Origin of the sequence: Ochrobactrum sp. CGA5, from assembly GCF_006345815.1 — a bacterium.
GTDB lineage: Bacteria > Pseudomonadota > Alphaproteobacteria > Rhizobiales > Rhizobiaceae > Brucella.
This window is the reverse complement of the sequence record NZ_VCIG01000038.1, coordinates 842,488-900,158: the sequence shown is the minus strand read 5'-3', so window position 1 is coordinate 900,158 and position 57,671 is coordinate 842,488. Positions and strand designations below refer to the sequence as shown.

Genomic DNA, 57,671 nt, shown 5'->3' with positions numbered 1-57,671 from the left:
GAAATGTTGCCGTCGGGAAGAAGGGCACTTCGGTGCCACTAACACTTCAACCTGCGGTGCGAGGAAAGCTGGAACCGGTCTTCGGTTCGGCGGGTTGAGGGAAAATGCATCTTTTGAAATCATCTGTTCTATTGGCGTCGGCCAGTGTTCTTGCGCTGCCGTCCACGACGCTTGCTCAAAGTCTGCCTGAGAGCGACGGCAGTGTCGTGTTGGATACGATCGTAGTCACGCCATTGCGCCGCGCATCGTCGCTGCAACGTTCAACTTCATCGGTGGCTGTCATCGATTCCGCAGACATCAAGCGGTCAGCCGCTCCCGATCTGCAGTCGCTACTAAAGTCCCTTAGCGGTATCTCCATAAAGACGAATGGGGGGCAGGGTGCGTCGTCGGATATTTATATGCGCGGCATGTCGTCCAAGCAGACGGTCGTTCTCATCAACGGCGTACGTACGGCGTCGGCGACAACCGGTGCAACCGCACTGGCGAATATTCCTTTGAGTTCCATCGACCGGGTCGAAATTGCCAAAGGGGCTCATTCAGCGCAATACGGTGCCGATGCTATGGGTGGGGTGATTAATATCATCACCAAGCAGGGTGGTGTCTGCGGTGAGCGTTCCTGGTGCGGCAGTCTTTCTACCGGCGTCAGCCATCCATGGGGTGGGTATGCTTCCGGCTCCATTCAAGGACGCAGCAATGCCGGGGTCGACTATGCGTTTGGTGCAGCCATAACCGGTACGCAAGGATATGACTTCACCACATCAGATGCCTATGGCCATGAGCCGGATCGCGACGGGTTTTTGCAAGGCTCGTTCAACTTTGCCATGTCGAGGGATTTCGACTGGGGTAAGATTTATACGGACGGTCTCTTCAGCCGGGGGCGCAACCAGTATGACGCCAAAGCGCCATCACCGAACCAGGCCGATAGTACTGCATTTACGGGCAAAATCGGAACGCGCATCGATCATGCGGCAGATTGGTCCTCCACACTGGAGTTCAGCACCGGTATCGATAGCAGCCGTAACTTCAGGAAAAATGTAATTGGTTCGGATCAGTTCGAAACCAAGCGTTACGGTGTTTTTGCATCGACTGAAAAAAGTTTCGATACCGGAAATGTCAATCATACCCTGACCGCTGGCGTGGAAGCCTATCGCGAGGACATCAACACCACCATTGCCTATGACGAAACCAGCCGCGATCTGGCAGCTGTTTTTGGACAATACTCGCTTGAGTATGAGGCGCTGCGCTTCGATGGTGGGCTGCGTTACGATCATAATGGGCAGTTCGGTGATGTCGTGACCTACAATCTCGGTGCCAGCTATGAGGTTCTACCAGACCTGGTTTTGCGGTCATCCTACGCCACGGGGTTTAGGGCGCCGACATTCAACGAACTTTATTATCCGGGCTTCGCCAACCCTGATCTCCGACCGGAAAAGTCCCGTTCGTATGAAGTGGGCTTGAACTGGCAGGCGACAGCTTCGACAAGTCTTGATATGGCGTTCTACCAGACGTGGTTGCGCGACGCGATTATGAGCACTGCGCCATCCTATTTGCCTTACAATGTCGCCAACGCGAAGGTTACGGGTTTTGAAGCCACATTGGCGCATCGGTTTGATGATCGGTGGGGCGTCAAGGCATCGATCGATCTGAAGAAACCAATAGATAGGGATATGGATAAGGATCTTCCGTATCGTGAGCGTTTCAAGGCCGCGGCTGAGGTCAACTTCACGCCGAGTGAAAAGCTCGATCTGACTGCAAGATTGATCTATGGTGGCTCCCGCTATGCCAATGCTGCAAACAGCAAGCAACTTGGAGACTATGTGACCGCTGATTTCGTGGCGCTCTATTCCATCGACAAGCAATCGCAGTTCAAGTTCTCTGTCGAGAATATCTTCGACAAGGACTATCAGAGCAGCTCTGGCTATATTGCGCCGGGGCGGACAATCAATGTCGGATTGACCCGGAACTTCTGAGGCTGAAGCAACAATGAAAAGGGCACCGGCAAAATGGGTCACCTGCTCCTGCCTCGTGGCGGGGCTGGCTCTTTTCGTTCTCAAGTCAGCGGACGCAGCGGATATTCCCCAGCGCGTTGTTTCCATCAACGTATGCACCGATCAGCTTGCATTACTGCTGGCAAACGAGGGCCAGCTGCGGTCGGTTTCGTATTTGTCGCAGGACCCGGAGCTGTCCGCTATGGCCACGAAAGTGCGGGAGTTGCCGATCAACCATGCGCAGGCAGAAGAAGTCTTTCTGATGAAGCCTGACCTCGTGCTGGCCGGTACATTTTCGTCGCGGGCAACGGTTGGACTGTTACGAAGGCTTGGCATCCGTGTGGAAGAATTCGCTCCGGCCCGTTCGTTCGGTGACATAGAAAATCACCTGCATCGCATGGGGGAGTTGCTCGGAAGACAGGCGGAAGCCAGCCAGGAAATCGATAAAATGAAAGCTGCTTTGAAGGCAATCCAACCTCCGGCCCGTCGCAAGACAGTCGCGCTATATTATGCCAACAGTTACACATCCGGTCAGGGGACGTTGGTTGACGAGGCTGTGCGTCTGGCCGGGCTTGATAATCTAGCTGATAAGGTGGGCGTCCGCGGTTCTGCTCTGCTGCCGCTGGAAAAACTGGTGCTCGCAAAGCCGGATATTCTGGTGCGCAGTTCAAGAGATCGCGCGCCTGCGCTGGCTTTCGAGAATTTCGAACATCCGGCGTTGCGGGCGCTTGAAAAGCAGGCGAGGGCGGTGACGATAGCGGATAATCTGACGGTTTGCGGTGAGCCGTTCAGCGTTGAAGCTGTTGCGGAGCTTGCGGAGGCTGCGCGTGACTGAACGTAACCGTTTCTATCTTCTGCTCTCAGGACTAGCCGCTCTGGTGGCTTTTCTTTTCATCCTTTCGTTGCTGACAGGGCCTGCTGCAATCAGTATTCCTGACAGTTTTAAGGCACTTTTCGGCGATGACAGAGAGATGATCGTGCTGGTCATGCGCGAGATTCGCCTACCTCGGGCATTGCTTGCGCTCCTTATCGGAGCTTCGCTTGGATTGTCTGGCGCTGCATTGCAGGGCTACTTGCGCAACCCGCTCGCGGAGCCTGGTTTGCTGGGCGTGAGCGCATCTGCGTCATTCGGCGCTGTCATTGCCATTTATAGTGGTCTGTCCCTTCTGTTCCCGCTGGCCCTGCCACTATTTGCACTGGCAGGGGCGTTTGTGTCGGTGTTTCTCGTCAAACTGCTGGCAGGGCGCAATCCCGGTACGCTCACCGTCATTTTGGCTGGTGTTGCGGTGACGAGTCTTGCCGGGGCATTGACGGCGCTTGCGCTCAACCTGTCACCCAACCCGTTTGCCGCAATGGAAATCGTCTTCTGGATGCTCGGTTCACTGGCGGACAGGTCAATGACGCATGTAGCTCTCGCCGCACCGTTTATCCTTATAGGCTGGGCGATGCTTCTGGCACTCGGGCGGTCACTCGATAGTTTAACGTTGGGTGCCGATGCTGCCGCAACGATGGGAGTGAACCTGGCTCGTGTGCAGCTTTTTGCAGTGTTGGGCACAGCGGCAAGCGTGGGTGCATCTACTGCTGTTGCCGGTGCAATCGGTTTCGTTGGATTGGTGGTCCCTCATCTCCTGCGTCCGCTGGTTGGTGCGCGCCCATCACGATTGCTGGTTGCCAGTGGCCTTGGCGGAGCTGCGCTGTTGTTGGCTGCTGATGTATTGGTTCGTATCATCATGCCGGGGCGTGAACTGAAACTAGGCGTCCTAACGGCGATCATTGGCGCACCATTCTTTCTTTGGCTTGTGTTCAAATACCGGAGGCAGCTCGTATGACAGCGTTTTCGGTAAAAAATCTTTCCGTGTCGCTCGGCGGGAAGGCAGCACTCAGCGGCGCAAGTTTCGATATTCATGGGGGCGAGTTCATCGGGCTAATCGGACCCAACGGTGCTGGCAAGACGACATTGTTGCGCGCCATACTGGGGCTGGTTGCCTCCAGCGGGGAGATTTTGCTCGATGGGTGCGATTTGCGACAGATGAGCGCTTCGATAAAGGCGCGGAATCTAGCCTATTTACCACAGGAGCGTGATGTTGCGTGGCCGGTATCAGTGGAGATGCTTGTTTCTTTAGGACGCTCCGCTTTAAAGCCGGTGTTTACGAGCATGAGTGCACGGGACAAAACGCTTGTTGAGACTGCCATGCTGCGTATGGATATTACCCGATTTCGGGAACGGCCAGCGATGGAACTTTCCGGCGGCGAGCGAGCACGTGTGTTAATTGCGCGCGTTCTGGCACAGGATACGCCCGTAATACTTGCTGACGAGCCGGTGGCCGGACTCGACCCTTCTCATCAGCTTGGAATGATGGAAAGTTTCGCGGAACTTGCAAAAGAAGGGAGGACTATCGTCGCCTCGTTGCATGAGTTAAGCCTTGCAGCACAGCATTGCACGCGGCTTATTCTGCTGGACAAGGGACGTATCGTTGCGGATGGCGAGCCGCTGGAAGTGCTCACGCCGCAACTGCTGCACGATGTCTATGGCATTCGGGCGAAAATCATGACGGTGGATGGTGAGTTCATCGTCCATCCAACCTCCCGTATAGGTTAGACCGTTTTCCATTGGCGCTCACGGGACGATGCGTAGATCGTCTCTACGGTCTTCTGGACTTCATATCCTTCGCGAAAATCGGCGTGATTGGTCTTCTGTCCGGCAATGGCAAGCAAGAAGTCACGAATTTCGATCGTCTTGAGGTCGTTGAAACCAATCTGATGGCCGCCAGCTACGCAGAACGCGCCATATGGTTCGTGTTCCGGCCCCGCCAAGATTTTGCGGAAGCCCTGCTGGCCCTTTCTGTCGGAAAAGAGAAACAGGTCAAGTTCGTTGAAACGCTCCTGCGAAAAATACAATGAACCTTTTGATCCGGAAATCTCGAACTCGTGCTGCATCTTGCGGCCGCTCGCAATCCAGCTTGCTTCGAGTGTTCCGGTCGCACCGTTGTTGAAACGTAAGAAAGCACGGCAGACATCGTCCACTTCAACCCGCTTTGTCTGCGAAAGGTTCAGACTATCTGGGCGCTCGCCAATGACGGTAACGGCGTCTCCCATAACGGCTGCCATCGGTCCAACGAGATGGCGAGCTGCGGCGATGATATGGCTTCCAATATCGGCTAATGCGCCCCCACCACCTGCCAGATCAAGACGCCAGCTCCATGGAGTGGCGGCGTCGGCCATGAAGTCTTCGGCATGAATGCCGCGGAAATTGCGAATTTCCCCCAGTTCACCGCTGTCGATGATATCCTTGGCCAGCTTTATCATCGGGTTTTTCACATAGTTGAAGCCGACGGCTGTCTGTATACCCTTCCGTTCCGCCGCGAGTGTCATTTCGAGGCATTCGGCGGCGGTGGGTGCGAGCGGCTTCTCGCAATAAACATGTTTGCCAGCTTCAATGGCGGCGAGCGCCATTTCCCTGTGAAACCGGTTTGGCGTGGTGATGTCGATTAGATTGATCTCCGGGTTTGAGATCAGTGACCGCCAATCATCAGTTGCGTTGGCAAATCCTAACTTTGTTGCGGATTTTGCCGCCATCTCCGCGTTCACATCTGCCAATGTATGAAGTCGCACTTCAATCGGTAAGTCGAACACGCGGTTGACATTTGTGAACCCGACGGCGTGCGTCTTGCCCATGAACCCGGATCCGATCAAACCTATAACGGCAACCTCAGCTTTGTCAGCCATTGTCATTCCTCCAGAAACGATGGTCGAAGCATTTGGCGCTGCGCAACTCCTTTGGCAAATAAGCATATCATCGGCAGCTTATGCGATTGACATGGGCTAGCAGAAATGGAATTATAATTCCATGAGAATTTGTTATGAATGTTTCATTCTATTGAATTGAGCCTCGTCTGCGTGAGTTACCGGGAATAGCTTGGAGGAGCGCCGGGATACAGCAGGTGGAAGGTAAAGGCGTCAACGCAAACCGGCGGGGAGTGCCGGACAAGGGAGGAGTAGACAATGCAATCTCTATTGAAGTCGGCCGTAGCTGGGGTGGCCTTGCTGGCTGCGTCTTTTACAGCCCACGCGGCTGATATTAATATTGTGGTAGTCAGTCACGGTCAGGCATCTGATCCGTTCTGGTCCGTTGTGAAAAACGGTGTTTCAGAAGCGGCGAAGGATACGGGAGCGAAGGTTGATTATCGTGCGCCGGAAACCTTTGACATGGTGCAGATGGCCCAGCTTATCGACGCTGCAATCAATCAAAATCCGCAGGGTATCGTGGTTTCCATTCCAGATGCTGATGCGCTCGGACCGTCGATCCAGCGTGCGGTAGCAGCCGGCATTCCGGTCATTTCGATGAACTCTGGCTCCGATGCTTCAAAGAAACTCGGTGCTCTGCTACATGTGGGGCAGGATGAATTCGATGCTGGTAAGGTCGCAGGCGAGGCATTGAAAAATGCTGGCGGCAAGAAAGGCATTTGTGTCAATCAGGAAGTTGGGAACGTCTCGCTTGATCAGCGCTGCGCGGGCTTCAAGGAAGGCTTCGGTGATGTGACGGTTCTGCCGACATCGACCGATCCTGCTGAAAACGAAGCCAAGGTTCGTGCCGCTTTAGCATCTGATGCTGCCGTCGATACAATCCTGACGCTCAATGCGACACTCGCGGGTGAACCGGCTGTAAAAGCTGCTGCCGAAAGCGGTCGCAGCGGAATCCACGTTGCGACATTCGATATGTCCGCGGGCTTCCTGGAAGCTGTTGAAAAGGGACAGGCGGACTTTGCTATTGACCAGCAGCAGTTTCTGCAAGGCTATCTTCCGGTCTCGTTTCTCGCGCTTAACGCGAAGTACGGTTTGATGCCGGGTGGTAATGTTCCATCGGGTCCGAACCTTATCACCAAGGACAAGGCCAAGCAGGTCGTGGAACTTTCGGCCAAGGGTATCCGGTAAGCATCATCTCGACCATCTATTATCGAGCCCGCCCATGAAAATGGGCGGGAACGGGTTTCTGTACCCAGAATGCATCAGGAGAAAATCATGAGTGAGCCACTTCCCCGTGAAAAGGCCAACGCAGCGGCGCTATCGAAGGATGAGCGGCTTCAGTCCGCGAGTCTATTGCAACGGCTCATGAGCAGGCCGGAATTGGGGGCAGTCTCCGGCCTGATCCTGATTACGATCTTTTTCGTTTCAGTTGCCAATCCAGCGATGTTCACTGCTGCCGGAATCATGAATTTCATGGCTCCGGCTTCGCAGCTCGGCATTCTGGCCGTCGCTGCGGCACTTCTCATGATCGGGGGTGAATTCGACCTGTCTATCGGCTCGATGATCGCGTTCGCAGGCCTGATTTTCGCCGCTGCCCTTGTCGTCTGGCAGATGCCGCTTGGCGTTGCCATCATCGTTACTCTGCTGTTTGCTGCATTCGTGGGGGTGGTGAATGCACAGATTGTTATTCGGACCGGATTGCCATCCTTTATCGTAACGCTCGCATTTCTGTTCATTCTGCGTGGCCTGTCGCTGGTTGGATTGAAATGGGCAACAGGCGGCGCAACCCAGTTGCGTGGGGTGAAGGAAGCGGTTGCGGGCAGTTATTTTGCTGGGATTTTTTCCGGCGATGCTTTTCCGGGACTGTTCGCCTGGATGGCCGAAAACGACCTTATTGCCAAGTTTCCTAATGGTGAGCCGTCGGTGAAAGGTGTGCCGGTCGAAGTCCTCTGGTTCGCGGCCATTGCCCTGATAGCGACCTATGTGTTGGTGCGGACACGTTTCGGCAACTGGATTTTCGCGGCAGGCGGTGACGCTCTGGCTGCGCGCAATTCCGGTGTGCCTGTGCGTCGTGTGAAGACGACACTGTTCATGTGCACGGCAATGGCTGCTGCATTGGTTGCTATTCTCACCGTTATGGATGCCGGTTCAACCGATGCGCGCCGTGGCTTTCAGAAAGAGTTCGAGGCGATTATCGCTGCGGTTATCGGCGGCTGTCTGCTGACTGGCGGTTATGGTTCTGCAATCGGTGCGTTCTTCGGCGCGATCATCTTCGGCATGGTTCTTATCGGGCTGACGTATACCCAGATCGATCAGGACTGGTACCTGGTCTTCCTGGGAGGAATGCTTCTGATCGCGGTACTCTTCAACAATTTCATTCGCAAGCGCGCGACCGGCGAGCGCTGAGAGGGAGATTTGCCATGACGACCCCCATCATCGAAGTTCGTAATCTTGTTAAGCATTTCGGCCCGGTCATTGCGTTGAATGGTGTCTCGCTGAGCGTCGAACCGGGACAGGTCCACTGTCTGCTTGGTGACAATGGCGCAGGCAAGTCGACGCTGATCAAGACGCTTTCTGGCGTTCACAAGCCGACCAGCGGCGACTTTCTGGTTGAGGGAAAGCCAGTCAATTTCAATAGTCCACGTGATGCGCTCGATCATGGCATTGCCACGGTCTATCAGGATCTTGCCATGATCCCTCTGATGTCGGTCATGCGGAATTTCTTTCTCGGACGCGAGCCGACAAAGGGTGTCGGGCCTTTCCGTTGGTTCGACACCCATCAGGCCGAAGAAGTAACGCGCGAGGAGATGCGAAAGATCGGGATCGATGTTCGTGATCCCCAGCAGGCGGTTGGAACGCTTTCCGGCGGTGAGCGCCAATGTGTGGCGATTGCCCGCGCCGTGTACTTTGGTGCGAAAGTGCTGATCCTCGACGAGCCGACCTCTGCCTTGGGCGTACGGCAAACGGCTATGGTTCTCAAGTACATCAATCTCGTACGCTCACGTGGGTTGGGTGTGATCTTCATCACGCACAATGTTCGACATGCGCATGCGGTGGGGGACAAGTTTACTGTTCTCAATCGCGGTGTAACGCTTGGAACCCGCACGAAGAACGATGTGGATATGGACGAATTACAAAGCCTCATGGCGGGCGGGCAGGAACTCGCTGACCTCACTGCAGAATTAGGTGGTCGGGTTTGACGAGAGCGACTCCGCTTTAAATGGAATCGTCGGAACCGCTCTATCTATCTGTTTTCACGCATTATCCGGCGCAAAGCCGCTTCGCACTTTTGCTGGAAATGCTCTAGAATTTCGGAGCGTAGAATGAACGGACAACTCAGTGGAAAAGTTGCTGTCATCACAGGAAGCACGCAGGGGCTTGGCGCAGCAACAGCGAAACTGTTTGCTGAGAGAGGGGCTAAAGGTCTTGTGATATGCGGACGTTCGCTTGAAAAAGGGAGAGCGCAAATCGATCAGTTGGCAAGGCTCGGAGCCAAGCCCATCTTCGTGCAGGCTGATCTTGAGAAAGTGGAAGACTGTCGCAAGATCGTTTCTGAAGCCGACCGTGTTTTTGGACGGCTCGACATTCTCGTAAACGCGGCGGGTCTGACAGATCGTGGTACTATTCTGGATACAAGCCCGGACTTGTTCGATCGTTTGTTCGCGGTGAATACACGGGCGCCATTCTTTCTTATTCAAGAAGCCATAAAACTATTCCGGCGCGATCAGGTCGAGGGAACGATAGTCAATATTTCCTCTATGTCATCCATGGGTGGGCAACCTTTCATCGCCGCTTATTGTGCATCGAAAGGAGCGCTGGATACGCTGACCCGCAACGTAGCCTATTCTGTTCTCCGCAATCGTATCCGTATCAATAGCCTGAATATCGGTTGGATGGCATCGGATGGTGAGGACCGCATCCAACGTGAGTTTCATAATGCGCCGGAGAATTGGCTGGATGAAGCAGCAAAGAGCCAGCCTTTCGGCAGGTTGATTGATCCAAGTGAAGTTGCTCGCGCAATCGCTTTTCTGGCTTCTGGAGAATCGGGATTGATGACTGGCGCCATCGTGAATTTCGATCAATCCGTATGGGGTGCCTATGGTGCGTCTCCGCATCCCGATCAGCCATTGTAAGCGCCTGACAAGTATCTCCTTGCCTGATTGAGACTGATACTAACCCGCTCAATAGCTGAAATGGCTCCTTAGATATTTCATCGAGAACCCAAATGTTTTATGTGAGTATTGCATGAGTAGGCTGTAAAATATTGTGAGAAACTTTTGCGACCCTGCTTGCACTTGCAATTTCAGGTAGTTAGAGCATCTGTCTGCCTGACCGATTCAGGCTGTGTGTTTTAAGCAATTGTTTCAGCCGTATTTACGCGATGTCGAAACCTCCCTTTCGTCTGCGAATTCGTTCTGGCAATCGCTTGCACAGACACCGTTTTAATTTGCGCTGAAAGGACCAGCATCGTGGAGCAGGCAAAGAACGGAACTCGTAAGGGTGGGCGCAAGGCGCTGTGGGCGGCAGTCGCAGTTATCGCCATCGCTGCCGCCGGTTTGACCGGATACAAGATCACACTTGAGAAGACCATTACGTCGCAGCTCGAAAAGCGCGGCGGCACGGCGTCTTCCGTCAAAGCCGACTTTCTCGGACGTATCCATCTGCGCGACGTGACGTTGCCGCTCAAAGATGGTTCCAACGTTCGTATTGCCTCGGTCGACGGTCGCCCCAAGTTTCTGTTCCTCACTGGCATACTAAATGCTTCTGGCATTGATACAGAGATCGGGAACTACAAAATTTCCATTCCGAGCGTAGCAATCGAAGACGCTAATTTCGACATCGCCATGCTGAAAGATACGTTTGGCAACAGCGGTCTGACCCTATCGGAACGCATTGGTCGTTTTTCGGCTAAGCGCCTGACTGCGCAGCAGATAAAGGTCGTCCAGACAGTCGCGAAGAATGCACAGAACGTCGTCTACCAGGACGTTGCGCTGGAAGATATCAACCACGGTAAGGTTGCTCGGTATGTGGCGGGCGGCACGACTTTCGACTTCACGGTCCAAGTGCCTGGCGAAGACGGTAAAAAAGTCACGGACAAGATGACGGGAACCATGGGTACTGTAGAGGGCAGGGACATTGACGGTGTCTTCCTTGCTCGTCTCTATACCGAAAGAGCAGGCCCGAACGACAAGGAAGCGAAGCCGGTCTACGGTCCATTCTCGGCGACGAATATCGTCATGAAGACGAAGGATGCGAACTTCAGCTACGATGAAATTCGCAGCAACGGTTTCACGGCTCGCATGCCTGCTACACCGTTAACCGAAACCTTGGAGAAGCTCCAGTCTCTCGAAGATGCGGACGAACTTTCGACTGAAGAAACGCGCGGGCTTATTCTTAAGTTGAGCTCTCTGTTTGACATGATCGGTAAGGGCGATGTGGAAATGCTCGGCATGAAGATCGAGCCGACTGACGCATCGAAAGGCAAGGCCGGTATTGAACGTGTCACAGTTGCTTTCGACAACCAGAAGATGGATGCGAGCGTCAAAGGCTTGGCCTTCTCCGAGGGGCAGGACTACGTGAAGATGCAGGAAGCTTCCTTGAAGGGGTTCTCCTGGGCAACTTCAGTTGAAGCTCTGAAAAAGTTGGCGGCGCTGAGTGAAGAGGAAGTTGAAAACTTCCCTTTCACGACCATGCTTCCAGAATTTGGCACGCTTCGGGTAGTGGGGATCGCCGCCGATCTGCCAAATGAAGAGTCAGATGATGTGAACGCAGGCGATGAGAACGCGGACGAGGCAAATCAGTCCGCAGCCGAAGAAATGTCGGCTCCTTCGCTGCCTGAACGCATGCAATTTACTATGAAGAGCTATGAAGTCGCTCTCAAAAAACCTTACAACGGTATTCCGACCGATGTGCGGGTCGCTTACGAAGATTTGTCAGTCAAGTTACCGAAAGACGACAACTACGAACTCTATCAACGGCTTCGTGAACGTGGCTATGATCATCTCACAATGTCATCCAACTTTGAGGCAAGCTGGGATGAGGCGAACCAGAATCTAATTATCAAGGATATTTCGATCAGCGGAAAGGATATGGCCTCCATATCCATGTCAGGTCTGATGGGCGGGTTCACCAAAGAGTTTTTCTCAGGCGACAAGGTGATGATGCAGGTTGCTTTGCTCGGGCTCAAGGCTCGACAAGTGAACGTGAAGGTTCAAGACTACGGCATCATAGCGAAAGGCATGCAGCTCTACGCCGAAGAAAACGATATGACAGAGGAGGAGGTACGCGATGCGGTTTCTTCGCTTGCAACGGCATTCCTTCAAGGGTTAAACGCCGATCAGCCAAAGTTGCAGAACGTTGTGACGGCGTTTTCTACCTTTCTCGCAAAACCGAACATTTTCGAAATATCGGTGAAGTCGAAGGCGGAGAAGGGGATTGGGGCCCTCGAAATGGTCGCGGCATCGCAAGATCCGCTCACTCTGCTCGACAAAGTCGATATTGAAGCCAAGGCGGAGTAATCGGCTCTCCTATTCCTCTTAGTGAAATGCCGGCCAATGGCCGGCGTTTCTGTAATCATAGGTTCATCAAAACATTACACAAGGGTCATGCCCTTGAGATATAAGGGTCCTAGTAAGCCTCGGAAATAACGAGGCCAACATGACCAGAAAAAATGTTCTGCTTATCGTCGTTGATCAATGGCGAGCAGATTTTATCCCTCACCTGATGCGGGCGGAGGGGCGCGAACCCTTCCTCAGCACTCCTAATCTCGATCGCTTATGTCGAGAAGGCTTGACCTTCCGTAACCACGTTACGACCTGTGTGCCGTGTGGACCGGCAAGAGCAAGTCTGCTTACGGGCCTCTACTTGATGAACCATCGGGCGGTGCAGAACACTGTCCCGCTAGATCAGCGCCATTTGAATCTTGGCAAGGCCCTTCGCGCTATCGGCTACGATCCCGCCCTGATCGGTTACACCACGACGACGCCTGACCCGCGGTCGACATCTTCCAGAGATCCACGGTTCACCGTTCTTGGCGATATCATGGACGGCTTTCGCTCTGTGGGCGCATTCGAGCCCAACATGGACGGGTATTTCGGCTGGGTGGCGCAGAATGGTTTTGAGCTGCCGGAGAAACGTGAAGATATCTGGTTGCCGGAAGGAGAGCATTCTGTTCCGGGCGCTACTGATAAGCCATCACGTATTCCGAAGGAGTTTTCGGATTCTACATTCTTCACGGAACGTGCGCTGACCTATTTGAAAGGCAGGGACGGCAAGCCGTTCTTCCTGCATCTTGGCTATTATCGCCCACATCCGCCATTCGTCGCTTCCGCGCCTTATCATGCAATGTACAAGGCCGAAGATATGCCTGGGCCGGTTCGTGCGGACAGTCCGGATGCCGAAGCGGCGCAGCATCCGCTTATGAAACATTACATCGATCACATCAGGCGCGGTTCGTTTTTCCATGGGGCGGAAGGCTCCGGCGCAACGCTGGACGAAGGCGAGATTCGGCAGATGCGCGCCACCTATTGCGGTTTGATTACGGAAATCGACGATTGTCTGGGTCGGGTCTTCGCTTACCTTGATGAAACGGATCAGTGGAACGATACATTGATCATCTTTACCAGCGACCATGGCGAGCAGCTCGGCGATCATCACCTACTCGGCAAGATCGGTTATAATAACGAGAGCTTCCGCATTCCTTTGGTTGTAAAGGATGCAGGACAAAACCGGCGCGCTGGCCAGATCGAAGAAGGCTTTTCCGAAAGTATTGATGTCATGCCAACCATCCTCGAATGGTTGGGAGGGGAAACGCCACGTGCCTGCGACGGGCGTTCGCTGTTGCCGTTTATGGGGGAGGGAAAGCCCACTGACTGGCGTACAGAACTGCATTACGAGTTCGACTTCCGCGATGTCTTCTACGATCAGCCGCAGAACTCGGTACAGCTTTCGCAGGATAATTGCAGCCTCTGCGTAATTGAGGACGAAAACTACAAGTACGTGCACTTTGCAGCCCTGCCACCGCTGTTCTTCGATCTGAAGGCGGACCCACACGAATTCAACAATTTGGCTCAAGAACCCGCTTATGCGGTTCTCGTTCGCGACTACGCCCAGAAGGCTTTGTCGTGGCGGCTGTCGTATGCCGACCGGACGCTCACCCATTACAGATCTGGCCCGCAAGGGCTGACAACGCGCAACCATTGATCTCAGGAGCTACCAAATGATCAATCTGACCCGACGCGGAATGCTTGGCCTTTCAGCCGGTGCCGCTGGCTCGCTCGTCCTGCCGCGATTTGCAATTGCACAGGCTGACAATCGCCCATCCATCACGATTGCTGTCCAGAAAGTGGCAAACAGCAATACGCTCGACGTTCTTCGCGAACAGTCGAATGTCGGCGAACGCGTTTTCTTTTCCAGTATATGGGAAGCGCTGATCGATCGCGACTGGCTGGGAGGCCTTTCGGCTGTGCCTGGTCTTGCGACTGAATGGACCCGCATTGACGACAAGACTGTTGAGCTGAAACTCCGGCAAGGCGTCAAATTCCATAATGGCGACGAGATGACTGCCGAGGACGTTGCCTTTACCTTTGGCAAGGAACGTATGTTTGGCGACACGCAGCCAGCCGAAGGTAAGACGATATATGTATCGGAAAAGAACCCGCTTGGTCGCGAAAGCAAGGAGCTACCGCTTGAAGTGCCGGCTACTGCACGCCGTTCGTGGCCGGCACTTCTCGGTGTCGAAGTACTCGACAAATATACGGTGCGCTTCAAGAACGGTACGCCGGATGTGACGATGGAAGGTCGTATCTCGCGCTACGGCAGCCAGATCATGAGCCGTCGTGGCTGGGAAGAAGCGCCGAGCTATCTAGACTGGGCGCGCAAGCCGATTACCACCGGGCCATACAAGGTTGTAGAGTTCAAACCGGATAACATGTTGGTGCTCGAAGCCCATGACGAATATTGGGGCGGACGCCCGCCGTTGAAGCAGATACGTTTCATCGAAGTGCCTGAAGTGGCTTCCCGTATCAATGGTCTACTCTCGGGCGAGTATCAGTTCGCATGCGATATTCCACCGGACCAGATCGAGGGTATCGAAAAGAACGATGCTTTCGAGGTTCAGGGTGGTACGATTCTCAATCATCGTTTGACTGTGTTCGACAAATTTCATCCGCAGCTAGAAAACCCGTTGGTGCGTCGTGCATTCACCCATGCGATCGATCGTCAGGCGATCGTGGATTCGCTGTGGGCCGGTCGGACGGTTGTTCCGGCTGGTCTCCAGTGGGATTACTATGGCGATATGTTTGTTCAGGGCTGGAATGTTCCGGAATATAACCCGGATCTCGCCAAGCAGCTTCTGAAAGAAGCCGGTTACAAAGGTGATGCGATACCGTACCGCCTGCTCAACAACTACTATACCAACCAGACCGCCACCGCGCAGATTCTCGTTGAGATGTGGAACCAGGTGGGCCTGAACGTCGAAATCCAGATGCAGGAAAACTGGCAGCAGGTTCTGGAGAAGAGCCCGGGACGTGCTGTGCGCGACTGGTCCAATTCCGCGCCGTTCAACGATCCTGTTTCTTCGATTGTCAGCCAGCATGGTCCTAACGGCCAGCAGCAGCAGGTCGGCGAGTGGACGAATGAGGAAGCAAACAAGCTTTCCGTCATTTTGGAAACCAGCACCGACCATGCCAAACGCAAGGAAGCGTTCAAGCGGATGCTGGAAATCTGTGAACGGGAAGATCCTGCTTACACAGTTCTTCACCAGAATGCGACGTTCACTGCCAAGCCGAAGTCATTGAAGTGGAAGGCTGCACCTGCTTTCGCAATGGATTTCCGCAAAAACAACTGGGCTTGATCCATTTGTAGAGGCGGGCCCGGTTCGGTCGGGCTCGCTTTTCCTTTGGGGTTTCAAGCCCCGCGACTGTGAATGAACCAGAAGGATTGCATGATGCCGCTGGTCGAAATTTCCAATCTCAAAGTAGCCTTTGATGGCGTGCCGGTTCTGCATGGTATCGACCTTTCGATTGAGCGGGGCGAAGCCGTCGGATTAGTCGGGGAGTCTGGCTGCGGCAAGTCTGTGACTTGGCTTGCAGCGCTCGGCCTCCTCCCAAAAAAGGCGTCGATCTCCGGTAGTGTTCTTCTTGAAGGAACAGAGTTGCTGACGGCATCGCGCTCCACGCTCGAAAACGTTCGGGGTGGGCGTATTGCGATGATCTTTCAGGACCCGTCGAGTTCGTTGAATCCGGTTATTCGGGTCGGGCGACAGATAGAGGAAGCGGTACAGCTTCATCGTCGTTTGAAAGGACCAGCCGCCCGGGCAGAAGCTTTGCGATTGATGGAACTGGTCGGTATACCGGATGCAGCCCGACGCATCGACAACTACCCGCACGAATTTTCTGGAGGTCAAAACCAGCGATTGATGATTGCCATGGCGCTGGCTGGTAATCCCGACATCCTGATCGCCGATGAGCCCACAACAGCACTCGATGCAACGATTCAGGCTCAAATTCTTGATCTACTGGCGGCATTGCGTGCAGAAGCCGGCATGGCCGTGGTCTTTATCAGCCATGATCTCGGTGCAGTGTCGCAAATTTGCGAGCGGGTGTCGGTCATGTATGCCGGGCGCATCGTCGAGCAGGCCCGGACCGAGGCACTTTTCGCTGCTCCGCGCCATCCGTATACACACGGTTTGTTCGATTCCATTCCCAGCCTTGATGGCGGGCGCAATCGGCTCATTCCAATCGAGGGTACAGTTCCCGAGCCTGGCAAGCTCCCGCCAGGTTGCGCATTTTCGCCGCGCTGCTTGAGCGCGAGCGACCTCTGCGCGCGAAGCTTCCCCAGGTTCGGTGTTCCGCAGGACGATGCCGGTGAGGGGCGTATGGTTGCCTGCTTTCATCCCTATCCGGCTGCGTCACATCTACTGCCATCCATGGGTGGCCGTGTTTCAATCCCACCGAGAAAAAGAGCAACGGCACAATGACAACCGCCCTCATCGAAGCTCGCGATCTTGTCAAAACCTACACGTCACGCAAAGGGCTCTTTGCGAAGCCGGTCCCAGTGCGGGCCGTTGACGGACTTTCCATATCGGTAGCCCCGGCGACGACACTCGGAATTGTGGGCGAGTCCGGTTCGGGTAAATCTACGATGGGGCGCTTGCTTTTGGGATTGGAGGAACCCAGTGAGGGAGAAGTCAGGTTCGAAGGCTCACCTTTACCGCCCCAGAAGACCACGAGCTGGCGCGCATTAAGGGCGCGTATGCAACTCGTCTATCAGGACCCTTTGGCAGCTTTGGACCGTAGGCTACCGATTAGCCGCCAAATCGCCGAGCCGCTGGAAATTCATGGCATTGGAACACCTGCCGAGCGGAAAGTCCGCGTGGCAGAACTGATGCGAGCGGTAGGACTTCGTTCTGATCAGGCTTCTCGCTATCCGCATGAGTTGTCAGGGGGGCAGCGCCAGCGTGTTGTTATTGCACGCGCCATCGCATGCAAGCCGCAGCTCATTGTTTGCGACGAACCTGTATCGGCGCTGGATGTTTCGATCCAGGCACAGGTTGTGAATCTTTTGCGCGATCTACAGGACCGTGAGGGCATTGCCATGGTCTTCATCAGTCATGATCTGAAGGTGGTGCGCAATATTTCGGATCGTGTCGCGGTTATGTATTTGGGCCGGGTTGTAGAAGAAGCATCTTCCGACGAGATTTTTAACCGACCGTTTCATCCTTATACGCAGGCGCTGGTGTCCAGTGTGCCGGTCGCCGGCGTTCCTCTCAGCGACCGTATCCTCTTGCAGGGGGAGCCACCGAATCCTGCTGCTCGGCCTAATGGTTGCGCTTTTCATCCACGCTGTCGGTTTGCGGCTCCGCGTTGCAGCAGCGAAACGCCTGAACTCCTCGACATGCCGGCGGGACGCAAAGTTGCCTGCCATTTTGCCGGAAACCTGTTGACGGACAATTCTCATGCTTAGATTTTTGATGGTTCGTGGCTTTCGAGCGTTTGTGACCATTCTTCTGGTGGTGACATTTGCTTTTGTCGTCTTGCGCATGTCTGGTGATCCTGCACAGATCATCATGGGACCGGATGCTCCGCCTGAAGCCATAGCCGCCTTCCGGAAGAACTGGGGGCTCGATGACCCGCTCTGGCAGCAGTATTTGCGTTACTTCGGAGCCATCGCACGCGGCGATCTTGGAATATCGATGCGCGATGGCCAATCCGCAATAACACTGGTAGCTGAGCGTATTCCCGCGACGCTTCAACTGACGATACCGGCTTTGATGATCAAGCTTGGACTTGGCATTCCTGCCGGAATTTATGCTGCGTTGCATCGGAACAGCTTCATTGACCGGGCTGTCATGGCTACCGCTGTCATTGGCTTCACGTTACCGAGTTTTGTACTCGGTTTGCTGCTCGTGCTGGTGTTCTCGGTATCGCTCGGCTGGCTGCCCTCGGGCGGACAGGATAGCTGGATGCATGCTATTCTCCCTATCATCACGATGGGACTCGGCGGTGCAGCTATTCTGGCGCGTTTTTCCCGCAGCGCGATGATCGAGATTCTGGGGCAGCCCTATATTCGCACGGCCAGCGCTAAAGGCGTGTCGTGGCGCAATGTGGTTTGGCGGCATGCACTTCCTAACGCGGCTATTCCGATTGTCACTATCGTTGGATTTATGGTGGGATCGCTGATTGCAGGTGCGGTGGTTGTAGAGTCGCTTTTTTCATGGCCGGGCGTAGGCAGGTTGCTCGTGGTTTCGGTTGCCAATCGCGATCTCGCTATCGTGCAATGCATCCTGCTCCTCGTGGCCGCCACTATGGTGATCTCCAATTTTATCGTTGATCTTCTCTATGGTTATCTCGATCCGCGTCTGCGTCAGGCGCAGGGCAAGGCGTGAGGGTGAACCGATGACGGATTTGACCGCCAATACTGCATCTGTTTCCACGCCAGCAAAAAGGAGCCGTAAAAGTGTTCCGCTGGTGGTCATCATCGGCCTTATCTGGATCTCCGCAATGATCCTGATTGCGCTGACTGCAGACTGGATAAAGCCTTATAACATCACAGCCTTTGACCTGAAGAATCGCCTTGCACTGCCTGGTGATGCACTGCATTGGCTGGGTACTGATGAGCTGGGGCGTGACGTGCTTTCACGCCTTATCGAATCCATCCGTATTTCCCTGCTCATCGCATTTGGTGCCACGATCATTTCGGCTGTGTTCGGGACGATGCTCGGTTTCCTCGCAGCTTATTTTCGAGGTGTAGTCGAACAGGTTGTGGTCATGCTGGCTGATTTTCAGGCAGCATTGCCATTTCTGATTCTGTCGCTTGCCGTCCTGGCATTCTTCGGAAGCTCGCTTCTGCTGCTGACCTGCCTGATGGGGTTCTACGGATGGGAACGTTATGCCCGCATCGCACGCGGGCTGGCTGTTTCGGCTAATGCGCAAGGTTATGCGGCGGCGGTTACCCAGCTCGGGGCTGCGCCGTCGCGCGTGTATCTGAAGCACATTCTCCCGAATATCGCTTCGACGCTGATCGTCTCGATGACGCTAACATTTCCAGAGATTATTCTCCTCGAAAGCAGTCTCTCGTTTCTTGGATTGGGCGTGCAACCGCCTATGACCAGTCTTGGTAATATGGTTGGATATGGTCGCGAATATCTCACTCGCGCGCCGTGGATCATGCTCGCACCGTCATTTGTGATTATGTTTACGACTCTATCGATCAGCTTTGTGGGGGATTGGCTACGCGACAAGCTGGACCCAACCACGAGATAAAGTCTACCGCCTTCCGAGACTTGGACCTTGCGATTGTGAGAGCGAGTTGTTTAGGTTGTGCAGCTGACTTTTTATAGGAACTGACTTCTTATGCTGAAGAACATCAATCCATTGCTGACCGGCTCGTTGCTCGAGGTTCTTGCCGATATGGGGCACGGAGACGATCTCGTGATTGTCGACGCCAACTATCCGGCGCAGTCTTCCGGTGTGCACGTCCTGGATTTTCCAGGAATTACTGCGACGGATATGGCGGAGGCTGTACTGTCGCTGCTACCGTTGGACGATTTCGTCGACAAGCCAGCCGCTGTCATGCAGGCGCCCAATGAAACTCCGGCGATTTTCCAGGAGTTTGAAGCTGTTATTGAAAGGGCTGAGGGGCGGAAGATTTCCGTCGATCCGGTTGAAAGATTTGCCTTTTATCACCGTGCTCGCGATGCTTTCGCGATCATTCGCACGGGGGAAAAGCGGCTTTATGGCAATATCATTTTTAAGAAAGGCGTCATCCGCTCCTGAGCAGTGACGTTGAGATCGGCACATGTAAAACCCGGGCATTGAGCCCGGGTTTTTGATTTCAGCTTTATTCCTGTGGCTTTTCTGCCTGATCCTTCATGGGACCTCTGTGCTCACTACCCCGGTGGTTGCCAACGTGATGTGGACCTTTGTGGTGAGAGCCTTTGGCTTGATGATACATCTTCGCAGCTCGCATTTCTCTGCGATCGATTTTGCCATCCTCGTTCCGATCCAGTGCAGCGAATTCCTTCTTGCGCTGGCTCTCCACTTCCGCAAGCGTGACCTTGCCATCGCCATTGATATCAAGACGACGCTCCATGCGGTCGGCTGCACGGCTTACGATGCGCTTGAGTGCCAGTGCTTCGATTTCGGCTCGGGAAAGTACGCCGTCGCCATCAGTATCGGCCGCCTTTAGGTCATTCATACGTGAGAACTTCTCGAGGTCGATAGGAGCCCGTTTGCCCTTCATATCTTTATTCGGCGCAGCAGTCGTCTCTGTGGTCGGATTTCCAGTATTTGCTGCACTATTTTCTTGTGCCAGGACAGGGACAGAAAGAAAAGATGTAGCAATTACTGCGAAAAATGCGGTCTTCGTTTTCATGATTATTTGACTCCATTACTCTTTGGCAGGGGCGCCGCTATAAGGCGTGGGAGTAATGTCTGTCTTTTTAGATGAACCTCATATGAACATTCCAATTAATTATTGGTAATGTATTGAGATTTGTATGAGCATGTTTCGAAACGGAGCTTTGCTCCAAAGCAAGAAACCATCTGCACATATCGATACGCATCTTCGATCGAATGGTATAGGTCTTTCTGATCTATCGAGACCATATATCAGCGGAAGCGTTTGTTTTCAGAAGAGAAAATGGTGGGTGATGTAGGGATCGAACCTACGACCCGCTGATTAAGAGTCAGCTGCTCTACCAACTGAGCTAATCACCCACTCGCTTTGCCGAGGCAGCGGCCCCGGTGAAGTGAGCGGTTCTATAACGGCCTCTTTTCCAACTGTCCAGCCTTCAACTGCAAAATTTCTGAAAAAAATGACGACGCACTCAGAAAGCCCGGAAATGCGGGCCCTCCAAAAATTCGGGTACGCGCGTTACCGGTGTCTTTTTCAGGATGTATGCATTCTGGTTGTAGTTCCTGATCGCTTATTTGAGAATCAAAGATAGGAGATTCTTGATTTGATTCATTTTTTTACGCGCCGGCGTTGTAAGCGGAACCTTGCGGCTCCATATTGGCCAATGCTGGACCGATACGTCCGGTCAGGAGGTTTTGTTCAGGGAATAAGAGTATGCCGCAAATGTCGCAGCCATGTCATCATTTATTGATGCTTGTCTGAGAAGCTAAGGCATATAAAAGACTAGATCGGTTGGTAGTGGTTCTGAATTCACGGACACCCACACCGCCTCAAATTTGTCAGAGCAAGGCGCTTTATGCACCGGGTTGCCCTTGCCGAAGAAAACAGAAGCGGCTCGCATCGTTTCAAAATCCGGTTCGCGACATTTGAGGACGGAATGGAAAGCATAATAGGCGATCTCGGACAGTTTATTTCCGATCATCGGGCATGGGCTGGACCTATCGTGGGTGTGATCGCCTTTGGCGAGTCTCTCGCCATTATAGGGATGTTCATTCCAGCCACTCCGATCATGATCGCTATCGGTGGTCTCGTGGGTGCTGGAATCATCGACCCCATTCCCGTTATCATCGGCGCGATCATTGGTGCAGTGATCGGCGACGTCATTTCCTATTTTTTGGGCTGGTGGTTGGGCCGCAACATTATTCACAAGTGGCCGCTCAACAAGCACCGTAGCGGGGTGGCGCGCGCGCGTCTCCTTTTCCGTCGCTATGGTTTTTCGGCAGTGTTTCTGGGGCGCTTCTTCGGTCCGGTACGCTGCACCGTCCCGATGGTGGCCGGCATGATGTCTATGGATCAGACGCGCTTCCAGACAGCAAATGTCCTTTCTGCCCTGGTATGGGCTCCGGCGATGTTCCTTCCTGGATGGCTGGCCGGGCGTGGCGCTGGCGTTTTCGCCAAGATGAACGGTGATCACATGTTCTGGTTTGTGATCGGGATCACGATCGTCACCATAGTTGCGACTGTCATTGGTGTTCGCTTTTTCAAGGCTCGTCCACGTCGGGAGCGTAAACGCCGCGTTCAGGTTTCCCCGGCCGAGTAATCGGTCTTTTGTGCCGCAGGCTTCAGTCTGCCTAGTAACATAACCATATGTTTCATATGGCAACCAGTCGCTGAGGCTTAGAGCCTTGCAAGCGCCTTATATAGGGTTCATCGCGCTTTATGCCCGACGACAGTTCTGACGATTCGTCTTCTCGAAGTCCGAATTCCCAAGAGGGGTGTTCGGATTTCCCGCGCGTTGAACAATTCCCGGTAGTCTTTGGCCGCCTGCGGCTGGACCGCATAAAAGCGGCCCGGTCACAGAATGCTTGTGGTCAAGTTTCCAATTTTCATTTCTGCTGATCTTTAAGGAGCCGACATATCATGGATTGGTCCATGGACTGGATTGCCGACCCCAATGCCTGGATAGGTTTGGTGACATTGGTGGTACTCGAGATCGTTCTGGGTATCGACAATCTCGTCTTCATTGCCATTCTGGCCGACAAACTGCCTCCGCACCAACGCAATCGTGCGCGGCTAATCGGCCTCAGTCTGGCTCTTTTGATGCGTTTGGTGCTGCTGGCGTCGATTTCCTGGATTGTCACTCTGCGAGAGCCCTTGGTGTCGCTGATGGGGCTGTCGTTCTCGGGCAGAGACATCATCATGCTGATAGGCGGTCTTTTTCTCCTTGCTAAGGGCACGATGGAGCTGCACGAGCGGCTGGAAGGAGATCATGGACCCAAAAGCTCTAAGGTCGTGCATGCCGTGTTCTGGCAGGTGATTGTACAGATTGTCGTTCTGGATGCTGTGTTCTCACTGGATAGCGTCATTACGGCTGTGGGTATGGTTCAGCATCTGTCGGTCATGATGATCGCGGTAATCGTCGCTATTGGCGTGATGATGCTCGCCTCCAAGCCGTTGATGGACTTTGTGAACAAGCATCCCACCGTCGTCATCCTCTGCCTTGGCTTTTTGATGATGATCGGTTTCAGTCTGGTTGTCGAAGGTTTCGGCTTCCATATTCCGAAAGGCTATCTCTACGCGGCGATAGGATTCTCGGTATTGATCGAAGCTGCCAACCAAATGTCGCGACACAATCGTGAAAAGCTGGTCACTACCAATGATCTGCGAGAACGCACGGCAGGAGCAGTACTCCGCCTGCTCGGCGGCGGTCGCGGCGAAGGCCCGCTTTCCGATACCATTGACGTGATTGCCCAGCAGACAGCAGCCAATGATGTCTTCCTGCCGGAAGAAAAAGAGATGATCCGCGGCGTGCTCGATCTGGCCGATCGACCTGTGCGTTCCATTATGTCGCCACGCAACGAAATCGAGTGGCTCGACCTCGATGAGAACGAAGCGGAACTTGATGCAGCCATTCGCAAGCTGTCACATTCGCGCGTCATCGTTGCGCATCGTCAGGTCGATGAATTCATTGGTGTGGCGCTGGTCAGGGACCTTTTGCTCGAGGTTGGCGGCAAGAATCCTATCGATTGGAACAAGACCGTCAAGCAGCCGCTTGTCGTGCATGAGAATGCAAACGTGTTGCGTGTGATGGAACAATTACGCAGCTCTCCCGTCCAGTTTGCAGTCGTTGTTGATGAGCATGGTTCTTTCGAAGGCGTCGTCACGCCGACCGACGTTTTGGAAGCGATTGCTGGCGAATTCCCGGATGAAAATGAGGAAGCGGCTGTCGCGCAGTCAGACGGGCGCGGTGGTTATCTTGTGGATGGCTTTGCTGATATCCGCCGGTTGAGCGGTCTTCTGGAGCGTGACCTAGTGGATGACGGGGATCGCTATACGACCCTTGCCGGCTATGTTCTCTGGCATCTGGGGCATTTGCCGCTGGGCAGTGAAAGTTTTATCGCCGATGGACTGAAGTTCAAGATCGAGACCATGAATGGCCGCCATGTTGGCAAGGTTCGTATCGCGCCCTCAGCGGATTATGAGGTGTAATGGGAAAAGTTTGTGGGCTATCTGGTCCGGTTCGCAGATTATTTCACGTAGTTAACTCCGATAAAATAAGTAGGTTATTGACAAGAGCTGAGAAGCCTCCAAAATTAACCCATCGTTCATTGTTGGGGCGAAAGCGCGACAATATTTGAGCGCAAGGCAATGAGGAGGGGTAAGCATGAAGCGAGTCATTCATTTCGCTATGAAAGTAAAGAAGATCTTGTCGCGTGCTCCGGCCTTTCTGGAGCAGCCTTGGCGCGATATGAAGTTGAATGCGGAAGAGATTGCAGCCCGCCGCCGTAGTCGGCTGGAGCGTGGCGAGCATGATTTTCTCTGGTGTTGGCAGCATCGCGGTTTCTGGTAAGCTCAGAAGTCGAATAAAAATTTTGAAGGCAGGGGGCTGACGTCTCCTGCCTTTCTTGCACCTGGTTTTATGGTTTTGCTCCCGATGAGAATTATTTTCTCATACCGGCATGTGGTTTGGGTGCAGGTTTCATGAATGGCTTGTAAAGTAGTTTATATATTTAAATCAATGATTTAGGTTGATTTTACCTCTTCTCTCGTTAGATTTGTTTTCCGAAAACAATCCAGTTTAGAGCGCTTTTCGCAAACAGCGCGGTGGGGATGGGTCTAATGAGAAAAATTATTCTATATGCGGCGGTAGCCTTCGGTCTCGGCTCTGCACCGGTTCATGCGGAGGAGCCGAGGGAAATCCTCAACGTTTCCTATGACATTGCGCGCGAGCTGTACGAACAGATCAACAAGGCCTTTATCTCTGACTGGAAGACCAAAACCGGAGAAGACCTAACGGTCAATCAGTCCCATGCGGGTTCCTCGAAGCAGGCGCGTTCGATTCTGGAAGGGCTTGAAGCTGATGTAGTGACCTTCAATCAGGTGACCGATGTGCAGGTCCTGCATGATAAGGGCAATCTGATTCCAGCAGACTGGCAGAAGCGGCTCCCGAACAACTCGTCACCTTATTATTCACTGCCTGCGTTCCTTGTTCGCGAAGGCAATCCGAAGAACATCAAGAATTGGGATGATCTGGCGCGTGACGACGTGAAGGTGATTTTCCCCAACCCGAAAACTTCAGGTAATGCCCGCTATACCTATCTTGCTGCGACGGCGTATGCCAACGAAGCATTCAAGGGTGATCAGGCAAAGGTGCACGAATTTATCGGTAAGATTTTCAAGAATGTTCCTGTCTTTGATACAGGCGGTCGCGGCGCAACGACGACCTTTGCCGAACGTGGCATTGGCGATGTTCTTGTGACCTTCGAGGCTGAAACACGTGGAACTGAGAAGGTTCTCGGCCCGGACAAGTATGACGTTGTTGTGCCGGAAGTTAGTTTGCTGGCGGAGTTTCCGGTTACGGTCGTCGACAAAGTCGTGGACAAGCGCGGATCGCGCAAGATTGCCGAAGCCTATCTCGATTATCTCTATTCGCCGGAGGGGCAGGAAATCTTGGCCCAGAATTTCAACCGCGTGCATGACAAGGACGTCATCGCAAAGCATAAGGATATCTATCCTGATGTGCGCCTGGTTACGGTTGAAGATACTTTCGGTGGATGGGAGAAAGTGCAGAAGGAACATTTTGCGGAAGGCGGAGTGCTCGATCAGCTCTTCACTCGCAAGTAAACAAAGCCAACTGGCGAGCCTTGATGGGGTCGCGTTGCTTTTTGGAAGAATCCAGTGGCGCTTCTAAGTATAAAACGTAATTCTGTGTTGCCGGGGTTCGGACTGACCCTCGGCTGCACTTTGCTTTATCTGGCTGTGATCGTGGCCTTGCCATTGCTGGCCATGATTCTGAAAACGGCAAGTCTCGGTTGGAGCGACTTCTGGAGTATCGTGACTTCAGATCGGGCATTGGCGACCTATCAGATAACCTTGAGTGCAGCCGCAGTGGCAACCCTACTTAACGGCTTGTTCGGAATTCTGCTGGCTTGGGTACTGACGCGGTACGAATTTCCCGGTAAACGCCTGATCGATGCCGCTGTCGACCTTCCTTTTGCGCTGCCAACCGCCATAGCGGGCCTGGCATTGGTAACGCTCTTTGCCCAGAACGGCTGGTTCGGGAGGCTTCTTGAGCCGGTCGGAGTAAAGGTTGCCTATGCACCGCTTGGCATCGTGATCGCTATGTTCTTCACCAGCATCCCATTTGTCATCCGTACAGTTCAGCCGGTACTGGAAGATATGAACGTAGATGTTGAAGAAGCTGCCCGCAGTCTTGGAGCCAGTTCCTGGCAGACATTCTCGCATATCATCTGGCCGACTATCTTTCCGGCTTTCCTTGCAGGTTTGTCGCTTTCCTTTGCAAGGAGCCTCGGTGAGTTTGGTTCGATTGTTTTTATCTCAGGCAATCTTCCTTTTGAAACCGAGGTGACACCGCTGCTCGTTTTCATCCGACTTGATGAGTATGACTACCCAGCCGCCGCAGCACTTGCATTCGTGATGCTCTTTACGGCTTTTGTCATGCTTCTTGTGACCAATCTTATTCAGGCAAGGCAGCTTCGTTATGCAGAACGCTAGCCCAAGCCTGCAGGCACGCAATTATGGGCCAATGCGTAATCTGTTGATCTGGTTGGCAGCCGGCTTGTCCGTGATATGCATCGGAGCGCCGCTTGCTGTCATCTTCGCTTCTGCATTCAGTAAGGGCGTTGATGTCTTCTTCAGCGAGATACTGAAACCAGAAACCTTGCATGCGATTTGGCTGACCATTCTCACAGCAATCGTCGTGGTACCCATCAATATGGTGTTCGGTGTTTGTGTTGCATGGCTTGTAACCAAGTTCCGCTTCCCAGGAAGGCGGCTGCTGATTACATTCGTCGAAATACCGTTTTCGGTTTCGCCCATTGTTGCTGGTGTGACCTATCTCTTCCTCTATGGATCGCAAGGTTTGCTTGGGCCGTTGCTGGAATCCTATGACATCAAGATCATGTTCACAGTTCCTGCAATTTTCCTAGTCAGCCTCTTCGTGACTTCGCCTTTCGTGGCGCGTGAACTGATTCCGTTGATGGAAGTACAGGGAAGCGATGAAGAAGAAGCAGCACTGACACTGGGAGCCAATGCCTGGCAAACCTTCTTTTATGTTACCTTGCCTAATATCAAATGGGCATTGCTCTATGGGGCGGTGCTTTGCAATGCACGTGTGATGGGCGAATTTGGTGCAACGTCAGTCGTTTCGGGTGCTATCAGAGGCAAGACCAATACGTTGCCGCTTCAGGTGGAACTACTATTCAATGACTATAATGTTGCTGGTGCATTCGCTGCGGCTTCGACGCTTGCCTTGATCGCTCTTCTGACGCTTGTCCTGAAGATTTTGCTTGAGCGTAGGCAGGCTACTTGAAATAAGAAGCCGCCCGATCAAGGAACGGGCGGCTTGCGGTCATGCTGCTTGGGATAGAGCCTTGTTTATTGGTTCTCTGTGAAGAGAGGATGCGAGGATAATTCCTTCCGGCCAGCGGCTGAATCCACTTGCTACATTGATGTGTCCAGCATGGCCGAGATCGACGAAACCCGATCCCCATACATGTGAAAGAGCTTCTGCTTTGGCAAAGCTCATATACTCATCGTTGCGGCTTGCGACGACGATGGACGGAAAACCCAGCTCCTGGCGCGGGAGTGGAGCAAAGCTCTGGAACCGATTGTCCTTACGAGCCATTGTTTCGGCGTCGGCCGGTGCAACCAGAAGGGCGCCCGCCACATGCGCGGCCGACGGGCGGCTGGCCAGATGTGCGACCAGTGCGCAGCCGAGGCTGTGGGCAACCAGAACGGCGCCCGGATTTTCGGCGAGTTTGGCTTCCAGCGCGTGCATCCAGTCGGATAGCACCGGATAGTGCCAGTCGTCCTGTTCGACGAGCAATGCTGACGGATCGTCATGCAACCATTGGCGCTGCCAGTGGCCTGCTTCCGATCCCTTGTAACCGGGGATGATCAATGTCGCAGGCATGTGTTTTTCCTCTTGGATTAAAGCCTTGGGAGGGCATCTAATTTCGCACCTTGTCTTGCGTGCGAAACTGGTTCCAAGATAGGCGGCCTGAGCCGCCACTTTAAGGAAAACAAATTCAAATTATGACGCGGTTTGTGAAAAATCTACCCCGCGCCCCGTCTGAGCTTATTTATGCTGTTTTTCATTCCATCGCAGGAGGAACTGGGATTTCTCGAAGATCAGGACGACTACAAGCGACATCGCGAACGGGATGAGCAAATAAAGCAGGCGGAAGACGATCAGCGCTGCCAGCACGTCAGCCTGATCCATATCCGGCAAACCGGTGAGAAACACAAGTTCCAGAACACCGAGCCCACCTGGAGCATGCGAGATCAGGGCTGCAGAGAACGAGACCAGAAAAATTCCCAGAATGATGAGGAAGCCAGGGTTACCGGCCTCTGGCAAGGCAAAGTAGATGATACCGGCGGCACCTATCAGCTCCAGCGGCGCGACGATGAGCTGCTGCGCCACAACCGACATGCGCGGATATTCAAGACGGAAACTGCCGATCTGAAGCGGACGAAGGCGTAGCCAGCTACCGAAGACATAAAGCAACACGAATGCCAGCATCAAAAGTGCGATGATAACAGAGATCGTCGGTGTCAATTCGTTGTTGAAGCGCATCAGAATATGCGGTTCCAGCAAGAGAACAACGCTTGAAGTTATGATGACGCCGAGAATGAATGTGAAGGAGCAGAAGGCGATAAGGACGGCGATTTCACTCCCGGGCATGCCTTGAGAGGAATAGGCCCTATAGCGCACGACTGCCCCTGAGACTACCGAAGCGCCTATATTGTGCGACAAAGCGTAGGTGGTAAAAGAACAAAGTGCGATAAATAGCCAGGAGATTTTGCGCTTGAGGTGCAGGAGCGCGATACGATCATAGCCCGCAAGTGAACTATAGGCTAGAAGTGCGGAACACGCCGCCAGAACCCAATGATGAGCCCGTATGGCATAAAGACTGTCCAGAACGTCATCCAGTGATATGCTGCGAAGCTCACGATAAAGAAGCCAAGCCGAAATACCGACTGCGCAAATGCCTATGACCGGCCAGATGTAATCCTTTGCTTTCATCAACCAGTCACCATGCCTTTATGCTTCATTTCATCCCCATTTTTGTCAATGATATCGGCCGATCGTTCTTCCGGTATTATTCCCGTTATGTCAGCCTGAGATTCGTTGTCCTCGGAAAGAGTTCCGGTATTTTTCTTTCGCATCCCAGTTCGGATCGCTTTCGTCATGGCGGCTGCGATTTCTTCTTCTCCCAGAATAACAAAATCTGCGCCAAGGTCTGTTAGATACTGCGCTTCCGCCTTCGAGCAGGCGCGTACTACGATGCTCAGTTCTGGATTCGCGGCCCGTGCCAATGCTATGACCCGACCAGCTTCGAAGGCATTGGGAATTGCAATGACCAGATTTTGAGCCATTGCCGGATTAGCCGCGGTGAGTATATCTGAATCCGAGGCATTGCCGGCGATGGCCTCGATGCCTTTATCCTTGAGGGAAGTGCTGATTTTCGAAGAATCGTCAATGACGAGAAAAGGTATTATCTCTGCCTGAAATCCTGCCGCAATCCTTTCGCCGATCTGGCCATGGCCAACGACGATTGTGTGCCCGGTCAGCAAGGTTTGGGGCAAAGGCTCAGGCTCGGCAATGCTGAGTTCCACACCAGTATTCTCATCGACAGACGTTTCGCTTTTGCTTCGCTTTTCGATCCATGGCCGCATCCTTTCCGCGACAATGAACATAACCGGATTGAGAAAAATCGAGAGTATTGCACCAGCGAGAATGAGGTCGCGCCCGGCCGAGGGGAGAAGATTAAGGCTGACGCCCAGCCCTGCCAGAATGAAAGAGAATTCACCGATCTGTGCAAGGCTGGCTGAAATGGTGAGCGCGGTGCTGACCGGGTGGCGGAAAGCGCGCACGATGAAAAATGCCGCTAATGATTTACCAACGAGAATAATGGCAAGCGTTCCAAGCAGGGGGAGCGGATCGCGAAGAAGGCTCATCGGGTCGAACAGCATACCAACCGAAATGAAGAACAATACCGCGAAGGCGTCTCGCAAGGGTAGGGATTCTTCCGCTGCCCGATGGCTCAGTTCGGATTCGCTCATGACCATACCGGCAAAGAAGGCGCCCAGCGCGAAGGAAACGCCAAATAGATGAGCCGCACCAAAAGCAACGCCCAGTGCAATAGCGAGCACACCGAGACGGAACAGCTCACGAGAGCCTGTCTGCGCCACGACTTTCAAAAGCCACGGTATGACTTTGCGCCCGACGATAAGCATCAGCGCAACGAATAGAATGACCTTGGCAATGGTGAGTAGAATGATGCCGCCAATGCCGAGGCCAAGCCATGTAACAATGGGATCGCTCGCCGCTGTACCTTCTGCGCGACCGGTGACGCTGGCGACTGCCGGAAGCAGAACCAGTGCTATCACCATTGCGAGATCCTCGACGATCAGCCAGCCGACTGCAATGCGTCCGCGCTCTGTATCGATCAGACGGCGCTCCTGCATGGCGCGCAGCAGGACGACTGTACTCGCGGTCGAAAGAGCGAGGCCGAAAACGAGACCCGCCTGCACATCCCAGCCAAGGGCGAGGCCAAGGCCGGTGCCAAGTGCTGCGGCGGCTGCGATCTGTGCAAGCGCGCCGGGAACCGCTATGGCTTTGACGGAAAGAAGATCCTTGAGCGAAAAATGCAGACCGACGCCGAACATCAGCAGGATGACGCCAATTTCGGCGAGTTGGAGAATAAGGTCCTGATCTGCAACGAAACCGGGCGTGTGGGGACCGGCAATAACGCCGGCCAGAAGGTAGCCGACGAGAGGGGAGATTTTCAGGCGGGTGGCTATCGCACCGAAGATGAAGGCCAGGCATAACCCGATGACGATTGTCGCAATCAAAGGCGTGTCATGGGGCATAAGGTGCCTTCCTCCTCTGGCTTCTCAATTTTGTATGTGGGAGCCGGACAAGGCCTGAACCTTGCCCGGCAAACGACTTATTTCTGCGCGGCGGCGCTGTCTTCAATAGCCTGATGCGCTTCCTTGCGGTGCTGCCACCAGTTGCCCAGCAGAAGCAGAATCGGAGCGGCGATGAAGATCGACGAAGATGTTGCGATGAAGATACCGAACAGCATCGGCACGGCAAAATTATGAACCGCGCTACCGCCCCAGATAGCCATCGGAAGCATGCATAGGAATGTCGTCATTGATGTATAAATACAGCGGACGAGCACCTGATTGATGCTCATGTCGACGATCTCGCGCAGCGGCTTCGATTTATAAAGACGCATGTTTTCACGCATACGGTCATAAACCACGACCTTATCGTTTACCGAGTAACCGATAGCGGTCAAAAGCGCTGCGATGGCGGTCAGGTTAAAGTCGAGCTGGAACAGAGCGAAGAACCCGACCATCTTCGTGGTGTCGAGAATGAGCGTTATGATCGCGCCCATCGCAAAGAACCATTCGAAACGCCACCAGAGATAGATGAGCATCCCGAGTGCAGAGAGGATGACGGCGATAAAGCCTGAACGGGCCAGCTCACCGGAGACTTTCGGTCCGACGACTTCAGTCCGCTCGATTTTTATACCAGGGTCAAGCTCGGTCACTGCTTCGCGCATCTTGTTGACGGCGACTGTTTGCGCTTCCTCACCACCTTCCTGACGCTGGATGCGGATCAGAACATCATTTGGACTACCCGCTGACTGTAGCGCCACCTCACCGAGCCCCAGCGCTCCAAGTTTGGCACGCAACTGTGCCAGATCGGCTGATTGCGACGTGACAATTTCGGCCTGAATGCCGCCCTTGAAATCGATGCCGTAATTCAGTCCCGGCTTGAAGAACAGACCAAGCGACAGGATCGACAGCACAATTGAGGTACCAATGCCGATGAAGCGGGCGTTCATGAAGCCGATACTTGTCTTTTCCGGGACGAATTTCAGGAACGGCTCAATGATGAGCACTTTCAGCTTACGTTTGCGAACATACCAAGCCATCATCATCCGGACGAGCGTCACGTCGGTGAACATGGAGATCGCGATGCCGAGCATCATGGTGATCGCAAAGCCACGGACCGGCCCTGTGCCGAAGGTGAACAGCAGCAAAGTCGAAATCAGGGACGTAACGTTGGCATCAACAATGGTGGAGAAGGCGCTATGGAAGCCTTTATCAAGCGCGGCCATGGCCCCGAGGCCGCGCCGCGTTTCTTCGCGAATACGTTCGTTGATGAGAATATTGGCGTCAACCGCGATACCGATACCGAGAATGATACCGGCGATACCGGGCAAGGTCAGCGTTGCACCAATAAGACTCAAAGCCGAGAAGGTGAGCAAGGTGTGGAGCAGCAACGCCACATTGGCGATGGTACCCCAAACGCCATAAAGGAGCTGGATGAAGACCGCAACGAGCACGAAACCGACGATACCCGTGATCAGGCCCATTTTGATGGCGTCACCGCCGAGATCAGGACCAACCGTACGTTCTTCGATGACGGTCAGCGGAGCGGGCAGGGCCCCAGCGCGCAAGAGTGCCGAAAGGACGACAGTATCCTGAACCGTAAAGCTACCGGAAATCTGGCCTGAGCCACCGGTGATCGGTTCACGGATAACGGGTGCGCTCAGCACCTTGCCATCGAGTACGATTGCGAATGGACGATTGACGTTCTTCGTCGTGATGTCCGCGAATTGGCGTGCGCCCAGACTATCGAACCGGAAGGATACGATCGGCTCATTGGTGCGCTGATCGAAACCTGCGCGTGCATCGGTCAGACGTTCGCCGGAAAGGGCAATCTGATCTTCAATCGGATACTTGATGTTCGGGTCTTTGGAATCCGGCATGATGGTCACGCCCGGAGGCGGCGCATCGTTCGGATTGGCATCGGCGACCATATGGAAGCTCATCTTCGCGGTGCTTCCGAGAAGCTGGCGAAGCTGCGCCGGGTCTTGAAGTCCGGGGAGCTGAACGACAATACGATCCGAGCCTACACGCTGAATAGACGGTTCAGCGACGCCAACCTGGTCGACGCGCTGACGGATGATTTCAAGGCTCTGTTGGAGAGCTGCGTCGAGACGGTAGTTGAAGCCCGCTTCTGTTAGGGTCAGGCGTACCTGATTGTCAGTTGAGGCAACATCAATGTCATTAATCGCTGTACCGAAACCGCTGGTGTTGACCTGCGAGATCAAGGTACGCAGCGCGGTATCCGCCTTGGCGCGCTGATCGGCATCGGGGATGGTCACGACAACAGCGTCGCCGACAACACGGATCGACTGCGGCTGGATGCGTTCGGCGCGCAGTTTGCTGCGGGCATCGTCAAGCAGGGAGCGCAGCCGGTCCTTTTTCAGGCTGGCAGCATCGACCTCAAGCACAAGATATGAGCCACCGCGCAGGTCTAGACCGAGCGTCACCTGACGCTTCGGGAACCAGGACGGCATCGCCTCAAGCTGCTTTTGGGTAAAAAAGTTGGGTAAAGCGATTATGATGCCGATCGCGACGACCAGGCTATAAAGCACAACCACCCATTTCGAAGTACGCATGGATCAAGGTTCCGGTTAGTAGGCCCAGTTGCCAGTTAAAAATGGCGGTACGGGCATTTTCTGTAATGGCTTTAGGATTGGTAAGGGCCAATCATCAAGATTGGCGTATTATGCGCTTTTTGGAGGCGCACGGGCAGAGCCGAAATGTCTCTGCAATACTGCGAGGCGCGCGAAATTAAGCGCCGTTTCTGCTGATCTCGTCTTTGGAAGAACAATCGCTACCATTACGCCCGGGAGGGCCGATCCGTTGCGGTCGAGATAAGCGGTTTTGATCTTGGCCGCGATAGATTCAATCAGGATTGCCCGCATAGGCTGCGGTGAAGGGGTGGACTGCTGGCGCACGGGCGGTGCGGGACTGCTCTCGACCTGCCTTGCCATAATGCCGCCGGAGTGACCGCGAGCCGCATCTTCGTCGAGCGTTGAAAAATCTACAGCGAATAGAAAAGCTGTAAACGACAGAACGCACGTAACGAACAGCATGAAACCATGCCGTTTGTGCTGCTCCGTGTTTTTCATGCCCTTCATCAAATCGCCAAGACTTTCTTTAGAGTCTATCCGTGGAGTTGAGCCAGCTTTTCACACTCATTGCGAATCCTCATTAATCATTTGTGTTCGTACGAACAAGGAAATACTGGCATCAAGGCTCGTCTAATACGGTATGGACCTTGTTTCCTGCACGCTACACTGCCTCGCAGGCAGCGACGCCTTGCATCCGTTTTAGGGCGCTTTATGTTGAAACCATGTCTTGTTTAACGGCAGAACTGAATTGGCATATCCATCCACGTTTCGCGTCCTTGCATTTTCTCTTCTGGTCAGCGCCATGCCGCTCGGCAGTTTTACGTCCGCCCACGCGCAGGACAAAAAACAGTCGGTTCAAACTGCGCCAGCCGCGACTTCCCAAAACGACAAAGCCCAGCAAGCGCCTGCTGTCACTGAACCGCAACAGGCGCCTGCGCCGGTATCCAGCGTCGTTCAACAGCAGAAGCCTGTCATCAATGATCTGAAGCAGCAGACAAAGCAGATCAGCGACCAGCTTCCAAAGGTCGCTTCGAACGATGAATCGCTGGCTAACCTCAAGCTTCAGCTGGACGCTCTTTCAAAGAAGCTCCTGGAGGCTGGTGTAGCATTTCGACCGCGCCTCAGCGAAATCAACACGCGACTGGAACAACTGGGACCTGCACCGTCGGGCGATCAGCCGACGGAACCGGCAATCGTCAGTGAAGAGCGCACCCGACTTACCGCAGAGAAGGCGGAAATAAATGCTATTGTCGGCGAGACGGAAGATACGTCGCTGTCCGTTAATCAGATGTCTGCAAAAATTGGCGATATGCGTCGCGATCTTTTTGCACGCACCCTGTCCCAGCGCGTGAATCTCGACACGACACTCGGCGCGGAGGTTGCATCGGCCGCCAGCAACCAGATGATTTCTCTTTGGCGCATCGTTCAATCCTGGTGGCGTTTTGTAAGCACGTTCAAGCTCAAGTCGTTCCTTGCTGCCGCGTTCTTTGCGCTTGCTGTAGCATTGGTGATCCAGTTGGGAGCAAGACGCTTTCTTGGAACGCTTTACCAACGTGATCCGACTGTTGGCTCGCCGTCTTATCTAAGCCGCCTGTCGGTAGCGTTCTGGTCGACGGTAATACCGTCTTCGGCTGTGGGTGTCTTTCTTGCGACGACCTATTTTTCTCTCAATTATTTCAATGTGTTGAGAACGGATATTGCTGCTCTCCTTCAGTCGTTGTTCGTAGTTTTGGGGTTTGTCTTTTTCATTCATCGACTGGCGTTTGCTTGCATCAGTTCGGATATGCCGCAATGGCGTCTGGTTCCGGTCGCACCCCGTCCGGGACGTATTTTGAGCTGGCTGATAACGGGAACTGCGCTGACAAGCGGACTCGATTCCTTTTTTGGAACCGTCAACCGGATACTGTCGTCGCCATTGTCTCTAACAATGGCGAAAAGCTTGCTGGCCACCGTAATGGTCGGTGTTCTCATTCTGGCGATTGCGCTTTTGAAGCCGATCGAACGTAAAAAGGACGGAGTTATCCGATCCTGGCCGCGCGCGTTCAGGATATTTCTTATCTTATTGGGGCTGTTGCCGATCGTGACTGCGCTGTTCGGCTATATCGGTATGGCCCGTTTCATATCGCAGCAGATTGTGGTGACAGGTGCATTTCTCGTTACGATGTATATGGGCTTCCTGACAGGGCGTGCGATTTCGGAGGAGCAGGCTTTCGCCTCCAGTCAAGTCGGCAAGGCAATGCGGGAGCGTTTTCATTTAGACGACGCAACGCTTGATCAGCTCGGTCTTTTGGCAGGCATTCTGATCAATCTCGTTGTTGTCCTGATCGGCATTCCGCTGGTTCTGATGCAGCTTGGCTTCCAGTGGGCCGAACTGAAGAACACCTTCTATCAGTTGATGACCGGTTTCCAGATCGGCAACATTTCGATCTCGTTCATGGGTCTTTTGACGGGCGTTCTGCTGTTCGTGATCGGTTATTTGCTGACGCGCTGGTTCCAGAATTGGCTCGATAACAGCGTTATGGCGCGCGGGCGCGTCGATTCCGGTGTTCGCAATTCCATCCGGACAGTCGTTGGTTACGTGGGGCTCTGTCTTGCGGCCTTGATAGGTGTATCGGCGGCCGGGTTCAATATGTCGAACCTCGCTCTTATTGCCGGTGGTCTTTCTCTTGGTATCGGTTTTGGCCTCCAGAATATTGTCCAGAATTTCGTTTCCGGTCTCATTCTTCTCGCAGAACGTCCGTTCAAGGTTGGAGACTGGGTGGAGGCTGGTACGGTCAGTGGTATCGTCAAGAAGATTAGTGTGCGTGCAACGGAGGTGGAAACCTTCCAGAAGCAATCGATCATCGTGCCGAATTCGACGCTCATCAACGGCAATGTCGGAAACTGGACGCATCGCAACAAGCTTGGGCGCATCGATATCAATGTGCAGGTTGCCTATACGGCAGACCCTCGGCGGATTCACGCATTGCTTCTCGAAATCGTTCGGGGGCATCCATCAATCCTGAAGAATCCGGAACCCTTTGTTTCGTTTCAAAGCATGAACGATTCACTGATGGCCTTTGATGTCTACGCTCATGTGGCCGACATTACATCGACAGGCGGCATAAAGAACGAACTGCGGTTCCAGATTGTCGAGCGCTTCCATGAAGAAGGATTGCATCTGGGCTCCTCGAAGACCGATTTGGTGCTCGGCGTATCTGAAATCGAGAAGCTTTCAGAGTTGATGCAGAAGGAAAGGGGGCTTTCCTCCGCAGCCAAGACGAAAAAGCCGAACGCACAGAAGCCTGAGACCAAAGAAGATACTGACGATCGCGCGTGATGAAAATTTCGTTCAGTTGCAGTTCAGTTTTGTCCGCTTATAAAGAGGATATCAGAGCGTAATGGGGCTCCTACGACATTGAACATATTGCGGCGGGAGCGATGGAAAGGTCGGGAAGGAATGAACAGGAATCGGGTCAACAACTTGGGTAAGCTCGTTCTCGGTGCAGCAATAGGCTTCGTAGTCTCGGCAGGCAGCGCATATGCCGCGCAGATTTCCAACAATGATAGTGGACCCCAGACGATTGTGGTCACCGAAGGTGCTTCAAAGCGCGAGATGATTGTCGCACCCGGCGAAACTGTCGAATTCTGCCCCTCTGGCTGTTTCGTGACTTTTCCGAACGGCGATCGCGAAGCTCTGACTGGCGACGAAACGATTATGCTCAGCGGCGGCAAAGCCACAGTAAAATAGTCTTTTCATTTTCCCATTGCAAAAAAGCCGAACTATTGCCTCGGCTTTTTATACTGAAAGCGTCTCTGCTTAGCTGCGAGGCTTGAGGTTTTCCGGGTCGTAGAGAGGCTTATAGCCTATCGAGACCACTTCAACCGGATATGTCTCGCCGAAATACTCCACGTTCAGTTTGCGGCCCTCCTGACAATAGGCCCAGGGCAGATAAGCGAGAGCGATGTTCTTGCCAATTGTCGGACCATAGGCGACCGAGGTGGTGAAAGACCGACGGCCCAGCTCGTCGACGAGCGTCTGGCCCGTTTCGGGATCCTGTACCGGCATGATGCCGACCGGATAACGCGCGACGCCTTTAGAATCCACATTGTCGATCATTGTGAGTGTGCAGAGCATCGCAGGCTGATGTTCGCGGGAGCGATACTCCACATGCTTTGCTTTGCCGCGGAAGTCCGCTTCCTTGACCTTCGGGCGGGCAAGGTCTGCTTCGAGGAGGTTATACTCCGTCAGCAGATCGGCGTTCTGCAGGCGCAGGCTCTTTTCCATGCGGCGGGTGTTGGCATAGGTTTCCACGCCCACTGCAATAACCCCGGTTGAGCGAAGCGCATCCCAAATGGCAAGGCCGTCTTCGTACCGCATATGCAATTCCCATCCCTGTTCACCGACATAGGAAATACGGAATGCGGTAACATCCTTGCCTGCAATCCGGATTGGCTTGATGGCAGCGAAGGGGAAGTTTTCCGCGTCAAGACCTTCCGGGTTCTCAACGACCTTCTTCAGGTTCTCGCGCGCATTCGGCCCCCAGATCCCGACGGTGACGTATTCCTCCGTCACATCGGTGATCGTGACGTTGAAACCCTTATCTTCGGCCACACGGCGCATATAATGGAAGTCGCGAGGCCCGGCATCGGCGCCATTGATCATGCGAATGCGATCTGCCATGCGGATTGCCGTGAAGTCGGCGCGCACCATACCCTCGTCGTCTAGGAAATGGGTATAGATGCCCTTGCCTATATTGGCATCGCCACCAATTTTGGCAGCGCATAACCACTCCATCAGTTCGACATGATCAGGCCCTTCGATATCATACATCGCAAAGTGCGAAAGATTGATAATGCCGCAATTTTCGGTCAGCTCTAGATGTTCTGCATTGGAAACGCGCCAAAAATGGCGGTTGTCCCATTCGTTCTCACGCACTGGTACGCGGTCGCCATATTTTTCGAGGAGATGTTCATTGGCGGCATAGCCGTGTGCACGCTCCCAACCGCCAAGCTCCATGAAATGGCCGCCAAGCTCCACTTCGCGTTCATAGAACGGAGAACGACGGATATTGCGCCCTTTGGAGAAAGGCTCGCGCGGGTGGACCGCCGGATTGTAGACCTTCATCGCTGTTTCTGTGCAGCGGTCCCAAATGAACTGCTCGGTCATCTGGTGCGGGTAGAAGCGGGAATAATCAACGGCGTGATGGTCGATTGACGTACGCCCATCGGTCATCCAGTCTGCAATGAGCTTGCCCATGCCGGGGCCGTCCTTGACCCAGATGGCGACCGCATACCACAGACCGCGCACCTTCTGACTTTCACCCATGGAGGGACCACCATCGGTCGTGACCTGCAGAAAGCCGTTGAACGAGTGGCTTTCATTATAGCCAAGCTCGCCCAGAATAGGCGTCAGTTCGATTGCCCGCTCAAGCGGTTCCAGAATCTGGTCCATCTCAAGATCGCGCTGCGACGGCGAAAGGCGTGCTTCGTGCTTTTCCAGAAGATCGCGCGGGTGACACAAGCGCGGATTCTTTTCTTCGTAATACCCCCATTCAATCTGACCACCTTCGGCAGTCTTTGGATCGCCGGTATCACGCATATAGGCAGAGTTGCCCTGATCACGCATGAGCGGCCAGCCGATTTCCTTGCCGCTGCCTTCAAACTCGTTATAGGGCCCGAAGAATGTGAGCGGATGGTCGATCGGCATGACGGGCAGGTCTTCGCCCACCATTTCGGCGATGAGGCGACCCCACAGACCCGCACAGATAATGACATAGTCAGCTTCGATGGTACCGCGATGCGTGACAACACCCTTGATTCGCCCGTTTTCAACAATCAAGGACTGTGCCGGTGTGTTGGCAAAGCTCTGCAACTTGCCAGCAGCTTCCGCCTGATCAATCAGCTTGCCGGCGACAGTCTGCGAACGTGGGATAACCAGACCAGCATCCGGGTCCCACAGGCCGCCTTGAACCAGACTTTCCTCGATAAGCGGGAATTTCTCCTTGATTTCCGCCGGTTCCATCAGCCGAGCGCGGGTGCCGAAAGCTTTACCCGATGCGACCTTGCGCTTGATCTCGTCCATGCGGGCATCGTCACCGACACGCGCTACCTCAATGCCGCCGACGCGAGCGTAATGCCCCATCTTTTCATAGAAATCGATTGAATAGAGCGTCGTCCAGCAGGAGAGAAAGTCGTGGCTGGTCGCATAGCAGAAATCCGACGCATGGGCAGTCGAGCCTATATCGGTCGGTATGCCGGACTTGTCGATGCCGACGATATCGTCCCAGCCGCGCTCGATCAGATGGTGCGCCACCGAGGCGCCAACGATACCGCCAAGTCCGACAATCACAACTTTAGCTTTTTTAGGAAACTCTGCCATTTGATGCGTCCCTAGAGCATTTCCTGCAAAAGTGCGAAGCGGTTTTGCGTCGGACAATGCGTAAAAAGATGGATAGAGCGGTCCCAATGACTCCGTAATAACTGGGCCCATTCTAGTTGGTGTTTGACAAAACCATAGTCGTTAGCAAGTCACGACATTTGCCTTTATACGACATATTCGCAGCGTCAGACGACTGCATCGCTGCTTCTGGAAATTCAGGTGGACCAAGTGTACGCTGTTCTGTTCGCGACACGTTCATCAATCCGAGGTCTATAAAATGTTTGACCTGTGAAGGTGATTCCAGAAAAGCTTTTATGCCTTTGATTTTATTTAAAAGTTGACGGAATGGAGCTGCTCCCTCGAGGCGCAGCTCCAATTTTCTTTGTCGTGCTCAAGCGGCGATAAGCATTTTGCGCTCTGCCCGTTCCTGTTGCGGCGAGCGTCCGTATAATTCTCGATAGCATTTGGAAAAATGCGACGCCGACACGAAGCCACAGGCGACTGCGACCTCTACGACAGGCATGGACGATTGCAGCAACAGATGCCGTGCACGATCCAGACGAATTTCCAGATAATAACGTGCCGGCGACCGACCCATCTCCTGCCGGAAAAGACGCTCTACCTGGCGCCGTGAAAGACCAATCGTATGCGCGACATTGATCAGTGCCTGCGGCTCCGAAAGATTGGCTTCCATCATCTCGATGATTGTCAGCACCTTGGAGTTCTGAATGCCGAGCCGGGCGCGCAGGGGCAGGCGCTGGCGATCCTGTGGACTGCGGACGCGATCTGTTAGTGCCTGCTCGCAAATCTTGTTGACCAGGTTGGCATCGAAATCATCGCCAATCAGCTTCAGCATCATGTCGAGAGACGCGGTTCCGCCCGCGCAAGTGTAGAGATTGCCATCGACCTCAAAGAGGTCGGCATAGACTTCGGCTTTGGGAAAGGCCTCCGAGAAGCCGGGCAGGTTCTCCCAGTGAATTGCGCAGCGTTTGCCAGAAAGGAGGCCAGCCGCAGCCAATATATGGGCGCCGGTACAAAGTCCACCGACAGCCACGCCGCGATTATACTCCTCGCGCAGCCATGCGAATACAGACTTGTTCCTGAATTCTTCCACGTACACACCGGAACAGACAAAGACCATCGACGGGCGCTGCTCACGCTGTAGGAAACGCCGCTCGTCTTCCAGCGAAGCATTGACTGCGCATTCCACGCCATTGGATGCGGTCACCGGTTTTCCATCAACCGATGTCAATCGCCATTGATAGGCATCATAACCAAGCATTCGATTTGCGATGCGCAATGGCTCAATAGCTGTTGCGAACGCAATCATCGAAAAGTTTGGAACAAGAAAAAAGACAATAGATCGCTTAACCGATGAAGCCTGGATCATGTCCGATCATTCCCATTCTCGAAGGCTTTGGCGGCGGTTCCCGACGCAGCTGAAGCCTTGTGTCTCCGTCTCGACTCCGGGTGGTCTTGAGCCCGGTTTTCTCCGGTCGCTTTCAGACCGGTGATCTTGTCGCGTCAACCCGGATTTACAGGGGGACGGTGATGGCGCAAACAAGATAGAGTTCTATTGAGACACAGAACGGGTAGGTTGCAAAGTGCGGCTAAATGCCTGCCGCGAAAAGGTATTTTAATGTCGGGAAATTGAGGGCGTATCGCATGATGGCCCTCATTCGGCTTTACTGCCTCCGCTTGGATTTCACCGTGTCTCTGGCCATGTCCGGCAAATGGTCATCCACGTTTGGCCAGCCTATATCCTGTAATATATGCTCGGGTAGAGCTTCCAGCGAACGACGGCTCCGTCTCACGCGACGCTCATAAGACCAGACTTCCATCTGCTTTTGCACTTTGGCGTAAAATTCCAGAAACCATGATGAGGCCTTCGCAACGGACGATGTTGTCGTAAGACCCATGACAGTTGTCCGGCCATCGGGAGAAGATTGGCACTGAACGGTCATTTTCTCTCTCCTTGTTCAGAGGGTTCGGTTCGTACTTTCGCTACAGCTTTGCTTTTTGTGTCTTGAATGTGCATTCGACTTGACCTTCAATCAAACGAAATATAGAAAGGCTTAAGATCAGAAAATTTGAATCATCGGCCGACGACGGAGTTCGTGATGACAGCGCCCGTTCAACATCCCCTCCCAATGCTTGATATTGATGTGTTGCGAACATTCGTGGCGATCGCCGATACGGGAAGTTTTTCCTCTGCGGCGAATGCTGTGTTTCGCACGCCATCGGCGGTTTCAATGCAGATCAAGAAGCTGGAAGAACAGATTGGTGTCGCTGTTTTCGATCGAGATGCTCGCTCCGTCACGCTGACGAGCGATGGCGAGATTCTGTTGGGGTATGCGCGTCGCCTTCTGGCGCTCAACAGAGAAGCGGTATCGAAGTTTGTCGCGCCTACGGTGACTGGCGTTGTACGATTGGGTTCGCCGGATGATATCGGCGAATGCGTGCTACCATTGGTGTTGAAGCGTTTTGCTGAAAGCCATCCCGGCGTAACGGTCGACGTGGTGATCGACCAGAGTAGCAATCTGCGCAAGCGGCTTGACGAGCGTCGGCTGGATGTGACGCTGATCAACATTTCTCAAACAATACTCAACAAAGGCGACGTAGAAGTTCTGCTTGATGAGGAACTGGTTTGGGCCGGGGCCAAGTGCGGCACGGCGTATCGTCGCGAACCTCTACCGCTTTCCATTTGGGAAGAGGGTTGCGCCTGGCGCGGCAGTGCGCTGGAAGCGCTCGAAAGCAGTGGTCGTCCTTACCGCATTGCCTACATGAGCTCGCATTCGACAGGGCAGCGGGCGGCGATCATGGCCGATCTCGCCATTGCACCGTTCGGTAAAACCTTATTGAGTGATGGACTCGTTGCTTTGGGACCTGAGCATGGCCTACCTGCTCTTGGCCGTTATCAGCTGGGCATGGTTGTGAAACCCGAAGCCGGGCCGCACATTCAGGTCGTTGCCGATCATCTACGAAATGTTTTCGAAGGCTACCGCCGTTCAGGGCGCTTCGAGACTTTTCGCTCCTGCTGAGGGCAACTCACAGCTTATTGGGGGTGGAGCTAATGCATTCTCTTGCCAGTGAAAAACGCTGCGCTAGATTTCTTTTGTGACAGCCGAGTGAATCGGCTTCACCGCCAGATGCCGGGCAGGGGCTTTCGTATGTGGCGGGAGGCATAACTGGTTTGAATAGGCTTGGAACTCTATGCGTCTGCTCCTTCAAGAGAGCGGAAACGTGTATCCCACTGGAGAGACTGTCATGAAGTTGACCCGACTTGTCCCTGTTGCTATTGTTCTCTGCGCATTTACGCTTGCGTCCTGTGCGAATACTGTTCGCGGCGTCGGCCGCGACGTAAAAGGCACCGCTCATGCGGTTCAGGAGGCGGTAGAGTAAAGAGAACAAAAGGCCCGGATATTCCGGGCCTTTCTTTAGGGAACCAGAAAATAGCTGACTGTTATGTGCTTATCTGGCCAGGTTCTGTATTGAATAGTGGTGGTGGTGATTCCGTTTTGAGGCACAGGGATATTCGCATTGTGCAGTAGCACTGCGACACGATCGTTCGGCAGAGCGCCACCAAACCACATGACGAGCACGGGTGGTGTCAGATGTGCTCTCGTGTCCGGCGTTTCAGGATGCACCACCCGCAATGACGAATCAAACAATCTGAAATTGCCCGGTATCTGTGCGTTGTCCGTCAGGATCGTCTTGAACGGGCCTTTTGCCTGCACTTCTTCGTAAAGATGCCGATAGTCAAGCTGGCCATAGGGTGGCGAATTTGAACCGTAAGTGAGGTAGTAGCCCAGGACCGGAGGTACAATAAGTGCAACGGCCGCGCTGACAGCGGCATAGTCAATCAGCGCCCTGTTTCCTATCCGATAACGTCCGATAAGGCTGGCCATCAGCGCCGGAGTGAGAAAGAGAACCGGCTGTAGCCAACGGTCTTTTACGTTATTCGCGCCGGTAACCACAACGCCGACCAGAACGATAACCAGCCCCATGAAAATCAGGAGGCGTATGAACTTCTCACCGACAGTAAGCGGTGCAGAGGGGGCTGTCTTTTTCTTCCAATGAATGAGTGCGATAATGCCTGCGATTGCCAGTGCCAGGATCGAGAACAGAAATGCCGCCTCGACCAGACTCTCGACGCCCATTAGCCGGTCGAAGAAAATGTTGCCTGAAGCGCCGATCTCGAATTTGTTGGCGCGTGCCAAGACGCTCGATTTGTGCGCAAACATCCAGAACGCAGTTGGTCCAAAGCAGATGGCAAATGCGAGGACCGTAACTAAGCTCAACTTGGAAAGCAGTATGCGGCGATATTCTGGAATGAGGAGTCCCGTCACGATTAGCATGATCAGGAAGAAGGAGGCATTGAACTTGCCGAGTAGCGCGGCAGCCATGGCGACGCCAAGCGCGGCAGCGGAGCCTGCACGACGCGCGCGCATATGCCAAGCGAAAGCCAGAAAGGCCCAGCCGCAACCCGCTGTGCCTGCAACCGAATGCGTCAGGGCGCGCTGAGATTCCCAACCGATTTGCGGGATGAGAAACAGGCCAAGCATACCGGCTGACGCGACAATGCGCGAAAAGCCAAGCAATCTCATAGCGCCGTAAACGCTCAGGAAAAGACTTGCGAGAATGCTGAACTTTACGATCTGGAGCGTAAGCATTGATGTGCCAAGCACTGCCGTCACCAGACTGGTAATCCATGTATAAAGAGGGGGTTGCGATCCGCCGTATCCCCAATCCAGATAACCAATATTGGCGAGTTGTTCGGCGTCATCGAGACCGGCACCATTGGAAACAACGGCCACAAGAATGGTCTGGAACGCAAAATAGCACAGCACGAAAACTACCGCCAAGGGCAGGCCAAAAAACTTTCTGTCGGCAGGAGAAACAGCGGTGGCTGATTGTTGTGCAGTCAAACTCATTGCCCTGAATAAAAAATAACCTGTGCAGGCTTTACCGGAAGCACTCTGCATTTCACAGGATTATGTCCAGATTTCAATTGAACGGCTCGAAAAGTCTTGTAACAAAGCCGTGTAATTGTGCAATTTTGCGGGATCAAGAGCCGGAGGCCAGATTCAGGCAACTATTTATAGGCCTAAATGGCAAAAACCGCGCTGCCAGAGGCGCACGGTTTTGCCAATTACGCATGGCATCTCCGCCGAACAATACACTGGCGGGATATACTAAGCTCCGGTACGCAGTACCAGATCCGGAGCGTCGAGCCGGGGTGAACCCGTCTCTTGCTCCTTTCTAGTCCAACATCGTTACCGTACGGTTATCAGAGACTTAAGCAAATCTAAACAATGCAAGTTTTTTGCATGGACAATTGTTTATTTTGCCCCGGATTTGGCGCGCAGGTAGTTGATGATGCCCGAAAAGTCTTCGCCGCCATGACCTTCACTGTCAAAAAGATTGTAAAGTTCCCGTGCATGCGCGCCAAGCGGCGTTTCCGCACCAGCGCTTTGAGCGGCTTCCTGTGAAAGTTTGAGGTCCTTCAGCATCAATGCTGCCGCAAAGCCGGGTTTGTAGTCGCGGTTTGCAGGTGATGACGGAACGGGCCCAGGAACTGGGCAGTAGGTTGTCAGTGACCAGCATTGCCCTGATGATGTTGACGCCACATCAAAGAGTGCCTGATGGGACAGTCCCAGTTTTTCAGCCAGAACAAAAGCCTCGCTGACACCGATCATAGAGATGCCGAGGATCATATTGTTGCATATCTTTGCAGCCTGTCCTGCGCCGTCGCCGCCGCAATGCACGATCTTTCCCGCCATCGGCTGCAGGATAGGCTCTCCGCGCTTGAACGCCTCGTCGCTGCCGCCAGCCATGAACGTCAACGTACCTGCCGAAGCGCCACCGGTGCCGCCGGACACAGGTGCATCGATGGAAAGATGTCCATGATCTGCGGCAAGTTCATGTGCTTTGCGCGCCGAATCCACATCAATAGTGGAACAGTCGATGAAAAGTGAATCTTTTCGAGCTTTTGGTGCAATATCTTCATAGACGGAGAGAACGTGCTTTCCGGCTGGCAGCATGGTAATGACCACGTCGACGTCAGCAACTGCATCCTGCGCGCTCGAAGCTATCGAGAGGCCATTGGCCTTCGCCTCATCCAGATGTTGCGGCAAAAGGTCGAAGCCGCAGACAGTGTGGCCGGCTTTCACGAGGTTGGCAGCCATCGGGCCGCCCATATTGCCAAGGCCGATAAATGCTATTGTGGCCATGATGAATTCCTCCCTTGGCGGTTGTTAACTTGAAGTGCGGGCGTCTTATCCAAAAAGGCCGTTTCACACTTTCCGGGATGCACTTTAGAATCAACGTCCGATCATCTGGCGCGCAATGATCACACGCATGATCTCGTTCGTACCCTCGAGGATCTGGTGCACGCGCAAGTCGCGGACAAGCTTTTCCACCCCGTATTCATGCAGATAGCCATAGCCACCGAAAAGTTGAAGCGCTTGGTTTGCCACATCGAATCCCGTGTCGGTGACAAAGCGTTTGGCCATCGCCGACCATTTACCCGCATCGTGGGTTTTGCGATCGAGCTTGCTGGCCGCCGTGTAAAGAAGCAGGCGAGACGCCGAGAGTTCGGTTTCCATGTCAGCCAGGCGGAATTGCAGCGCTTGAAAACGATCAATGCTCTGGCCGAAAGCCTTTCGCTGGCTGCAATACTCCAGCGACTTGTCGAGTGCCGATTGCGCACCGCCAAGCGAGCAGGCGGCAATATTGAGCCGACCACCGTCGAGTCCTGCCATCGCTATGCGAAAGCCGGCTCCTTCTTCACCGAGAAGGTTTTCCGCCGGGACGCGACAATTGTCGAAAATGACAGTTCTTGTCGGTTGTGCATTCCAGCCCATCTTGATTTCATTCGCGCCAAATGACAGGCCGGGTGCATCTTTTGGCACAACGATGGTGGAAATTCCCTTGGGGCCGTCCTCGCCGGTACGCACCATCGTCACATAGAGATCTGTGGCGCCCGCGCCGGAAATGAACTGCTTGGAACCGTTGAGGATATAATGGCCGCCATCGCGTGTAGCCCGTGTTCTGAGGGCAGCAGCATCCGAACCAGAACCGGGCTCGGTCAGGCAGTAGCTGGCAAGCGATTCCATTGATGTGAGCTTCGGCAAAAAGCGCTGGCGTTGTTCATCATTGCCAAAAGTGTCGATCATCCATGCGGCCATGTTGTGAATGGAGACGAAAGCCGAAAATGAAGGGCATGCATTGGCCAGCGCTTCAAAAATCAGCACTGCGTCGAGCCGTTTCAGCGCCGAGCCACCTACATCTTCGCGCACATAAATACCGCCCATGCCGAGCGGCCCGGTCTCTTGCAGTACGTCAACCGGGAAATGCTTGTCGCGATCCCATTGCAATGCGCGGGGCGCAATGCGGTCGCTGGCGAAAGCTCGCGCCATATCCTGAATGGCAAGCTGATCTTCGTTCAGTTCGAACTGGGTCTGGTCGGCAGCATCCATGGTTTCCTCCCTGTAGCACCGCGCCTCTTTTCCCGGACTAGAGCATAACCATAGAAGGCTGCCAACGCTCCAGTGGAATAATGTTGCTCACATTTGTAATAAACTGATGCGCATTTTTGCATAGACGCTCGCCGCACAAGCTCCCGTTGCCACGAGGTTCAGTTTAAGCTAGGCAGCAGCACATGGCACGCGCAATCATGTTTCAGGGAACGGGTTCGGACGTCGGCAAAAGTGTTCTTGTCGCCGGATTATGTCGTGTCGCGCGCAATCGCGGTCTCAATGTTCGCCCGTTCAAGCCCCAGAACATGTCCAATAATGCTGCGGTTAGTGATGACGGCGGTGAAATCGGTCGGGCTCAGTGGTTGCAGGCGTTGGCTTGCGGCGTGCCGTCGTCTGTCCATATGAATCCGGTACTTCTGAAGCCGCAGACCGACATGGGCAGCCAGGTCGTGGTGCAGGGCAGGGTGCGGGGCGAAGCGCGCGGACGCTATTATCAGGAATTAAAACCACAGCTCATGGCGGCTGTCATGGAATCCTTCGCGAGGACCAGCGAAGGCGTGGACCTTGTCCTGGTGGAAGGGGCGGGATCGCCCGCTGAAATCAATCTGCGGGCTGGCGATATTGCCAATATGGGATTTGCCACGCGGGCCAATGTCCCGGTTGTTCTGGTCGGTGATATCGACAGGGGCGGCGTGATTGCTTCCCTCGTTGGCACGCACACTATTCTTGCCGAACAGGATCGCGCCATGGTTCGCGGATTTCTGATCAACAAGTTCCGGGGCGATCTTTCACTTTTTGATGACGGGCTGGCTGCCATTGGTCGGTTCACCGGCTGGCGCTCTTTTGGCGTGGTTCCATGGCTGAAGGCGGTATCGCGGCTGCCAGCGGAGGATTCGGTTGTTCTTGAGCGCGCTGTACGCGGAGACGAGAAGGCGTTCGTGGTCGCTGTGCCGATGTTGCCGCGCATTTCCAATTTCGATGATCTCGACCCATTGAAGGCTGAACCGGATGTCGAAGTGGTCATGGTGCCGCCCGGTTCGAGCATTCCCGGCGATGCGGGTCTTGTCGTCCTGCCGGGAACTAAGTCAACGATAGCCGATATGCAGGCAGTTCGGGACAATGGCTGGGATCGCCAATTGTCTGCTCATGTGAAACGGGGCGGTCACGTGCTCGGTATTTGTGGCGGGTTCCAGATGCTTGGCCGTCATATCAGTGACCCCGCCGGAATGGAGGGCCATGTGCGTGATATTGACGGCCTTGGGCTTCTTGATATCGATACGGTGATGGAGCCTGAAAAAGTGGTTCGCAATGTGCAGGCGACCTCGCTTCTTTATGATACGCCGCTGCAAGGTTATGAGATTCATATCGGTCGCACGACCGGACCGGATATGGGGCGGCCTTTCGCCCGTGTTGGCGAACATGCCGATGGAGCCATATCGCCTGACGGCCGCATCATGGGGACCTATCTCCATGGCGTTTTCAATGCGGACGAGTTTCGCCGCAAATTTTTACACAATCTCGGTGTGCGTAGCAGTTTCGTGAATTATCGCGCAGGCGTTGAAGCTGCATTGGATGAGCTGGCCGAAGGGTTGGAAACGCATCTCGATATCAATGCGCTGTTCAATTTGAAATGAGGTCTCCAATCATCGGTCGCGATTGACGGCGATGGGGCAAAAGCCTAGTGTCAACACCATGCAACAGGTCTTTGCCGGGACGAATCCCGGCAATACCAAAAAGGGAATGCGACGGACGGACCCAATCCGGGCGTCTTTATCGCAGCCGACCCCGCGACTGTAGAGCGGTGAGGGACGAGGCAAGCCGGGCAGCCGGTAACCACTGGAAGCATTAAAGGCTTCTGGGAAGGTAGCTTCAATCCCCGCGACCCGTGAGCCAGGAGACCTGCCTGTTGCGTGAGGGTATAGAACCCGCACCCCATGGGAGGTTTTTCCCTGCTGCCTGCACGGAGGTTGTCATGGCTGCACGTACTCAAGATTCTGTTTCCAGCGCACTTGCAATACCGCTTGCTGCCCGTTTGGGCACGGCTGTGATTTCGCTGCTTCTCGGCGCGTTCCTGATTTATGGCGTGGGGCTTGCCCATTCCGATACGCTGCACGATTCAGCACATGATACGCGCCATTCTTATGGTTTTCCCTGCCACTGAGTAGCCTAACCTTTTTGAGAATTGAAGCTGAGCAAGGCTCGATGGCGGACGGCCATCGGCGCTAAATTGCTATTGAGGGACAGAGATGTTGATCCGTTATTTGTTGGCAACGCTTGCGGCCGGTCTTCTGGCCGGGCTGCTGGTTACCCCTGCCATGTATCTGAAGACAGTGCCTTTGATCATACAGGCGGAGACGTACGAAGGTGCTGGCGCTGGCCACAGCCACGGCGAGGCAGAAGCTGCACCGCATGATCATGGTGCCATTGCTGCCGATGCTGAAGAGGAAGGGGCCGAACTGCCGTTCGGACGACTGGGCAATACGATTCTCGCCAATCTCGTGGCAGGAGCGGGCTTCGCCTTGCTGCTCGGTGGCGTGGCGCTGCTTCTTGGGCGTCGCATTACGGTGCAGAATGGCATTTATTGGGGCATTGTGGGCTTTTTTGCAGTCGCGTTTCTGCCCGCATTGGGATTGTCACCAGAGTTGCCGGCAATGCCGGCGGCTGATCTGGCCCAGCGTCAGCTATGGTGGATTGCAACCGTGGTGCTGAGCGGCCTGGGGCTTTATCTCATCGTGTTGCGCCAGGAGATCTGGGCGAAGATCCTCGGGCTGGTGCTGATTGTCGCGCCGCATCTTTATGGTGCACCGCATCCAGAAGATATTTCCTCTCCGGTTCCGTCGTTGCTTGCGTCGCAATATGCGGTCGCCTCGCTGGCGACGAACCTGTTCATGTGGGCGGTGATCGGCCTCACACTTGGCTGGTTCATCCAGCACTATGCATCCTCTGAGATTGAGGGCTGACGAAAATGGTTTCGCTGGGAAAATCTGTTCTGGTTCTCGGCGGAGCCCGTTCGGGCAAGTCGTCCTATGCGGAGAAGATGGTCGAGTCCTCGGGGCTTCAGCCGTTCTATCTGGCTACAGGACGCGCCTTCGACAAGGAGATGGAAAGCCGCATTTCCATTCACCGTGACCGGCGCGGCTCCGAATGGCAGACCGTGGAGGAGCCGCTCGATCTGGTCGGGGCGCTGACATTACACGTTGCCGAAGATCGGTTTGTGCTGGTTGATTGCCTGACCTTGTGGTTGACCAATCTGATGATGGCCGGGCGCGATATAACGGCAGAGACGGCTAGTCTGGTCACCGTGCTGCCGGACCTCACCGGGCCCGTGGTTTTTGTTTCGAACGAAGTTGGACTTGGGATCGTGCCCGAAAATCGCATGGCACGGGAATTTCGCGATCATACGGGCTTTCTGCATCAGGCAGTGGCCGCGGTTGCGGATGAAGTTTATTTTATTGCGGCAGGGCTGCCGCTCAAGATGAAGGGATAAATTGATGCAGGGACAGAAAATTCCCGCAACAGTCATCACGGGTTTTCTCGGTTCGGGCAAGACGACGATGATTCGCAACCTGCTGGAAAATGCCAACGGAAAGCGCATTGCGTTGATCATCAATGAGTTCGGTGATCTCGGTGTTGATGGCGGTATTCTGAAAGGTTGCGGTATCGAGACCTGCCGCGAAGAAGATGTGATCGAGCTCAACAATGGTTGCATCTGCTGCACTGTTGCCGATGATTTTATCCCGACTATGACCAAGCTCCTGGATCGTGCTGATCGTCCCGATCACATCGTGATTGAAACCTCCGGCCTGGCATTGCCGCAGCCTTTGGTCGCGGCTTTCAACTGGCCGGAAATCAAAACGCAGGTGACAGTCGATGGTGTGGTGACGGTGATCGATGCCGCAGCCGTCGCCGAAGGTCGTTTTGCCGATGACCACGACAAGGTGGATGCGCAGCGGGCGGCCGACGAATCTCTTGATCATGAAAGCCCCTTAGAGGAGCTTTTTGAGGATCAGATTCATGCTGCCGATCTGATTGTTCTCAACAAGGCCGATCTGATTGATGCATCGAGGCTGGACGGTGTTAAGGCCGATGTGGCAGAACGTTCGCCGCGCCGCGTGAATATGGTTCCTGCAAGCTTTGGCAAGCTTGGAGCTGATGTTTTGCTTGGTCTCGGTGTCGGCACGGAAGACGACATCGCCAACCGTAAGTCTCATCATGAAATCCATCATGCAGATGGGCATGAGCACGATCACGACGAATTCGAGAGCTTTGTGGTTGAGGCGGGCCCTGTTGCCGATCCCAAGCAATTTACGGTTAAGCTGAAAGCGGTCATTGCTGAACACGATATTCTACGTCTGAAGGGCTTTGTTGATGTGCCTGGCAAGCCGATGCGTCTGGTTGTGCAGGCGGTCGGTCCGCGTATTGAGCATTACTTCGACCGCCCATGGGACAAGGACGAGACACGCTCCACGCGACTGGTCGTTATCGGCTTGCACGACATTGACGAAGCAGCCATCGCCAAGGCCGTGAAAGACGCCGTCTGACCGATGCATCTTCTTCTTGCCCAGAAAGGAACAATCAGCGACGGCAATGAGGCTGTCGATCTCGGCCAGACGCCGGGAGAGATATTGTTTCTTTCCGCCGCCGATACCGAACTGGCCAGTCTGGCGCAGGCGCACAGGCTTGCACCGGATATGCCAAGCTTGCGGCTGGCCAATTTCCTGAGCCTCACCCATCCCATGTCGGTGGACGCCTATGTGGAACGTACCGCCCGATATGCGAAACTCATTGTGGTGCGCATCATCGGCGGCGAGACGTACTGGCCGTATGGGCTGGAGGCATTGCATGCCTGCGCGGTCAGTCATGGCATCAAGATTGCCGTATTGCCGGGAGACGACAAGCCGGACCATGGGCTGGACCGGTTTTCTACGATCAGTGTCCATGAACGAAATGAACTCTGGCAGTATCTGATTGAGGGCGGTGCGGCGAATACAGGCGCTTTCCTTCACTATTGCGCTGCACTGGTTTCAGGCTCGGAGAAGCCGGAAAGCGCTGCTCCCCTGCTCAAGGCCGGTCTTTGGTGGCCGGGAGAGCATGTCTCCTCCCTGGGTAGCATCGGCTCGCATTGGAGCGATGCAAAAGCACCTGTCGCTGGCCTGATTTTTTATCGGGCGCTGGTGCAAAGCGGACAGACGCAGCCCGTCGAAGCGCTGATTGCTGCTTTACAGGCAAAAGGTCTCAATCCGCTCCCCATATTCGTTTCGAGCCTCAAGGATCGACTGTCTGGAGCCGTCGTCGATGGTCTGTTCGAGGATTGTCCGCCGGATATTGTATTGAATGCCACCGGATTTGCCATTTCCTCGCCGGGCGCGAAGCGCAAGCCGACCGTCCTCGACAAACGTGGCAACATGGTATTGCAGGTGATTTTTTCCGGTACACCGAAGGCGGTTTGGGAAAACTCACATCAGGGCTTGTTGGCGCGCGATCTGGCGATGAATGTCGCGCTGCCCGAAGTGGACGGACGGGTGCTTTCACGTGCCGTGTCCTTCAAATCGGCAAAGCAGTTCGATGCTTCGGTGGAAGCGAATATCGTGACCCACGAGCCGCATGAAAACCGCGTTGACTTTGTGGCCCAACTCGCTGCGAACTGGGTGCGGTTGAGGCGGAAACCGCCTGACGCAAGACGGGTAGCGCTGATCCTCGCGAATTACCCGAACCGAGATGGGCGGCTCGGAAACGGGGTAGGGCTCGATACGCCAGCCGGAACTGTCGAAGTATTACAGGCTATGGCGAAGGGCGGGTATCCCGTCGCTGACCTGCCTGTGGACGGTGATGCATTGATGCGTGTCTTGACGGCGGGCCCGACCAATGCTGCACGTGACGGACGCGAAATCCGCGAAACGATTTCGCTGAATCAATACAAGGACTTCTTCAAAAAACTTCCTGTCGAGATTCAGAAGGAAGTCGAAGGGCGATGGGGTGGCCCGGAAAATGACCCCTATTTTGCGCGAGAACTTGTCGCTTTCGCATTGCCGATGATGCGGCTGGGTGAAACCTTTGTAGGTATTCAGCCGGCACGCGGTTACAATATCGACCCGAAAGAAACCTATCACTCGCCTGACCTGGTGCCACCGCACGGCTATATTGCTTTCTATGCTTTTCTGCGTGAGGTCGCAGGCATTGATGCCATTGTTCATATGGGTAAGCATGGAAATCTGGAATGGTTGCCAGGGAAGGCGCTTGCCTTGTCGGCAAACTGCTATCCTGAAACCGTGTTCGGTCCCACACCGCATATCTATCCTTTTATCGTGAATGATCCGGGCGAAGGCACGCAAGCCAAGCGTCGCGCCAGTGCGGTTATCATTGACCATCTGACGCCGCCGCTGACACGCGCCGAAAGCTATGGGCCGCTGAAAGACCTCGAAGCACTGGTGGACGAATATTACGAGGCTTCCGGTGTTGACCCACGCCGCCTGCTGAGGCTGAAAGGGCAGATACTTGATCTGGTGCGTGACATTGGGCTTGATCGCGATGCTGGTATTCACGACCATGACGATGAAGACATGGCGTTGCAAAAACTTGACGCCTATCTCTGCGATCTCAAAGAAATGCAGATACGTGACGGTCTGCATATTTTTGGGCTGGCACCTGAAGGCAGGTTACTGACCGACCTTCTGGTCGCACTGGCACGTGTGCCGCGAGGCGTTCCGGTTTCGCTTGGCGGTGCGTCGGGAGATCAGAGTCTCCAGCGTGCGATCGCTGCGGATTGCGGGCTTGACGAAACATTCGACCCCCTCGACTGCAATATGGCAGAGGCATGGACGGGTGCAAAACCTGAACTGTTATGCGCTGTGAGCCCAGCGACATGGCGCATTGCGGGCGATACGGTGGAGCGTATCGAACTGCTGGCCGCCAGCTTGGTTGCGGGTGAGATCGAGTGTCCTGCGGGTTGGCCTCAGACGCAGGCGGTTCTCCAGTCCATCGAGGAACATTTGCGTCCTATGGTGGTTTCCTGCGGACCTTGTGAAATAGATGGATTTCTTGCAGCACTTGGCGGGCGGTTCGTGCCGCCCGGACCATCTGGTGCTCCGACGCGGGGGCGTCCCGATGTCTTGCCGACCGGTCGCAATTTCTTCTCTACCGATAGTCGCGCCGTTCCAACACCCGCAGCATGGGAGCTGGGGCGTAAATCGGCCGAACTCCTGATTACCCGCTACACACAGGATCATGGTGAATGGCCGACATCGTGCGGTCTGACCGCATGGGGCACGTCGAATATGCGCACCGGCGGGGATGACATTGCGCAGGCTCTGGCGCTGATCGGCGTGAAGCCGGTCTGGGATATGGCCTCGCGTCGTGTTACGGGATACGAAGTTGTTCCAATTGCAAAGCTTGGCCGTCCGCGGGTCGACGTGACATTGCGCATTTCCGGCTTCTTCCGTGATGCCTTCCCTGAACAGATTTCGCTGTTCGACAAAGCTGTGCGCGCGGTCGGCGCGCTTGATGAAGACGGGGAAGACAACCCAATTGCAGCACGCATGCGGATTGAGCGGGCACGTCTCGTTGCGGAAGGGGCGGATGAAAAGGTGGCGGAGCGCCGTGCGGGCTATCGTGTCTTCGGTTCCAAACCTGGCGCTTATGGAGCGGGCTTGCAAGCCCTGATTGACGAGAACGGCTGGGCCGGACGCAATGATCTGGCGGAAGCCTGGCTTGTCTGGGGAGGTTACGCTTACGGTGCGGGTGAAGACGGACAGGCTGAACGCGGTCTTCTTGAGGAACGGCTTCGTTCGGTTCAGGCTGTTGTGCAGAATCAGGACAACCGCGAGCACGATCTTCTCGATAGCGATGATTACTACCAGTTCGAAGGTGGGATGGCTGCGACCGTTGAAAGCTTGAGCGGCGCAATGCCTTCGGTCTATCACAACGACCATTCCCGCCCAGAAAAGCCAGTAATCCGCGCGCTGGAAGAAGAGCTTTCGCGCGTCGTACGTGGGCGCGCAGCCAATCCGAAGTGGATCGCAGGTGTCATGCGCCACGGCTATAAGGGTGCGGCAGAGATTGCGGCGACGGTTGATTATCTGTTTGCCTTTGCAGCGACCACCGGCAAGGTCGGAAATCATCATTTCGAGGCTGTCTATCAGGCTTATATCGCTGACAAGTCGGTGCATGATTTCATGGCCGAGAAAAACCCGGCAGCACTTGCCGAAACGGCAGCGAAACTCAACGATGCCATCGTGCGCGGTTTCTGGACGCCTCGCTCCAACTCCGCGCGGTTCGAGCTGGAAACATTGAGTTCAAATCTTCAAAAATTGAATCTGGAAAGGGCGGTAAATGGCTGAGAAATCGGAAAAACTTCTTTCGATGACGGAAGAGGAACTGAATGCACGCCATGCGGACAAGATGCGAAAGAAGAAAGCCGCCCGCGACAAAATTCAGGCGACAAAGACCGAGGAAAAAGGGCTGGTGATTGTCCATACCGGTAAGGGCAAGGGCAAGTCGACTGCCGGTTTCGGGATGGTTTTCCGTGCGCTGGGTCATGGAATGAAGATCGGCGTGGTGCAGTTCGTCAAGGGCTCGTGGGACACGGGCGAGCGCTGGGTGCTCGAAAAATTCCCTGAACAGGTGACGATTTCAGCGCTGGGCGAAGGCTTCACCTGGGAGACACAGGATCGCACACGGGACATTGCCATGGCACGTGGAGCATGGGAACAAGCCAAAACCATGATATTGGATGAAAGCTACGATATGGTGCTCTGTGACGAGCTGAATATCGTGCTTCGCTACGATTATCTGCCGGTTGAGGAAGTGATCGAAGTTCTCAAGGCTAAGCCGGAGATGAAGCACGTCATCATCACCGGCCGGAATGCCAAGGACGAGCTGATGGAAGCGGCGGACCTTGTAACTGAAATGGAGATGATAAAGCATCCGTTCAGATCTGGTGTGAAAGCACAGAAGGGTATTGAGTTCTGATAATTGCTAGCGGGCAATTCTGAGCGCTGATGTCGGCAATGTCTGCCGCGCTGACAGCACTCTTCGCCAAGATTGGCGTCCACGGAATTAACTCGGATTTCGCCATGCTCGTGCGTACGCTGGTCATCATCGGCACATTTTGCGTATTCCGGACCGTCACAGATCATCGGCAGAAACCGGGCGAGATTTCTGGAAGATCGTGGCCGTTTCTGGTGCTTCCAGGTCTTGCGACCGGTGCTTGGTGGCTTGCCTATTTCCGGGCCTTGCAGATAGGGAATGCATCGCGTGTGGCCCCGATCGATAAATTGTCGGTCGTGCTGGTGGCGCTTAGGCTTTAGAAGCCAATCCACTGGCGCAGCGGATTGGTTCCATCCATCAGAAGGCGAACGGCTAACGCCAGGCTGACAACGATCAAAAGCGGTTTGATGATGCGCGAGCCGATCTTCATGGCCAGACTTGCGCCGATCTGTGCGCCAATGAACTGAGCAATCCCCATGCAGATACCGATCTTCCAGTTGATGACCCCAACAGCGGCAAAGGTTGCGAAGCCGCCGATATTGGATGCGCAGTTGAGCAGCTTCGTATGAGCAGTGGCTTTCAGCACACCGAATCCGGCCAGCGCTACGAAAGCGAGCATGAAGAACGATCCAGTCCCCGGGCCAAAGAGACCGTCGTAAAAGCCGATCAGCGGAACAAGGGTGATGCCGAAGAGAAACGGGCCGATACGGCGTGAGCGGTCAACATCGCCAAGGCTCGGCTTTATGGCAAAATAGATCGCAATCGCGATAAGCAGGATCGGCAGGGCTGCACGCATAATATCGACGGGGAGAACCGTTGCTAGCAAGGCGCCGAAGACAGAGCCGATGAGGGAGGCAAGTGCTTCAGGCCATTGTTGCTTGATATCCACGTGTCCTTTACGCGCATAGGCGATTGTTGCCGACGATGAGCCGAACAGGCCCTGGAGCTTGTTGGTGCCTAGCGCTTCAACGGGTGGAATTCCGGCGAGCAACAAGGCGGGGATTGTGATCATCCCGCCGCCGCCCGCTATGGAATCAATGATCCCGGCAATGAATGCCGCAGCCGTCAGGAGCAGGGTAAGGGTGTCGAAGAATTCAAGCATCGGGGAGCCTAAAGGAGAGGTTGGCGCAACATAGAGCAGCCGCTCCGCGAATACCAGCCGGACGAGAATAATCTCTAGAGAAAGCCAGTTAGTAGAGCGAGATTGTTTTCCCGTGCGTCCGGCGTT

The 57,671-nt window shown here is 54.3% G+C and carries 47 protein-coding genes, 1 tRNA gene, 1 pseudogene and 1 riboswitch; of the genes and pseudogenes, 34 read left to right on the top strand and 15 right to left on the bottom strand.

Going from position 1 to position 57,671, the window contains the following annotated elements; translation table 11 throughout:
- Nucleotides 1-104 precede the first annotated feature (104 nt).
- The 4 genes from FJQ48_RS17480 to FJQ48_RS17465 are packed head-to-tail and all read left to right on the top strand — an operon-like array spanning nt 105 to nt 4,587.
- Complete coding sequence (locus FJQ48_RS17480; RefSeq protein WP_139976182.1) at nt 105-1,970, top strand: TonB-dependent receptor; 1,866 nt, start codon at nt 105-107, stop codon at nt 1,968-1,970.
- 13 nt (nt 1,971-1,983) lie between these two features.
- Entirely contained in the window at nt 1,984-2,823 is an 840-nt protein-coding gene (locus FJQ48_RS17475; RefSeq protein ID WP_139976181.1) for an ABC transporter substrate-binding protein, read from the top strand.
- Nucleotides 2,816-3,817 carry an iron ABC transporter permease gene (locus FJQ48_RS17470; RefSeq protein ID WP_139976180.1) on the top strand — a complete coding sequence of 334 codons (1,002 nt, stop codon included), beginning with the start codon at nt 2,816-2,818 and terminating at the stop codon, nt 3,815-3,817. Before FJQ48_RS17475 ends, FJQ48_RS17470 begins: the two co-directional genes overlap by 8 nt.
- Nucleotides 3,814-4,587, top strand: a complete 774-nt coding sequence (locus tag FJQ48_RS17465) for an ABC transporter ATP-binding protein (protein ID WP_139976179.1) — start codon at nt 3,814-3,816, stop codon at nt 4,585-4,587. Before FJQ48_RS17470 ends, FJQ48_RS17465 begins: the two co-directional genes overlap by 4 nt.
- Here the strand turns inward: FJQ48_RS17465 and FJQ48_RS17460 are convergent.
- The gene (locus FJQ48_RS17460) at nt 4,584-5,714 is read right to left on the bottom strand and encodes a Gfo/Idh/MocA family oxidoreductase (RefSeq protein WP_139976178.1); all 1,131 of its coding nucleotides are present in this window, start codon (nt 5,712-5,714) and stop codon (nt 4,584-4,586) included. The two genes, FJQ48_RS17465 and FJQ48_RS17460, sit on opposite strands and share 4 nt — an antisense overlap.
- 276 nt (nt 5,715-5,990) lie before the next feature.
- Here FJQ48_RS17460 and FJQ48_RS17455 point away from each other — a divergent pair, with 276 nt between their 5' ends.
- The 12 genes from FJQ48_RS17455 to FJQ48_RS17400 all read left to right on the top strand — a co-directional run bounded on the left by FJQ48_RS17455 (nt 5,991) and on the right by FJQ48_RS17400 (nt 20,008).
- Complete coding sequence (locus FJQ48_RS17455; protein WP_139976177.1) at nt 5,991-6,920, top strand: sugar ABC transporter substrate-binding protein; 930 nt, start codon at nt 5,991-5,993, stop codon at nt 6,918-6,920.
- 87 nt (nt 6,921-7,007) lie between these two features.
- Nucleotides 7,008-8,138, top strand: a complete 1,131-nt coding sequence (locus tag FJQ48_RS17450) for an ABC transporter permease (protein WP_139976176.1) — start codon at nt 7,008-7,010, stop codon at nt 8,136-8,138.
- A gap of 14 nt (nt 8,139-8,152) precedes the next feature.
- Nucleotides 8,153-8,932 (top strand): ATP-binding cassette domain-containing protein, encoded by a 780-nt coding sequence (locus tag FJQ48_RS17445; RefSeq protein WP_139976175.1) that lies wholly within the window; start codon nt 8,153-8,155, stop codon nt 8,930-8,932.
- 123 nt (nt 8,933-9,055) lie between these two features.
- Entirely contained in the window at nt 9,056-9,865 is an 810-nt protein-coding gene (locus tag FJQ48_RS17440; RefSeq protein WP_139976174.1) for an SDR family oxidoreductase, read from the top strand.
- A 336-nt stretch (nt 9,866-10,201) separates the two neighbouring features.
- The gene (locus FJQ48_RS17435) at nt 10,202-12,250 is read left to right on the top strand and encodes a hypothetical protein (RefSeq protein ID WP_139976173.1); all 2,049 of its coding nucleotides are present in this window, start codon (nt 10,202-10,204) and stop codon (nt 12,248-12,250) included.
- Between the two features lie 139 nt (nt 12,251-12,389).
- Nucleotides 12,390-13,934: a phosphoric/sulfuric ester hydrolase PehA gene (gene pehA, locus FJQ48_RS17430; protein ID WP_139976172.1), complete on the top strand. Its 1,545-nt coding sequence runs from the start codon at nt 12,390-12,392 to the stop codon at nt 13,932-13,934.
- 16 nt (nt 13,935-13,950) lie between these two features.
- Nucleotides 13,951-15,585 (top strand): ABC transporter substrate-binding protein, encoded by a 1,635-nt coding sequence (locus tag FJQ48_RS17425; RefSeq protein WP_139976171.1) that lies wholly within the window; start codon nt 13,951-13,953, stop codon nt 15,583-15,585.
- 90 nt (nt 15,586-15,675) lie between these two features.
- Nucleotides 15,676-16,710, top strand: a complete 1,035-nt coding sequence (locus FJQ48_RS17420; RefSeq protein WP_139976341.1) for an ABC transporter ATP-binding protein — start codon at nt 15,676-15,678, stop codon at nt 16,708-16,710.
- Entirely contained in the window at nt 16,707-17,696 is a 990-nt protein-coding gene (locus FJQ48_RS17415; protein WP_139976170.1) for an oligopeptide/dipeptide ABC transporter ATP-binding protein, read from the top strand. Before FJQ48_RS17420 ends, FJQ48_RS17415 begins: the two co-directional genes overlap by 4 nt.
- Nucleotides 17,689-18,618 carry an ABC transporter permease gene (locus FJQ48_RS17410; protein ID WP_139976169.1) on the top strand — a complete coding sequence of 310 codons (930 nt, stop codon included), beginning with the start codon at nt 17,689-17,691 and terminating at the stop codon, nt 18,616-18,618. Before FJQ48_RS17415 ends, FJQ48_RS17410 begins: the two co-directional genes overlap by 8 nt.
- Before the next feature lie 10 nt (nt 18,619-18,628).
- On the top strand, nt 18,629-19,495 hold the full coding sequence (locus FJQ48_RS17405) for an ABC transporter permease (RefSeq protein ID WP_139976168.1): 867 nt from the start codon (nt 18,629-18,631) through the stop codon (nt 19,493-19,495).
- Between the two features lie 90 nt (nt 19,496-19,585).
- Nucleotides 19,586-20,008 carry an RbsD/FucU family protein gene (locus FJQ48_RS17400; RefSeq protein WP_139976167.1) on the top strand — a complete coding sequence of 141 codons (423 nt, stop codon included), beginning with the start codon at nt 19,586-19,588 and terminating at the stop codon, nt 20,006-20,008.
- Nucleotides 20,009-20,072: 64 nt separating this feature from the next.
- Here FJQ48_RS17400 and FJQ48_RS17395 read toward each other — a convergent pair whose 3' ends face one another.
- Together FJQ48_RS17395 and FJQ48_RS17390 are read right to left on the bottom strand one after the other, a co-directional pair.
- Entirely contained in the window at nt 20,073-20,606 is a 534-nt protein-coding gene (locus FJQ48_RS17395) for a calcium-binding protein (protein WP_139976166.1), read from the bottom strand.
- A 268-nt stretch (nt 20,607-20,874) separates the two neighbouring features.
- Nucleotides 20,875-20,950: transfer RNA gene (locus FJQ48_RS17390), tRNA-Lys, on the bottom strand.
- Nucleotides 20,951-21,525: 575 nt separating this feature from the next.
- Between FJQ48_RS17390 and FJQ48_RS17385 the strand changes: the two genes are divergently transcribed.
- The 6 genes from FJQ48_RS17385 (at nt 21,526) to cysW (ending at nt 27,420) form a co-directional block, all read left to right on the top strand.
- Nucleotides 21,526-22,188 carry a DedA family protein gene (locus FJQ48_RS17385; protein ID WP_139976165.1) on the top strand — a complete coding sequence of 221 codons (663 nt, stop codon included), beginning with the start codon at nt 21,526-21,528 and terminating at the stop codon, nt 22,186-22,188.
- A gap of 320 nt (nt 22,189-22,508) precedes the next feature.
- Complete coding sequence (locus FJQ48_RS17380) at nt 22,509-24,077, top strand: TerC family protein (RefSeq protein ID WP_139976164.1); 1,569 nt, start codon at nt 22,509-22,511, stop codon at nt 24,075-24,077.
- 175 nt (nt 24,078-24,252) lie between these two features.
- The gene (locus FJQ48_RS17375) at nt 24,253-24,438 is read left to right on the top strand and encodes a hypothetical protein (RefSeq protein WP_139976163.1); all 186 of its coding nucleotides are present in this window, start codon (nt 24,253-24,255) and stop codon (nt 24,436-24,438) included.
- A gap of 269 nt (nt 24,439-24,707) precedes the next feature.
- Entirely contained in the window at nt 24,708-25,712 is a 1,005-nt protein-coding gene (locus FJQ48_RS17370) for a sulfate ABC transporter substrate-binding protein (protein ID WP_139976162.1), read from the top strand.
- A 69-nt stretch (nt 25,713-25,781) separates the two neighbouring features.
- The gene (cysT, locus tag FJQ48_RS17365; RefSeq protein WP_180350242.1) at nt 25,782-26,603 is read left to right on the top strand and encodes a sulfate ABC transporter permease subunit CysT; all 822 of its coding nucleotides are present in this window, start codon (nt 25,782-25,784) and stop codon (nt 26,601-26,603) included.
- A complete protein-coding gene (cysW, locus tag FJQ48_RS17360) occupies nt 26,590-27,420 on the top strand; it encodes a sulfate ABC transporter permease subunit CysW (RefSeq protein WP_139976160.1) in 831 nt (276 codons plus the stop codon). Before cysT ends, cysW begins: the two co-directional genes overlap by 14 nt.
- A 39-nt stretch (nt 27,421-27,459) precedes the next feature.
- Here the strand turns inward: cysW and FJQ48_RS17355 are convergent, their stop codons facing one another.
- The 5 genes from FJQ48_RS17355 to FJQ48_RS17335 form a co-directional block, all read right to left on the bottom strand.
- Nucleotides 27,460-28,023, bottom strand: coding sequence for an alpha/beta hydrolase (locus tag FJQ48_RS17355; RefSeq protein ID WP_139976159.1), 564 nt, complete (start codon nt 28,021-28,023; stop codon nt 27,460-27,462).
- A 165-nt stretch (nt 28,024-28,188) separates the two neighbouring features.
- Nucleotides 28,189-29,136: a lysylphosphatidylglycerol synthase domain-containing protein gene (locus tag FJQ48_RS17350; protein ID WP_139976158.1), complete on the bottom strand. Its 948-nt coding sequence runs from the start codon at nt 29,134-29,136 to the stop codon at nt 28,189-28,191.
- Nucleotides 29,136-30,986 (bottom strand): YbaL family putative K(+) efflux transporter, encoded by a 1,851-nt coding sequence (gene ybaL / locus FJQ48_RS17345; RefSeq protein ID WP_139976157.1) that lies wholly within the window; start codon nt 30,984-30,986, stop codon nt 29,136-29,138. The genes FJQ48_RS17350 and ybaL overlap by 1 nt, the downstream gene beginning before the upstream one ends.
- Nucleotides 30,987-31,063: 77 nt before the next feature.
- Entirely contained in the window at nt 31,064-33,598 is a 2,535-nt protein-coding gene (secD, locus tag FJQ48_RS17340; protein ID WP_139976156.1) for a protein translocase subunit SecD, read from the bottom strand.
- A 108-nt stretch (nt 33,599-33,706) separates the two neighbouring features.
- On the bottom strand, nt 33,707-34,123 hold the full coding sequence (locus tag FJQ48_RS17335; RefSeq protein WP_139976155.1) for a hypothetical protein: 417 nt from the start codon (nt 34,121-34,123) through the stop codon (nt 33,707-33,709).
- A gap of 241 nt (nt 34,124-34,364) precedes the next feature.
- Between FJQ48_RS17335 and FJQ48_RS17330 the strand changes: the two genes are divergently transcribed.
- Both FJQ48_RS17330 and FJQ48_RS17325 read left to right on the top strand, forming a co-directional pair.
- Nucleotides 34,365-36,935: a mechanosensitive ion channel family protein gene (locus FJQ48_RS17330; protein WP_139976154.1), complete on the top strand. Its 2,571-nt coding sequence runs from the start codon at nt 34,365-34,367 to the stop codon at nt 36,933-36,935.
- 120 nt (nt 36,936-37,055) lie between these two features.
- The gene (locus tag FJQ48_RS17325) at nt 37,056-37,346 is read left to right on the top strand and encodes a hypothetical protein (protein WP_139976153.1); all 291 of its coding nucleotides are present in this window, start codon (nt 37,056-37,058) and stop codon (nt 37,344-37,346) included.
- A gap of 69 nt (nt 37,347-37,415) precedes the next feature.
- Here FJQ48_RS17325 and FJQ48_RS17320 read toward each other — a convergent pair whose 3' ends face one another.
- The 3 genes from FJQ48_RS17320 to FJQ48_RS17305 all read right to left on the bottom strand — a co-directional run bounded on the left by FJQ48_RS17320 (nt 37,416) and on the right by FJQ48_RS17305 (nt 41,941).
- A complete protein-coding gene (locus FJQ48_RS17320) occupies nt 37,416-39,977 on the bottom strand; it encodes an FAD-dependent oxidoreductase (RefSeq protein WP_139976152.1) in 2,562 nt (853 codons plus the stop codon).
- A gap of 391 nt (nt 39,978-40,368) precedes the next feature.
- The gene (locus FJQ48_RS17310) at nt 40,369-41,367 is read right to left on the bottom strand and encodes a GlxA family transcriptional regulator (protein WP_139976150.1); all 999 of its coding nucleotides are present in this window, start codon (nt 41,365-41,367) and stop codon (nt 40,369-40,371) included.
- A 295-nt stretch (nt 41,368-41,662) separates the two neighbouring features.
- Nucleotides 41,663-41,941, bottom strand: a complete 279-nt coding sequence (locus FJQ48_RS17305) for a DUF1127 domain-containing protein (RefSeq protein WP_139976149.1) — start codon at nt 41,939-41,941, stop codon at nt 41,663-41,665.
- 156 nt (nt 41,942-42,097) lie between these two features.
- Between FJQ48_RS17305 and FJQ48_RS17300 the strand changes: the two genes are divergently transcribed.
- The gene (locus tag FJQ48_RS17300) at nt 42,098-43,018 is read left to right on the top strand and encodes a LysR family transcriptional regulator (RefSeq protein WP_139976148.1); all 921 of its coding nucleotides are present in this window, start codon (nt 42,098-42,100) and stop codon (nt 43,016-43,018) included.
- A gap of 226 nt (nt 43,019-43,244) precedes the next feature.
- The gene (locus FJQ48_RS17295) at nt 43,245-43,379 is read left to right on the top strand and encodes an entericidin A/B family lipoprotein (protein WP_139976147.1); all 135 of its coding nucleotides are present in this window, start codon (nt 43,245-43,247) and stop codon (nt 43,377-43,379) included.
- A 35-nt stretch (nt 43,380-43,414) separates the two neighbouring features.
- Here FJQ48_RS17295 and FJQ48_RS17290 read toward each other — a convergent pair whose 3' ends face one another.
- The 3 genes from FJQ48_RS17290 to FJQ48_RS17280 all read right to left on the bottom strand — a co-directional run bounded on the left by FJQ48_RS17290 (nt 43,415) and on the right by FJQ48_RS17280 (nt 47,458).
- Nucleotides 43,415-44,911, bottom strand: coding sequence for a glycosyltransferase family 39 protein (locus tag FJQ48_RS17290; RefSeq protein ID WP_139976146.1), 1,497 nt, complete (start codon nt 44,909-44,911; stop codon nt 43,415-43,417).
- Nucleotides 44,912-45,319: 408 nt separating this feature from the next.
- The gene (gene mmsB / locus FJQ48_RS17285) at nt 45,320-46,210 is read right to left on the bottom strand and encodes a 3-hydroxyisobutyrate dehydrogenase (RefSeq protein WP_139976145.1); all 891 of its coding nucleotides are present in this window, start codon (nt 46,208-46,210) and stop codon (nt 45,320-45,322) included.
- Between the two features lie 90 nt (nt 46,211-46,300).
- Entirely contained in the window at nt 46,301-47,458 is a 1,158-nt protein-coding gene (locus FJQ48_RS17280; protein WP_139976144.1) for an isobutyryl-CoA dehydrogenase, read from the bottom strand.
- 182 nt (nt 47,459-47,640) lie between these two features.
- Between FJQ48_RS17280 and FJQ48_RS17275 the strand changes: the two genes are divergently transcribed.
- The 8 genes and pseudogenes from FJQ48_RS17275 to FJQ48_RS17240 all read left to right on the top strand — a co-directional run.
- Nucleotides 47,641-49,092 (top strand): cobyric acid synthase, encoded by a 1,452-nt coding sequence (locus tag FJQ48_RS17275; RefSeq protein WP_139976143.1) that lies wholly within the window; start codon nt 47,641-47,643, stop codon nt 49,090-49,092.
- Nucleotides 49,093-49,140: 48 nt separating this feature from the next.
- Nucleotides 49,141-49,380: riboswitch (cobalamin riboswitch) on the top strand.
- Between the two features lie 50 nt (nt 49,381-49,430).
- Complete coding sequence (locus FJQ48_RS17270; protein ID WP_139976142.1) at nt 49,431-49,619, top strand: CbtB domain-containing protein; 189 nt, start codon at nt 49,431-49,433, stop codon at nt 49,617-49,619.
- A gap of 85 nt (nt 49,620-49,704) precedes the next feature.
- Complete coding sequence (locus tag FJQ48_RS17265; RefSeq protein WP_139976141.1) at nt 49,705-50,418, top strand: CbtA family protein; 714 nt, start codon at nt 49,705-49,707, stop codon at nt 50,416-50,418.
- A gap of 5 nt (nt 50,419-50,423) precedes the next feature.
- A complete protein-coding gene (cobU, locus tag FJQ48_RS17260; protein ID WP_139976140.1) occupies nt 50,424-50,945 on the top strand; it encodes a bifunctional adenosylcobinamide kinase/adenosylcobinamide-phosphate guanylyltransferase in 522 nt (173 codons plus the stop codon).
- 4 nt (nt 50,946-50,949) lie between these two features.
- Nucleotides 50,950-51,999, top strand: a complete 1,050-nt coding sequence (gene cobW, locus FJQ48_RS17255) for a cobalamin biosynthesis protein CobW (RefSeq protein ID WP_139976139.1) — start codon at nt 50,950-50,952, stop codon at nt 51,997-51,999.
- Between the two features lie 3 nt (nt 52,000-52,002).
- On the top strand, nt 52,003-55,794 hold the full coding sequence (gene cobN / locus FJQ48_RS17250; protein ID WP_139976138.1) for a cobaltochelatase subunit CobN: 3,792 nt from the start codon (nt 52,003-52,005) through the stop codon (nt 55,792-55,794).
- Entirely contained in the window at nt 55,787-56,425 is a 639-nt protein-coding gene (gene cobO, locus FJQ48_RS17245; RefSeq protein ID WP_139976137.1) for a cob(I)yrinic acid a,c-diamide adenosyltransferase, read from the top strand. The genes cobN and cobO overlap by 8 nt, the downstream gene beginning before the upstream one ends.
- Nucleotides 56,426-56,454: 29 nt before the next feature.
- Nucleotides 56,455-56,754, top strand: a pseudogene (locus FJQ48_RS17240) (EamA family transporter); the annotation flags it as partial.
- Nucleotides 56,755-56,759: 5 nt separating this feature from the next.
- Here FJQ48_RS17240 and FJQ48_RS17235 read toward each other — a convergent pair.
- Nucleotides 56,760-57,545, bottom strand: a complete 786-nt coding sequence (locus FJQ48_RS17235; protein WP_139976135.1) for a TSUP family transporter — start codon at nt 57,543-57,545, stop codon at nt 56,760-56,762.
- Nucleotides 57,546-57,671 lie beyond the last annotated feature (126 nt).

What these genes read in the sequence shown, in the direction of transcription:
- FJQ48_RS17235 (WP_139976135.1), bottom strand. Translation starts at nt 57,545, where the DNA reads ATGCTTGAATTCTTCGACACCCTTACCCTGCTCCTGACGGCTGCGGCA.
- cobN (WP_139976138.1), top strand. Translation starts at nt 52,003, where the DNA reads ATGCATCTTCTTCTTGCCCAGAAAGGAACAATCAGCGACGGCAATGAG.
- FJQ48_RS17370 (WP_139976162.1), top strand. Translation starts at nt 24,708, where the DNA reads ATGAGAAAAATTATTCTATATGCGGCGGTAGCCTTCGGTCTCGGCTCT.
- FJQ48_RS17325 (WP_139976153.1), top strand. Translation starts at nt 37,056, where the DNA reads ATGAACAGGAATCGGGTCAACAACTTGGGTAAGCTCGTTCTCGGTGCA.
- FJQ48_RS17275 (WP_139976143.1), top strand. Translation starts at nt 47,641, where the DNA reads ATGGCACGCGCAATCATGTTTCAGGGAACGGGTTCGGACGTCGGCAAA.
- FJQ48_RS17450 (WP_139976176.1), top strand. Translation starts at nt 7,008, where the DNA reads ATGAGTGAGCCACTTCCCCGTGAAAAGGCCAACGCAGCGGCGCTATCG.
- FJQ48_RS17475 (WP_139976181.1), top strand. Translation starts at nt 1,984, where the DNA reads ATGAAAAGGGCACCGGCAAAATGGGTCACCTGCTCCTGCCTCGTGGCG.
- pehA (WP_139976172.1), top strand. Translation starts at nt 12,390, where the DNA reads ATGACCAGAAAAAATGTTCTGCTTATCGTCGTTGATCAATGGCGAGCA.
- mmsB (WP_139976145.1), bottom strand. Translation starts at nt 46,210, where the DNA reads ATGGCCACAATAGCATTTATCGGCCTTGGCAATATGGGCGGCCCGATG.
- FJQ48_RS17300 (WP_139976148.1), top strand. Translation starts at nt 42,098, where the DNA reads ATGACAGCGCCCGTTCAACATCCCCTCCCAATGCTTGATATTGATGTG.
- FJQ48_RS17410 (WP_139976169.1), top strand. Translation starts at nt 17,689, where the DNA reads ATGCTTAGATTTTTGATGGTTCGTGGCTTTCGAGCGTTTGTGACCATT.
- cobU (WP_139976140.1), top strand. Translation starts at nt 50,424, where the DNA reads ATGGTTTCGCTGGGAAAATCTGTTCTGGTTCTCGGCGGAGCCCGTTCG.
- FJQ48_RS17375 (WP_139976163.1), top strand. Translation starts at nt 24,253, where the DNA reads ATGAAGCGAGTCATTCATTTCGCTATGAAAGTAAAGAAGATCTTGTCG.
- FJQ48_RS17405 (WP_139976168.1), top strand. Translation starts at nt 18,629, where the DNA reads ATGACGGATTTGACCGCCAATACTGCATCTGTTTCCACGCCAGCAAAA.
- FJQ48_RS17465 (WP_139976179.1), top strand. Translation starts at nt 3,814, where the DNA reads ATGACAGCGTTTTCGGTAAAAAATCTTTCCGTGTCGCTCGGCGGGAAG.
- FJQ48_RS17380 (WP_139976164.1), top strand. Translation starts at nt 22,509, where the DNA reads ATGGATTGGTCCATGGACTGGATTGCCGACCCCAATGCCTGGATAGGT.
- FJQ48_RS17420 (WP_139976341.1), top strand. Translation starts at nt 15,676, where the DNA reads ATGATGCCGCTGGTCGAAATTTCCAATCTCAAAGTAGCCTTTGATGGC.
- ybaL (WP_139976157.1), bottom strand. Translation starts at nt 30,986, where the DNA reads ATGCCCCATGACACGCCTTTGATTGCGACAATCGTCATCGGGTTATGC.
- FJQ48_RS17305 (WP_139976149.1), bottom strand. Translation starts at nt 41,941, where the DNA reads ATGACCGTTCAGTGCCAATCTTCTCCCGATGGCCGGACAACTGTCATG.
- FJQ48_RS17445 (WP_139976175.1), top strand. Translation starts at nt 8,153, where the DNA reads ATGACGACCCCCATCATCGAAGTTCGTAATCTTGTTAAGCATTTCGGC.
- cysW (WP_139976160.1), top strand. Translation starts at nt 26,590, where the DNA reads ATGCAGAACGCTAGCCCAAGCCTGCAGGCACGCAATTATGGGCCAATG.
- FJQ48_RS17335 (WP_139976155.1), bottom strand. Translation starts at nt 34,123, where the DNA reads ATGAAGGGCATGAAAAACACGGAGCAGCACAAACGGCATGGTTTCATG.
- cobO (WP_139976137.1), top strand. Translation starts at nt 55,787, where the DNA reads ATGGCTGAGAAATCGGAAAAACTTCTTTCGATGACGGAAGAGGAACTG.
- FJQ48_RS17355 (WP_139976159.1), bottom strand. Translation starts at nt 28,023, where the DNA reads ATGCCTGCGACATTGATCATCCCCGGTTACAAGGGATCGGAAGCAGGC.
- FJQ48_RS17320 (WP_139976152.1), bottom strand. Translation starts at nt 39,977, where the DNA reads ATGGCAGAGTTTCCTAAAAAAGCTAAAGTTGTGATTGTCGGACTTGGC.
- FJQ48_RS17295 (WP_139976147.1), top strand. Translation starts at nt 43,245, where the DNA reads ATGAAGTTGACCCGACTTGTCCCTGTTGCTATTGTTCTCTGCGCATTT.
- FJQ48_RS17350 (WP_139976158.1), bottom strand. Translation starts at nt 29,136, where the DNA reads ATGAAAGCAAAGGATTACATCTGGCCGGTCATAGGCATTTGCGCAGTC.
- FJQ48_RS17400 (WP_139976167.1), top strand. Translation starts at nt 19,586, where the DNA reads ATGCTGAAGAACATCAATCCATTGCTGACCGGCTCGTTGCTCGAGGTT.
- FJQ48_RS17385 (WP_139976165.1), top strand. Translation starts at nt 21,526, where the DNA reads ATGGAAAGCATAATAGGCGATCTCGGACAGTTTATTTCCGATCATCGG.
- secD (WP_139976156.1), bottom strand. Translation starts at nt 33,598, where the DNA reads ATGCGTACTTCGAAATGGGTGGTTGTGCTTTATAGCCTGGTCGTCGCG.
- FJQ48_RS17290 (WP_139976146.1), bottom strand. Translation starts at nt 44,911, where the DNA reads ATGAGTTTGACTGCACAACAATCAGCCACCGCTGTTTCTCCTGCCGAC.
- FJQ48_RS17480 (WP_139976182.1), top strand. Translation starts at nt 105, where the DNA reads ATGCATCTTTTGAAATCATCTGTTCTATTGGCGTCGGCCAGTGTTCTT.
- FJQ48_RS17460 (WP_139976178.1), bottom strand. Translation starts at nt 5,714, where the DNA reads ATGGCTGACAAAGCTGAGGTTGCCGTTATAGGTTTGATCGGATCCGGG.
- FJQ48_RS17415 (WP_139976170.1), top strand. Translation starts at nt 16,707, where the DNA reads ATGACAACCGCCCTCATCGAAGCTCGCGATCTTGTCAAAACCTACACG.
- FJQ48_RS17425 (WP_139976171.1), top strand. Translation starts at nt 13,951, where the DNA reads ATGATCAATCTGACCCGACGCGGAATGCTTGGCCTTTCAGCCGGTGCC.
- FJQ48_RS17265 (WP_139976141.1), top strand. Translation starts at nt 49,705, where the DNA reads ATGTTGATCCGTTATTTGTTGGCAACGCTTGCGGCCGGTCTTCTGGCC.
- FJQ48_RS17395 (WP_139976166.1), bottom strand. Translation starts at nt 20,606, where the DNA reads ATGAAAACGAAGACCGCATTTTTCGCAGTAATTGCTACATCTTTTCTT.
- FJQ48_RS17270 (WP_139976142.1), top strand. Translation starts at nt 49,431, where the DNA reads ATGGCTGCACGTACTCAAGATTCTGTTTCCAGCGCACTTGCAATACCG.
- cobW (WP_139976139.1), top strand. Translation starts at nt 50,950, where the DNA reads ATGCAGGGACAGAAAATTCCCGCAACAGTCATCACGGGTTTTCTCGGT.
- FJQ48_RS17280 (WP_139976144.1), bottom strand. Translation starts at nt 47,458, where the DNA reads ATGGATGCTGCCGACCAGACCCAGTTCGAACTGAACGAAGATCAGCTT.
- FJQ48_RS17455 (WP_139976177.1), top strand. Translation starts at nt 5,991, where the DNA reads ATGCAATCTCTATTGAAGTCGGCCGTAGCTGGGGTGGCCTTGCTGGCT.
- FJQ48_RS17440 (WP_139976174.1), top strand. Translation starts at nt 9,056, where the DNA reads ATGAACGGACAACTCAGTGGAAAAGTTGCTGTCATCACAGGAAGCACG.
- FJQ48_RS17310 (WP_139976150.1), bottom strand. Translation starts at nt 41,367, where the DNA reads ATGATCCAGGCTTCATCGGTTAAGCGATCTATTGTCTTTTTTCTTGTT.